Source organism: Variovorax endophyticus (genome assembly GCF_025376855.1).
Taxonomy (GTDB): domain Bacteria; phylum Pseudomonadota; class Gammaproteobacteria; order Burkholderiales; family Burkholderiaceae_C; genus Variovorax.
The window spans coordinates 234,478-292,148 of record NZ_JAHUTH010000007.1; the positions used below are offsets into that span (position 1 = coordinate 234,478).

Here is a 57,671-nt window from a genome sequence, read left to right on the forward strand (position 1 = left end):
CGAGGCTGCCCATGACGGCGAACACCGGCACGACCACGATCGCGCAGATCAGCCCCTCGATGAAGACGAACAGCGTGCCCAGCACGAACAGCGCGGTCGACAGCCAGGGCGCGACCAGGTAGTAGGTCCAGCTGCGGCGCTCGATGCGCTCGGCGACGTAGACCGTGACCGCGCCGCACAGCGCGGGTGCGAGGAAGATGAAGGTGCCCAGCATCGCCGAGTAGCCGTGGCCCGGCGCGCCGCTGAACGCGAGCCGCAGCACGAAGGCGATCGCCGCGCCGGCGAGCATCGGCCAGAACCAGCGAAAGGGCAGGCGGCGCTTCGGCGGATCTCCGGCGGGAGGTGCGGGGCCATCGATCGGAGCCAGTCCGGAGAACCGGGTGTCGTCGTCGGGTTCGTTGCGCATCGGGATCCTTCTCCTCTTCGGTGTGTGTGCGGGTGCGGGCTCAGTCGGCGCGCCGCGTGGCGCTGACCATGCAGTAGTCGAAGTTGCGCCAGAACATGCCCAGCGCGAGCGCGCAGTAGCTGGCCACGATGTGCTTGCGGCGCCAGGGGCTCAGGCGTCCGCGCGCCTTCCAGAGCTCGGCCAGCGTGAAGCGGGTGGCGAGCGCGGGGATGTGCAGCGCGCTCGGCGCGACGCGCCAGCGCAGCGAGCGCACGTCGATGTCCTCGAAGCCGTGTTCGCGCAGCGCGGCCACGAAGTCCGCGCGCACGGCCAGCGTCGGCACGGCCCAGCTGTCGGCCCACAGGCGGTGCAGCCAGCGCGCGAGGCGGCCGGGCTCGCGGCGCAGCAGGAAGCCGTCGACCACCACCAGCCGCGCGCCGGGCTTGAGCAGGCGCGCGGCCTCGCGCACGAAGTCGGCCTTGGCGGTGCCCTCGGCATAGCAGGCGCTCTCGAGCGCCCAGGCGCCGTCGGCCTGCGCGGCCGGCAGGCCGGTGCGCGTGTAGTCGGCCTCGAGGTGCGCCATGCGGTCGGCCACGCCGGCCTGGGCGTCGAGGCGCGCGGCGATGCGGTTCTGCACCGGCACGTTGGTGACGGTCACGGCATAGAGGCGGCGGTCGTCGCCGACCAGCGTGCGCGCGGTGGCGCCGGCGCCGCAGCCCAGGTCGAGCACGCAGTGGCGGCCGTCGGCCGTGGGGCGCTCGCCGAGCCGCAGCGCGCGGCCGACCTCGCGGTTCATCTCGACCAGCATGCCTTCGCGGCGCAGCGGATTCAGGCCCGCGCGCCAGTAGCCGAAGTGCATGTTGTAGCTGGGGCTCCAGGCGCCATAGTCGGTGGCGACCTCGGTGAAGTAGTCCTGCGTGTCGGCACGGCTGACCGGGGCCGAGGCATCGGCGGCGTGCGGCAGGCGGAAATCGGGCTGGAAGACGCTGGGCATGCGATGAACTCCTCGTGGGGAAGGCGGTGCGGGTGTCAGAGCCGGCACTGGCCGTCGGCGCAAGTGCGCGAGGCCTTCGCGGCCGGGCCGGCGAGCAGGGTCACGAACCAGCCGGGCAGGCGCTGGCGGTTGCGCGCCAGCGCGGCATAGGCGCGATCGGCCAGCGGCGCGACCAGCGGCAGGTCGAGCAGGGCGCCGCCGCTGGGCAGGCCGACCGCCTCGCGGCAGGCGCGGATCGCGTGCACGCCGACCTGCACGCGGCCGGCCGCATCGACCACGTGGATCGCGGTCATCAGGGCCTCGCGCGGCGCCGGGCCGGCCTCGAAATCCGGCGGAGAGCAGTCGACCAGAACGAGCCGCGCGACCGCGTCGCGCGCCTTCATCGCGCCCATTTCGGCGCTGCACAGGCGGCAGGTGGCGTCGTAGTAGACGGTCAGCGGGTAGGCGATGGCGGTGGAGCGGGACATGGTGTTCTTCGTTCTCGATATTTCTGTCAAAACAGAAATAAATGGGCAAAAAAAGAGCCGGCCTCAGATCATCGGCAGGCTCGCGTGGTGAGCGTCGGGATCGTCCTTGCCGGCGGCGGGCGCGTCGCCTCGGACGAACTTCTGCACGCTCGCGCCCAGCGTCAGCACCTTGTCGAGCGTGCCGGGCGACAGCCGCAGCATCTCGTCGGCCCAGGTGGCGAGCTTGGCCATCAGGTCCATGGTGGAGCGGATGCGGTCCTGCGCATCGGCCGATTCCTTCTGGAAGTCGGGGCTCGCGACGATCTCGCGCAGCATGCGGATGGTGGGGTCGAACTCGCGTTCCTTGCGCTCGCGCACCACGGTGCGGAACAGCTCCCAGACGTCGACGCTGGTCTCGAAGTAGTCGCGCCGGTCGCCCAGCATGTGGGTGACGCGCACCAGGTTCCAGGCCTGCAGTTCCTTCAGGCTGTTGCTCACGTTGGAGCGCGCCACGCCCAGGGTGTCGGACAGCTCCTCGGCATGGATCGGCTTGCCGTGCACGAACAGCAGCGCATGGATCTGCGAGACGGTGCGGTTGACGCCCCACATGGAGCCCATCTCGCCCCAGTGGAGGACGAACTTGCGTTGGATGTCGGTGAGTTCCATGCGCTGGAGTCTAGGACTTCCGAAATTTCTGTCAAGAAAGAAATTAAAAAATTGCCAAAGGCTGAGCGAATGGTGAAATACTGTATGTTTAAACAGTATCGAGATCGCGAAGGAGTCGCGCCATGCCACCCGCCGCCCACATCCCCATCCATGCCATCAAGGGCCGCGGCGCCGCCACGCGGCTCGCGCACCGCTTCTCGAAGGACGAGCGCGATGCCTTCGACGACGGCTGGGGCACGCTCGAGGAGAACGCCGCCGAGGCCGACGAGCTCGAGCCGCTGGCCACCGAGGTGCGCTTCGAGGACGTGAAGTCGGCCATGAACGAGAACGACTCGCCCGACATCTACTTCGACCGCTCGATCAACCCCTACCGCGGCTGCGAGCACGGCTGCATCTACTGTTTCGCGCGGCCCACGCACAGCTACCTCAACCTGTCGCCGGGGCTGGACTTCGAGACCAAGCTGATCGCCAAGCGCAACCTGGTCGAGGTGCTGCGCCGCGAGCTGGGCCGCAAGAGCTATCGGCCCAGCCACATCGCGATCGGCACGGCCACCGACTGCTACCAGCCGATCGAGCGCGAGCTGCGCATCACGCGCTCGCTGATCGAGCTGCTGTCGGAGGTCAACCACCCCTTCGGGCTGGTGACCAAGTCCAGCGCGATCGAACGCGACCTCGACCTGATCGCGCCGGCCGCCGCGCGCGGCCTGGCGGCGGTGTACGTGACCGTGACCACGCTCGACGGCGAACTCGCGCGCAAGCTCGAGCCGCGCGCCGCGGCGCCGCACCGGCGGCTGCGCACCATCCGCACGCTGGCCGAGGCCGGCGTGCCGGTGGGCGTGAGCGTGGCGCCGCAGATTCCGTTCGTGACCGAGGACATGGAGCAGGTGCTCGAGGCGGCCTGGGAGGCGGGCGCGCGCAGCGCGTTCTACACCATGATCCGGCTGCCCTGGGAGGTGGCGCCGCTGTTCAAGCAGTGGCTGGCGCTGCACTACCCGCAGCGCGCGGACCGCATCATGGCGCGCATCCACGACGTGCGCGGCGGCAAGGACTACGACGCCGACTTCGCCACGCGCATGAAGGGCACCGGCCTGTGGGCCGACCTGCTGCGCCAGCGCTTCGAGAAGGCGACCGCGCGCATCGGCTTCAACCGCGAGCGCATCGCGCTCGACCTCAGCGCTTTTCGGCCACCTGGCGCGCCGGGGCAGGGCAGCCTGTTCTAGCGGCGAGCGCGGCGTCCGCGCCGCTGTCTCCGCACCAGTCGCCGCCCAGCGCCTTCACGAGGAACACCGAGGTCAGCAGGCGCTGCCCCTGCAGCTGTGCGGCCTGGCGTTCCACCGTCAACAGCGACTGCTGCGCGGTGATCACGTCGAGGTAGGTCGAGGCACCGCCCTCGTAGCGGCTGTTGGCCATGTCGAGCACGCGCCGCGCGGCGGCCACGGCCGACTGCGCCTGGGCGGTCGCGCGCTCGAGCGCCGCGAGGCCGTCGATGCCGTCCTGCACCTCCTGCATCGCGGTCAGCACCACGCGGCGGTAGTTGCCGACGGTGGCGTCATAGCCGGCCTTCGCGAAGTCCACGCCCGCGCGCACGCGGCCGCCGTCGAACAGCACCTGCGTGGCCGACACGCCGACCGACCACAGAAGGCTGGGCGCATCGAACAGCGACTCGATCAACCGGCTGTCGACGCCGACCGTGGGCGCGATCAGGATGCTCGGATAGAAGGCCGCGGTCGCCACGCCGATCTGCGCATTGGCCGCGGCCATCGCGCGCTCGGCCGAGGCCACGTCGGGCCGGCGCTCGAGCACGTCGGAGGGCACGCCCAGCGGTACCGCGGGCGGGCGGATCTCGCGCAGGTCGGTCGCCAGCGCGAACGAGGGCGCGGGCGTGCCGGTCAGCGTGGCGAGCGCATGCTCGTACTGCGCGCGCTGCTTCTTGAGCACGTCGACCTGCGTCAGCGTGGTCTCGAGCAGCGCCTGCTGCTGCGCCACGTCGAGGCCCGAGACGGCGCCCAGGTCGTGGCGCGCCGTCACCAGCTCGAGCGCGCGCCGCTGCAGCGCGATCGAGCGCGTCAGCACGTCGAGTTCGATATCGGTCGAGCGCAGGTTGAAATAGCTGCTCGCCACGTCGGCCGACAGCAGCAGCCGCGTGTTGGCGAGGTCGGCCGCGGACTGCTCGGCCGAGGCGGTGGCGCCTTCCACGCTGCGCTGCACGCGGCCCGCGAGGTCGAGCTCGTAGCTGGCGTTGAGCGAGAGCGCGAAGTCGTTCTGCACCGTCGACGAATTGGCGGTGTTGTAGTTGGTCAGCGGCCGGTTGGCCGAGATCTTGAGCCGCGAAGCGCGCGTGCCCAGGCCGAGCTGCGGGTACTGCGCGGCCGAGCTCGAGGCCAGCGTGGCGCGCGCCTGCGCGAGCCGCGCGCCGGCAATGGCGAGCGTGGGGCTGCCGGCCACGGCCCGCTCCTGCAGCGCGTCGAGCTGCGCGTCGCCGTAGCGCTTCCACCACGGGCCCTTGTCGGCGATGTCGTTGGGCGTGCCTTCGCGCCACGGCGCCTCGAGCTTCCAGCTCACGGGCAGCGGGGTTTCGGGCGCCTTGTAGTCGGGGCCGACCGCACAGCCCGCGGCCAGCATCACGGCGGCGAGCGCGATTGCCGCGAGGGCGGGACGGCGCATGCTCACGCGGGTTCCTTCTTGGCCGCCGCCGGTGCTGCAGCCGGTGCCGCGCCGGGCTTGGCGCCATCGGCCGGCGCATCGGGCGCCACCGCGACCATGTCGCCATCGGCCAGCGAGTCGGAGGGATTGAGCACCATGCGGTCGGTGCCCGCGAGCCCGTCGACCACCTCGACGTTCTCGCCGTAGTTGCGGCCCAAGGTCACGGGGCGCAGGCCGACGCGGCCCTGCGCATCGACCACCGCCACGCGCGTGCCTTCGGCACGGAACAGCAGCGCATTGGCCGGCACCGTTAGCGTGCCGCTCGCGGCCAGCGGCAGCTCGACCTGCACGTAGGCGCCCGGCAGCAGCACGCCGTCGCGGTTGGGCAGCGAGACCTCGACCTGCATCATGCGCGTCGTGGTGTCGATGGCGCCCGCTGTGCGCGCGACCTGGCCGCTGAACTTCTGGCCGCGCAGCTCGGCCTGCGTCACCACCACCGGCTGGCCGGCCTTCACGAGCTGGGCATAGGCCTGCGGCACGTTGATGTACACGCGCAGCGGATCGGTCTGCGCCAGCACGAACAGCGCGCGGCCCGCGCCGCCGCCGGCACCGGCATCGATCAGGTCGCCGGTGTCGACGTTGCGCCGCGTGATCACGCCGGCAAACGGCGCGACCACGCGCTTGAAGCCCTCGGTCTGCTTCAGCCGCTGCACGTTGGCATCGGCGGCCGCCACGTTGGCGGTGGCCTGCGCGACGGCGCTGCGGCGCTCGTCGAGGTCCTGCTGCGAGACCACATCCTTCTTGCGCAGGTTCTCCCAGCGCGCCGCCGTGCTCTGCGCGAGCTCGAGGCCCGAGGCCGCCTGGTTGCGCGCGGCGATGGCCTGCGACAGCTGCTGGTCGATCTCGGGCGTCTCGATCTCGGCCAGCAGTTCGCCCTTCTCGACGCGGCTGCCGATGTCCTTGGTCCAGCGCTTGAGGTAGCCGCTGGCGCGCGCCGAGATCGGCGACTGCACGTAGCCCTGCAGCGTGCCCGGCAGCGCCAGCTTCTGGCCCGCCGTGGGCGTGCGCGGCAGCGCGGTCTGCACGTATTGTTTGGCATGCTCGACCGTGCTGGCCTGCAGCTCGCGTGCGTTGGCGATGCGTACGAACACCGTGCGTGCCGCGCCGAGCGCCAGCAGCACGAGCACGATCAGCACCAGCCAGCGGGTGCGCCGCACGATCTGGCGCCGCCGCAGCAGCTCGGGGCCGTCGCCGTCGTCGGCGGCGATGGGGTGGATGGCCAATGCCGAATGGCGTTGCTCTGTCATGCGCTGTACGGCGCGGGGCCGTTTCCGTGGCGGGCCGCGCGGCCGTGGGAGGGCTCGGCGCGCGGCAGGTACAACAAGTCGAACAGGGTGTCGAAAAGATCGGATGGCGCGGGCATCGCTCAGTGCTCCTGCGCGGTGGCGCCGGCCGGCGGATGGGCGCCGCCGCGCGCGGCGCGCCGGTGCGCGAGCCAGCTGTGCACGCCCGCGTAGACCGCGGGCACGAAGAACAGCGTCGACACCGTCGCGAACAGCAGGCCGCCGATCACGGCGCGGCCCAGCGGCGCGTTCTGCTCGGCGCCTTCGCCGAGGCCCAGCGCCATCGGGATCATGCCGATGATCATGGCCAGCGCCGTCATCAGCACCGGGCGGATGCGGGTGGCGCCGGCCTCGAGCGCGGCCGACAGCGGCGGGATGCCCGCGGCCAGCCGTTCGCGCGCGAAGGACACCATCAGGATCGAGTTGGCCGTGGCCACGCCCATGGTCATGATCGCGCCGGTGAGCGCCGGCACGCTCAGCGTGGTGCCGGTGATGAACAGCATCCAGGCGATGCCCGCCAGCGCGGCGGGCAGGGCGGTGATGATGATCGCGGCGTCGAGCCAGGACTGGAAGGTCACGACGATCAGCAGGTAGACCAGCACGATCGCCATCGCCAGGCCCACGCCCAGGCCGATGAACGAGGACTGCATGGTCTGCACCTGGCCGCGGATGTCGACGCGGCTGCCGCGCGAGAGCTTGGGTCGCATCTCGTCGACCAGCGCTTGCACCTTGCTCGCCACGCTCGCGAGGTCGGTGCCCTGCACGCTGACGTAGACGTCGATCACGGGCGCGATGTTGTAGCGCGACTGGATCGCCGGCTGGCGCGCCGCGCGCGCGTCGACCAGGTTGCCCAGCAGCTGCTGAGCGCCGCCGGGTGCCGCCGCCGCTCCGGCCGCGCCCACCGGGATGTTGAGCAGCGAATCGAGCGAGTCGACGTTGTACTGCGGCGTCTGCACCGCGATGCTGTAGACCACGCCGTTCTGCGGATTGAGCCAGTAGGCCGGCGCGGTCTGCGAGCTGCCCGACAGCGCGATCAGCACGTTCTGCCCCACGTTGGAGGCGGTCAGTCCGTACTGCTGCAGCCGCGAGCGGTCCATCGTCAGGTCCACCGAGGGTCCGTCGAGGCGCTGGTGCACGTGGGCGTCGACCGCGCCCGGGATCTGCCGGATCGCCTTGGTGAGCTCGGCCGCGCGCGCCGCGTTGCCCGCGATGTCGTTGCCGCTGAACTGCACGTCGATGGCCGCCGGCAGGCCGAAGTTGAGGATCTGCGTGACGATGTCGGCCGGCTGGAAGAAGAACTCGATGCCCGGGAAGCGCTTGGGCAGCTCGGCGCGCAGCGTGGTCACGAACTCCTCGGTCGGCCGGTGGCCGTCCTTCAGCGACATCAGGATCTCGGCGTCGAAGGTGCCGATGGTGCCGGCGTTGCTGTAGGAGAGGTTGATGCCGCTGTTGGGCACGCCGAGGTTGTCGAGGATGGTCTCGAGCTGGTCGGGCGGCACCAGCTCGCGGATCGCGGCCTCGACCTGGTCGGTGAGGCGCGCGGTCTCCTCGATGCGGGTGCCGGTGGGCGCGCGCATGTGCAGCCGGATCTGGCCGGCGTCCACGGTCGGGAAGAAGTCGCGGCCCAGCGCCGGATAGAGCAGGCAGGACAGCAGGCAGAAGCCGAGAAAGACCGCGATGAAACCGCCGCGGCGCGACAGCATGGCCGACAGCAGCAGCGTGTAGGCGCGGCGCACGCGCTCGAAGCGGCGGTCGAAGGCGCGGTACACGCGCTGCAGCGCGCTCGGCTTCGCGTTCTCGTCAGGCTGGCCGTGCACGCCGCCCATCAGCAGCATCACCAGCGTGGGCACCAGCGTGCGCGACAGCAGGTAGGAGGCCAGCATCGCGAACACCACGGCCTCGGCCAGCGGCACGAACAGGAAGCGTGCCACGCCCGAGAGGAAGAACATCGGCACGAACACGATGCAGATGCACAGCGTGGAGACGAAGGCCGCGTTGCCGATCTCGCCGGCGCCGACCTCGATCGCCTCCTTGAGCGGCGTGCCCATGTGCAGGTGGCGCTCGATGTTCTCGATGGTCACGATCGCCTGGTCGACCAATATGCCGACCGAGAGCGCGAGCCCGCCCAGGGTCATCAGGTTGAGCGTTTCGCCCAGGCCGTAGAGCACCAGGATCGAGGCCAGGATCGACAGCGGGATGGTCAGGCCGATGATCAGCGTGCTGCGCCAGTTGCCGAGGAACAGCAGCACCATCGCGGCGGTCAGCGCGGCGGCCAGGATGGCTTCGAACACCACGCCCTTGACGGCCGCCTTCACGAACACCGACTGGTCGAACAGCGGCGTGATCTTGATGTCCTGCGGCATGGTCTGCGCCGCCACCGGCAGCATCGCGCGCAGATTGGCCACGATGTCCAGCGTGGAGGCGCCGCCGTTCTTGAGCACCGACAGCAGCACGCCGCGCACGCCGTCCTGGCGCACCACGTTGGTCTGCGGCGAGAAGCCGTCGCGCACGTAGGCCACGTCGCGCACGTAGACGGTGGCGCCGTTCACGGTGCGGATCGGCAGGTCGTTGAGGCCCGCGATCGCATCGGGCGAGCCGTTCATGCGCACGCCGTACTCGGTGGCGCCGAACTTGGCGGTGCCCGAGGGCAGGATCAGGTTCTGCGTGTTGATCGCATTCACCACGTCCGACGGCGACAGGCCGCGCGCCTGCAGCGCCTGGGTGTCGAGGTCGACCGAGATCAGCCGGTTCTTGCCGCCGTAGGGAAAGGGGATCGCCGCGCCCGGCACCGTGATGAGCTGCGGGCGCAACTGGTTCACGGTGGCATCGAACAGCGAGTTCTCGGAGCGCGTCGGGCTCGACAGCGCGAGCTGGATCACGGGCACGCTCGAGGCCGAGTACTTGATCACCAGCGGCGGCGTGATGCCCGGCGGCAGCTGCCGCACCTGGGCCTGCATCGAGGCCACCACCTGCGAGATCGCCATCTCGATGTTGGCGGTGGGCTGGAAGAACACCTTGATGATCGACACGCCCGCCAGCGACTGCGATTCGATGTGCTCGATGTCGCTGACGGTGGTGGTCAGGCCGCGCTCCACCTGGCCCGAGATGCGCTGGCCCATCTCCTGGGCCGGCAGGCCGGTGTAGTTCCAGATGACGGACACCACCGGGATGTTGATCTCCGGAAAGATGTCCGTGGCCATCCGCAAGAGGACGAAGGGCGTGGCCAGCACGATCAGCATCGCCATGACGATGAAGGTGTACGGACGACGCAACGCGAGCTGAACCATGGACGGGTCTCTCTGCTTCCGGCGAAAAAAGGTTTCGCATCATAAGGAAGTAGTTTTAAGTTTGTTTAACTTGGTTACTGAATCCTTTCGATGCGCTTTTCGGGGCGCTTGGGGCGCTTCCGATGGGCAGGGAAGGGCGACGCATGGAGCGTGCCGGGCGGGCGGTCTTTGCATGCGTCGGCAGCGGGCGCGAGCTGCCGCTGAGGCTGCTCGGCCTGCCGGCGGGAGTCAGCCGGGCGGGTCGAGCGCGAGGCGCAGCCGGCTGACGTTCGGGTTGCCCGCATCGCGCTGCACCTTGAAGCCCAGCTTGCGCGCCAGCGCGATCATTGCGAGGTTGTCGTAGAGGGTGATGTCGGCCAGCTGCCGCACACCCGCATCGCGCGCCGCCGCGATCAGCGCGCGCATCAGTTTCTCCGCCAGTCCGTGGCGCTGCCAGGCATCGGCGATCACCACCGCGAACTCGGCAATGCCGGCCGTCTCCGGCGTGTCGCCGCGCACGTAGCGCACCACGCCCATCTGCTGCCGGGCGCCGTCGACCTCGGTGGTGGCGATCAGCGCGAGCTCGCGCGCGTAGTCGATGTGGGTCATGCGCCAGAGTTCGTCGGGCTGGGGCTTGCGCGGGGACAACAGCCGGTGGTAGCCGGTGCGGTCGGACAGGCCCGCGACGAAGGCGGAGTGCATCGCGAGGTCGTCGGCATGGATCGGGCGGATGCGCACCGCGCGGCCATCGCGAAGCCGCCAGTCTTCGACGAGGTGCGCCGGGTAGGCGACGGGTTCGGCGGGGGCTGCCATCGCGGGCTTTGTGCCACGGCGGGGGGCCGCGGGTCAATGCGGTCGATCCCGGTTGCCTCGGGACACACTTGGTCTCACAAAAAAGAGAGTGAATGCTCTCAAAAATCCACAAAGCACAAACTTGGTGCGTGAACAAGTTAATGCTTTTTGCGTGTTTCTTGTTGGATAAGCGACTCAATGGCCGATTTCATCAGCGAATTCGCGATGTGATGAAGAATAATTGTTCATTCTTTTTTTGGCGTGAAGAGATGTTGCGGCAACGTCTTGCGAGCGCCGGGTGGTTTTTCAATCTTGCGGAAGGCTGAGATCGTTCATGTCTATCAATGGTGCGTTTCGTTTGAATTCGTTTGTCGGGCCCCTGGCCCGGCTGACCGTGCGACTGAGCCTGGGGCTCGGCGTGGTCATGGCGCTGAGCGGGGGCGGCCTGGCCTCGGCGCAGGGCGTGCAGGCCGCGCCCGTGGTGGCGGGCGCGGCTCAGGACAAGGGCGTGGCCGTGGTGCTCAAGCAGTCCAAGGTGATCAAGGACCCGCAGGGCAAGGAGCAGTTGGTGGAGGCCGCCTCGGTCAAACCGGGCGACATCCTGGAATACACGGCGACCTACACCAATCACACGGGTCGCAGCGTCAGCGGCCTGGTGGCCAACCTCCCGATTCCCGAGGGGCTGGAGTACCTGCCCAAGACCGCGAAGCCCGGCGCGACGCTGGTCAAGGCGGCGACCAAGGAGGGCGTCTTCGCGGCCGAGCCGCTGACGCGCCAGGTGAATGGCAAGCCGGAACCGGTTCCCTATGCCGAGTACCGCGCGCTGCGCTGGGAGCTGGGCCAGTTGCCCGCCAAGGGCGTGACCGCGGTCACTGCGCGCGCCAAGGTCGAGGAGGTGGTGCCTCCCGCCGCGCCCGTTGCCTCCGCGGTGACGGCCGAGCCAGCCAAGGCCGCGCGCGCCGCACGCTGAGTCCGCGCCGCTGACGGCCCCCGGCCTCGCGTCGCGCCGAGGGCCAGTCCTCTTTCTTTCCCCGTCCGCTTTTTCTTGCCGGTTTCCTTTGCTGGAAATCGCCGGTCGGGGTGCGTTCGTCTTTTTTCAGACCCTTAACCACCGAGGAGAAACCCCGTGATTCCTACCTTGTCAGCCCGTCGCGCCGGCCATGTGCCGCGTGCGTTCTGGGCGGGCGCCGCAGCTCTGACCATGAGCTTCCTGTTCGGAAGCTCCGATGCGCTCGCCGCGGCACCGCCTGCCAACACCATCATCGGCAACCAGGCTTCGGCCACCTACCTCGACCCGAATGGCGCCAGCCAGCTCGCGACCTCGAACCTCGTGCAGACGACGGTGCAGCAGGTCGGCTCGTTCAACCTGGACGGCCGGACCACGGTCACCACGGACGTGATCAACAAGAAGATCGGCGCCGCGGGTGCGATCGTCTATGCGCCCCACGTGCTGACCAACACCGGCAACGGCGCCGACAAGTTCACCATCACGATCGACACGACCACGGCACCGCCGAACGGCTTCTCGAAGATCGAGGTGTTCGCCGATGCCAACGCCGACGGCGTGCCCGACAGCACCAATGCACTGTGCTCGGTCACGCCGGGCGCCGTCTGCACGGTGCCCGCGCAGACGGTCGCGGGCGGCAACGGCACCTTCCCGTTCGTCGTGGCGTACTCGATTCCGAGCACGGCGACGGCGGCCAACTTCACGTCGCCGCAGCCCGCGACCATCAACGCGGTGCCCGCCACGCTCGATCTCTACGAGCTGGCGAACCAGAAGGTGGCCGACGTCGACCACGTGGTGCTCACCACCGATGCGGCCTTCAACGCCTCCAAGAGCCTGAGCGTTCCCGCGGTCAGCTGGGTCGCCAACGGCGGTGTCTGGCCCGCGGCCAGGACCAGCGGTCCGCGTTCGACGGCCTCCTGCCCGGCAACGATCGCCGGCGCGACGTCGAACGATCCGAACTGCCTCTACACCACCTACACGCTGCGTTTCAACAACACGGGTGGCGCGGCCGGCAAGTTCTACATGGCCGATACCTTGCCGAGCGGCTTCACCTACGTGCCGGGTTCCGCGGTCTGGAGCAACGCGCCCGGTACCGCGCTGGGTGACGGCGCGGGCGGCGATCCGGTCGGCATCGACTTCCTGGCGGACGGCCAGCGGCTGAGCTTCCTGGTGGCCTCGCTGCCCCCGAACGTGACGCAGACCGTGAGCTTCGTGGTGTTGATCAACAGCACCGCCGAAGTCGGTGGAACGACCACGACCAACAAGGCCGAGTACGTTCCGACCAAGGTGCCGGACGGCACGACGACGACCAACCCGCCGACCGATCCGACCACGCCGACCAACCCCTCGCCCTTCGAGGTGTCGGGCAGCTACGGCATCGTGCTCGGCTCCACGCACGCCTCGGCGAGCCCGGTTGCGTCGAAGGACGCCACGGCGGGTACGCCGCTCACGACGGATGCCGACCAGACGACCCTGGCCTCCGGCGTCGCGGGCTCCACGGTGAAGTTCCCGCAGACGGTGTTCAACACCGGCAACGCGGACGACACGGTGAACCTCACGGCCGACGTCAGCAAGTTCCCCGCGGGTTCGACCTTCCGCTTCTTCGCCGACGGTGGTTCCGCGCCGCTGATCGACACCAACAACGACGGCATCGTCGACACCGGTCCGATCCGGCCCGGCCAGAGCGTCAGGATCGTGCTGGCGGTCACGCTGTCGGCGCCCACGCCGCTGCCGAACGGACCGTTCGAAGCCATCGTTCTCGGTACCTCGAGCAAGGACAGCACCAAGTTCGATGCCACGCGCGACATCCTGACGAGCCTGATCGGCGTGCTGGTCGACCTGACCAATACCCCGACCGGTAACGGCACCTCCGGCAACGCGGGCAACGGCGACGTGGGCACGGGCCCGAGCCCGACCCCGACGACCACGACGACGACACCGGCCGGTACCCCCGCCGTCTTCAACCTGTTCATCAGGAACAACGACACCAAGGACAACGCCTTCAGCCTCGCGGCGAGCCAGACCAACAACTTCCCGGGCAGCCTGCCCAGCGGTTGGACGGTGAAGTTCGTGGCCGGCGGTGCCGCCTGCTCGGCGAGCGGAATGACGACGGTGAACGTGGCTGCCGGTGCGCAAATGGCGGTCGATGCCTGCGTGACGCCGCCCGCGTCGCAGGCTGCGGTCGACGCTCAGCTGATCTACTTCCAGGTGAAGTCGACCGGCCCGACCTCCACCGGCGCCGTGGCGATCGACACCAAGCTCGACGCGGTGAAGGTGATCGCGGCCGATACCTACGGTGCCACGCTGACGCCGAACAACGAAGGCCAGGTCGCTCCCGGCGGCTCGGTGATCTACGCCCACACGCTGACCATCACCGGCGCGCAGAGCTGCGGCACGCAGTTCAACGTCAAGGCGGTCCTGCCGGCTGCGGACGTGACCGCGGGCTGGACCACCGCGCTGTACATCGACAACAACGGCGACGGCCAGATCGACACCGGCGACACGCTGGTGGGCGCGAACGGCCAGGTCGGCCCCACCGTGGACCTGAGCGGTGGCAAGGCGCACAAGCTGCTCGTCAAGGTGTTCGCACCGGGCGGCGCGACGGCCGGTGCCACCGACACGGCGACGGTCACCGTGACCTTCCCGGACCAAGCGAAGTGCGGTACGCCCTCGGCGACCGACATCAGCACCGTCATCTCGGGCCAGATGCGCCTGATCAAGCTCCAGGCCAAGGACGAGGAGTGCAAGGGCACCATCGTGCCGAGCTCGTCGGCGGCACTCACGGTGAAGCCGGGCCAGTGCATCGTCTATCGCATCGTCGCGACCAATGAAGGCGCCTCGCCGGTGACCAACATGTCGATCAACGACGCGGTGCCGGCCTATACGAGCCTGACGGCCGCACCGGACGGCGCGCAACCGTCGGACCAGTGCGCTTCCGCGGGCGTGACGCCGGCCTTCGCGCAGGCGAACTACGCCGCGACCCCGACGTCCGTGTCCTGCGGCAGCGCGACCAACACGGTCGCGCCCGGCGGCAAGGCCACGCTGACCTTCTCGGTGAAGGTCAACAAGTAAGCGTCGGCTGAACGATGGGATCGGCGGGCTTCGGCCTGCCGGTTCCTTCTTCCTTCCAAGGCCGTTCGCCTTTCCCTTGCGTCCTCGTGCGAAGGCGCAAGGGAAAGGGAGCCCCTGTTCGTCTCCCATTCTTTTTTCTTCCGGCCCGTTGCCGGGCTTTCCAAGAGTTCACCGCATGTCGTCGACTTCCAAGCTCAGAGGCTCCAGCCTGCGATCGTGGCGCGGATTCGCTGCCGCGCTCGCCGCAGGCGTGGTGTTTCTGCTCGGCGGCATGGCACAGGCGAATGCCGCGGCCGCGCCGGGCGGCACGGTCATCCGCAGCATCGCCACCGGCACCTACGTGCCGGGCGGCATGGCGCAGACCGAGACCATCTCCTCCAACGAGGTGATCGCGACCGTGCTGCCGGTCGAGGCGCTGCTGCTCACGCAGGACCAGACGCTCAGCCGCCCGCCGGGCAGCATCGTCACGCTGAACCACCTGCTGACCAACACGGGCAACGTCACCTCGAGCTACACGATCGCGCTGGCGAACAACGCGGCCGGCTGCGCCGCCGACACGCTCGACCTGTCGGCGCTGCGCGTGCTGCGCGATGCCAACAACAACGGCGTGTCCGATCCCGTCGACCCGGTGCTCGCGCTCGACAAGCCGGGCGCGCTGACGCTGAAGCCGGGCGAGGCGGCCGCGCTGCTGGTGCAGGGCACGATCCCGATGGTGGCGCGCGGTACGGCCTGCCTCGGGCTGACGGCCACCACCGCGCTGCAGCGCCTGCAGGCCAGCAACCGCGACACCGTCGTCGTGGGCGATGCGGCGGCGCTGAGCCTCGTCAAGTCGGCGAGCTACCCCGGCTTCGTCGTGCCGGGCCAGACGCGCATCGACTTCACGGTGTCGGGCACCAACATCGGCGCGCAGGATGCGAAGCCGAGCGGCATCGTGGCGCCGACCAACACGCCGCTGCTCGTGGACCGCGTGCCGATGGCGCTGGTGTTGATCCGCGACAAGGTGCCCGAAGGCACCCAGTACATCGTGGGCTCGCTGCAGACCGCGGCGGCCGGCGCGATCAAGCTCTATCGCTTGCCGGGCGACGCGGAGTTCAGCTACCGCAAGGAGCGGGCAGAAGACGCCTCGGTCATCGAGGTCGCGATCGGCATTCCCGCGCCGCTGGTGCGCAACGGATCGATCGCGATGCAGTTCGCCGTGAAGGTCGATGCCGCCCCTGGCGACGACATCCGCAACACGGCCCAGGGCCAGTACGACGATGGCACGGGCCCGACGACGGCGCCGTCGAACACGGTGGTGATCGCCACCAGCCAGGCGCGCATCGGCGCGGCGAAGGCCGCCTCGGCGCCGCGGCTCAACCAGGGCGCGGACGGCAAGCCCGACGGCACCGCCAATGTGCGCTTCCGCGTCAACCTGCGCAACTACGGCGCCTCGTGGCTCCACGACGCGCAGGCCACCGACCTCATGGAGGGACCGGGCGAGACCCAGTTCGGCAGCTACACGGCCGCGGCCGTGCCGGCCGCGAACCAGTACACCATCGTGCCGGGCTCGGTCGCGATCGTGCCGGCGCCCACCGGCAACGGCGGCGGCCTCGTGGCGGTGGCGAACCCCGCCTTCAAGGGCACGGCGAACGCGCAGAAGCTGCTGGCCGAAGGCGCCGTGCTGCCCGCGGGCGCGCAGGTCACGGTCGAGTTCGAGGCGCGCATCAACTTCACGGGCCGCAGCGGCACCCTGCTCAACAGCGTGAAGGCCTCGGGCGCGTTGTCGGCCGGCGGCGCGGCCGTCGCCTTCGACGATTCGATGAATGGCGACAACCCCGACCCCGACGGCGACGGCAATCCCAACAACAACAGCGTGCCCACGCCGGTGTCGACGCAGTTGCCGACGCTGCTGCTGAGCAAGCAGGCCTCGATGGCGCGGCGCGTGGCGCCGGGCGTCTTCGAGTTCGACTACGTGCTCAAGGTCAGCAACACGGGCGCGGCCGCCGCGCCGAACCTGCGGCTGATCGACAACCTCAACTGCAGCTTCGACATGGACAAGGCCGAGGGCCAGGTCGCGTCGTGGGAGCTGGTGGGCCGGCCGAAGGTGGCGGGCGGCCGCCTGGTGGCGGCGCCGGGCTTCACGGGCCGGGCCACCTGCAACCGCGCGCACCACGACAGCGCCGATCCGTTCCAGTTCCCCACCGAGGTCGCGCTGAGCCTCACGGACGGCAGCCGCGCGCTCGAGGCCGGCCAGAGCGAGCAGCTGAGCTTCACCGTGCGGGTCACCGAGAAGCCGGCCGCGATCGGCAGCCGGGTCGCGCTGAACAACAAGGCCTGGGCCGCGGCCTTCGAGCAGAACACGGTCAACGTCACGCCGCGCTCGGTGGTGGCCGCCGCCATGGCCACGGTCCGGTCGCTGCTCGTCGATCCGCAGGGCGTGGTCTACAACGCGCTCACGCGCCAGCCCGTGGCCGGCGCGGTGGCGACCTACGCGCGCCAGTCGTGCAGCAGCGGCGCGACCACGCCGATCACCGCGGCCGAACTCAACGGCGGCACGTCCGGCCTCTACACCTTCAACCCCGACGGCAGCGTCTCGATGAGCACCGGCGCCGACGGCGCCTACCAGTTCCACATGCAGCCGCCGCCGGCCGGCGCGATGTGCAGCTACGGCCTGAAGGTGGCGCCGCCCGCGGGCAGCGGCTACGTCGCGCCGTCGCAGCTCCTCCCCGCGACCGCCGGCAGCTTCGCCAGTTGCGGCGCCGTGGTGCCCAACCCCGCGGCGCCGCAGAACGGCGAGCCCACCACCCACTACCTCCAGCTGCGCACCGGCACCCACACCGACGGCTCGGCCTGCGAGGTCGCGAACAACCACATCCCGCTGGATCCCGGCAACATCCTGGGCCTGGTGCTGCGCAAGGACGGCAGCAAGCGGCAGGCCGAGTTCGGCGACTTCGTCGACTACGCGCTCACCGTCACCAACAAGACCGGCTTCCCCGTCACCGGCGTGACCTTGAGCGACACGCTGCCGCCGGGCTTCGCCTACGTGGCCAACAGCGCGCGGCTCAATGGCGCCATCGTGCCGAACCCCGCGGGCGGTGCCGGCCCGGGGCTGCGCTTCGACTATCCCGCGCTGGTCATCGCGCCCGACCAGTCGGCGATGGTGCGCTATCGCGTGCGCATCGGCGTCGGCGCGCCGACCGACGGCGACGCGATCAACCGCGCGCGCGCCAGCTCGGGCCCGATCCAGTCGAACCTCGCGAGCTGGACGCTGCGCGTCACCGGCGGCGTGTTTGCCGACGATGCCTTCGCCTTCGGCAAGGTCTACATGGACTGCAAGCGCGACGGCAGGCAGCAGGGCGCCGACGAGATCGGCGTGCCGGGCGTGCGGCTGTACCTGGAGGACGGCACGCATGTCGTGACCGACGTCGAGGGCAAGTGGAGCCTCTACGGCCTGAAGCCGGTGACGCACGTGCTGCGCGTGGACCAGCTCACCTTGCCCGCGGGCGCCCGCCTCGAGATCCTCGACAACCGCAACGCGGGCGCGCCCGAGAGCCGCTTCCTCGACCTCAAGAAGGGCGAGTTCCACAAGGCCAATTTCGTCATCGCCAACTGCGACGACAAGGCGGTGCTCGACGACGTGGCGGCACGGCGCGCCGCGATCGCGGCCAAGCCCGACACCGAGGCCGAAGCCCAGGTGCGGCTGCGCCTCGATCCCGAGGGCCGCGTGGTGCCGGCCGGCGATCTGCGCGGCCTGCCGGCCTCGGGCCAGGCGCTGGCCGGCGGCAGCACGGGCACGGTGCAGACCACCTCGGTACCGCTGATCGCGCTGCCTGCGCCGCCGGCCAACCCGAGCACCTTCGTCGGCGGCGCCGGCGGCTCCATGGGCGGCACGCTCGGCAACCAGCTCGGTGCCAATGCGCCGCTGGGTGGCACGCCGTCGACAAGTCCCGCCGGCAGCCTGTTCGCGCCGGTCGGCGGCACCCCGCCCGCGCGCCCGATCGGGCTGGGCGGCGCGATGCTCGAGCCGCGCAACCTGCCCTTGCTGGCGCCGGCCGCGCCGAGCCCGGTGGAGCTCGAAACCCTGCTGCCGCAGATCGAGAACAACGCGCTGGGCTTCCTCGACCTGAAGGACCGCGACACGGTGGCCGGCACCTCGATCAACGTGCGCGTCAAGGGCAGCGATGCGGCGGGCTTCCGCCTGAGCGTGAACGGTGCCGCGGTGGAGGATCGCCGCGTGGGCAAGAAGTCGCAGCTGCCCTCGAAGCAGCTCGCGGCCTGGGAGTACATCGGCGTGACGCTCAAGCCCGGCGCCAACACGCTGCGGCTCGAGGCCGTGGACGGCTTCGGCAACCTGCGCGGCGAAGCGCGGGAGATCACCGTCGTCGCGCCCGACAAGCTCTCGGCGATCGAGCTCGACCTGCCCGCGTCGGCCCAGGCCGACCTGCGCACGCCCGTCGTCGTCACCGTGCGGCTGGCGGACGCCGCCGGCGTGCCCGTCACCGCGCGCACCCAGCTCACGCTGGAGGCCGACCGCGGCCGCTGGCTGGCCGAGGACCTGAACCCCGAGGAACCCGGCACCCAGGTCTTCATGGAAGGCGGCCGCGCCGAGTTCCGGCTGCTGCCACCCGGCGAGCCCGGCGACGCGCGCATCCGCGTCACGGCCGCGAACCTAGTCAAGGAAGTGCGTCTCGCGCTGACGCCCGAACTGCGCCCGATGATCGGCGTGGGCATCGTCGAGGGCGTGCTCGACCTCACGAAGCGCGGCAAGTTGCCGCTGGGTGCGATGCCCGCCGGCGCGGCCTTCGAGTCGGAGCTCACGAGCCTCGGCAACGAGGGCGGAAGCAGCCGCGCGGGTGGACGCGCCGCCTTCTTCTTCAAGGGCGCGATCAAGGGCGAGTACCTGCTGACCGCGGCCTACGACTCCGACAAGCAGCGCAAGGGCCGCCTGTTCCGCGACATCCGGCCCGACGAGTTCTATCCGATCTACGGCGACTCCTCGGTCAAGGGCTTCGATGCGCAGAGCACGCAGAAGCTCTATGTGCGCATCGACAAGAACCGCTCCTACCTGCTGTACGGCGACTTCACCACCGCCAGCAGCACCGAGGTGCGCAACCTGAGCCAGAGCAACCGGTCGCTCACGGGCCTGAAGCACGTCTACGACGACGAGCGCGTGCGCGCCACCAGCTACGTCTCGCGCACCGCGCAGACGCAGCAGGTCGAGGAGTTCCGCGCGGTCGGCACCTCGGGGCCGTACTACCTGAGCGGCAGCAATGGCGAGTTCGTCGAGAACAGCGAGCAGGTCGAGATCGTGGTGCGCGACCGCAACCAGCCGAACATCGTGCTGCAGCGCACGGCGGTCACGCGCTTCGTCGACTACACGGTCGAGCCGCTGACGCGGCGCATCCTGTTCACGCGCGCGATTTCCTCGGTCGACCAGAACCTCAATCCGCAGTCGATCCGCGTCACCTACGAGGTCGACTCGGGCGGGCCGAAGTTCACCGTGGCGGGCGTCGACGTGCAGCTCAAGGTCGCCGAGACCGTGCAGGTCGGCGTGGTGGTCAGCACCGACCGCAACCCCGAGAACAGGCGCAAGCTGCAGGCGGTCACGGGCATTGCGCGCATCGGCGAGAACACCACCGTGGCGGGCGAAGTCGTCGAGACGCAGTCCGACGAGAAGGGCAGCGGCCATGGGGCGCGCATCGAGGCGCGCTACCAGGACGAGAAGCTCGCCGTGGTGGCGCTCGCGACCAGGACCAGCGAAGGCTTCGACAACCCCGGCGCGAGCTCCTCGGCGGGCCGCACCGAGGCTTCGGCGCGTGCCGAATACCGCATCGACCCCACGCTGGCCGTGCGCGCCGAGGCGCTCTACAGCAAGGACGCCGCGCAGACGGACGAGCGCAAGGGACTGACCCTGAGCGCGCAGAAGAAGCTCGGCGAGCAGACCGCGGTGGAAGTGGGGCTGCGCCATGGCCAGAGCAACGAGGCGATGGGCTCGAACTCGGGCTTCGACTACGGCCAGATCTCCACCTACAACGCGCAGACGAGCAGCAGCATCGGCGCCAACAGCGTGACCGTGCTGGGCGCGGCCGTGGCCGCCAACGGCGTCGACACGCAGACCCTGACCACCCTGCGCGCGCGGCTGTCGACGCAACTGCCGTGGGTGCCGAACGCACAGCTCTTCATCGAGGGCGAGCAGGACCTGAAGCACAGCGACAAGCGCGTGCTGGCCATCGGCGGCAACTACGCCGTGACCGACAAGACCCGCGTCTACGGGCGCTACGAACTGATCTCCTCGCTCTACGGCCCCTATGCGCTCGACAGCGCGCGCAACAACAACACCGGCATCGTCGGCATCGAGAGCAACTACATGGAGGGCGGTCGCGTGTACAACGAGTACCGCCTCGCCGACGGTGCCGACGGCCGCGGCGTGCAGGCCGCGATCGGCGTGCGCAACACCGTCAAGCTCACCGAGCGCATCAGCGTGACCGGCGGCATCGAGCACACGCGCAACCTGGGCGGCTACGCCAACAGCGGCAACAACGGCACCGGCTATGCCGGCGGGCTCGGGCAATCGACCGCCGTCACCAGCGGCATCGAGTACATGACCGACCGGCTCAAGACCAGCGGCGTGTTCGAAGTGCGCCGCGGCGACGACGCCAACACGCGGCTGTTGAGCGCGGGCTTCGCCTACAAGCTCGATCCTTCGTGGAGCCTGCTGGCGCGCAGCATCATGAGCAGCAGCCAAGGGCAGGGCACCAACGCCGGCAACGAGCGCCACCTGCAGCGCCACCAGATCGGCGTGGCTTATCGCCCAGTGGACGACGACAGCTGGAACGCCCTCGCGCGCTACGAGCGCCGCTCGCAGAACGTGGTGGGCGCGGGCAACGCAGCGGGTGCACTGCAGGGCAGCAGCGTGTTCGGTGCCGACAACGGCGCCAGCCTGCCGGGCAGGACCAGCGCCGACATCGTCTCGGCCCACCTCAACTACAACCCCGCGCCCGGGCGCGTCGTGATGGCGCGCTACGCGGGCAAGCTCAGCCGCATGAGCGACAGCCTGCTCGCGAGCACGTACTGGGCGCACCTGGTGCAGGCGCGCTACACGCAGGACATCAACCAGGACTGGGACTGGGGCGTGCAGGCCGGCCTGCTCTACGGCAAGGGCGGCGGACTGCAGAAGACCTTCGGCTTCGAGCTCGGCTATCAGGTCTACAAGAACCTGTGGCTGTCGGCGGGCTACAACTTCGTGGGCCTGAACGACCGCGACCTCACGGCCAACGAATACACGAGCAAGGGCGCCTACGTGCGGCTGCGCTTCAAGTTCGACGAGACCACGCTGGGCTTTCCGTCGACGAGCGGGGCCATGCCCGCAGCGGCCGCGAGCCGGGACACCGGGGCGACCAATGGGCAGCGGTGAGCCGATGGGCACGCCAGATCATCGAGGATTCATATGAAGGGATTGGTCGCATTCGGCATCAGGCCGGTATTGCCTTGGGTCAGAAAGGCTGCCGCAGCTTTGCTGGTACTGGCTTGTTTCCTGTTCGCCGCAGTGACGGCACGGGCGCACGAGCAGATCCTGCAAGTGGATGCGTCCGGGCTTCAGGGGATCATGCCGTCGGGTGTCACCGTGACGGCATCGATGTCCCGCCCAGACCTGTTGTACTTGCGACCAGGAGGTGGCAAGTTCAACGGCCTGCCGCCCTCGGCCTATTCGCCGAGCAGCATCAACCTGTCCAACGTATTGGGGGGGTTCTATGTATTCTCCTACCCACCTTCAGGCAGTGAACAGAACCGACATTCGCCGGACCCGAATGCCAGTTTTCCATTGGGAACGTTGACGATCACTTTCAGCCGTCCTGTGACCAATCCCAGAGTTCACCTTTCCTACATGGGCACATGGATCAAGTATGGCCCCTATACGGGCGATCAGACTTACTACCAGTACGCCTCGCTGATGCTCGAATTGATGAACGGAGCCACGGGCGGCAGCGGCGATATGACGCTGGTGTCCAACTACCTGAAGATCGAGGACCAGAATGGCCCGGCCCCGCAAGGATTGCGCATCAGCCCGGCGATCGCCCGGACCAGCGAGGGCTGCAATCCCGACGCATCGGTGAGTGCCGGTTGCGGTACCGTCATTTTCAACGGCACCTACACGCAGCTCACATTCAAGACCACCTTGAACCGGACGGCCTGCGATCTTGGTTGCACCTTTCTCGTGGACGACACCCCGGGGAAAGGTCCCGCGATCTTCGACGAGTTCAAGTTCACCGTCAGCCTGGACGAGGACCTCGGCGACGCACCGGCCAGCTATGGAGGCGCCGGCCATGCCATCGGCTCCGGGCTCGTGCTGGGGCGGAACGTGACGATCGATGCGACCGACGCGGTCTTTCCCGATCTCGCCGCCGCCACGCCCCTGGCAAGCCCGGCGGCGGATCGCGATGCGGATGACGCCTTGTCCGGGCCCCTTTCCGATGTCATGGGCGAGGCCGTCCACGAGATCAGGAACATTCCCGTCAGCGGCAACACGGCCGCCGCCAACCTGTGCGGCTGGATCGACTTCAACCGCGACGGCGTTTTCAACGACGCGACCGAGCGCGCCTGTACCGTGGTGCCCGCGGGCGCCGCGAGCGGCAATCTCCGCTTCGACGTGCCTCCCGGCGCGGGCTATGTCGCGGGCAAGTCCTATGTGCGGCTGCGGCTGAGCTATTCCCCCCTGCCCAGCGCGAGGGGCGGCGCCGACAGCGGCGAGGTCGAGGACTACCGCATCACGCTGCTGCCGCGCGTGCGGCTGGCCAAGAGCCTGGCGCCGGACTCGGATGCCGGCAGGTTCGATCTCGCCATCGACCCCACGATCCGGCCCGATGGCACGACCGGCACGGCGACCCTGGCCGGTGCCGGCCATGGCGGCGCCGTGCCCAGTGCCACCGGCTTCGCGACCGTCGGCCTCGGCGCCCAGATCACCGTCAGCGAAACGGAGGCCGCCGGTACGACGGGGCGCTATCAGTCGTCGCTGCGTTGCGTCAACCGCGCCGACAGGGAGGTCCTGAACCTGCCGGACGCCATGAGCGGCAAGTTCACCGCCATGGTCAGCGCGAGCATCGGTGGCAACGACACGCCCGCGACGCAAGGCAACATCGACGACACCGACATCGTCTGCACCTTTTCCAACACCCGCGTGGCGACTGTCAGCTTCGGAAAGTCCATCGGCAGCGCGTCTGAATCGACCTCCCCCAGCTTTGGCTTCTCCTTCTCGGGGGTGAGTGGGGCCGTTGATGAAACGATCACGGTTCCTGTAGAGCCGGGCCTCTACGGTGATGGAAGCAAGAACTGGACGCAAGGGACTCTGCCAATCATCCCCGGGGTCGATCTGGTGGTCACGGAAAAAACCGTTCACCCGGGCTGGCCGCTCTATCCATCCACGAACCCGGTGGACGGTGGGTGCAAAGACGAGAACGCGGGTGTCGACGGCAACACCAATCCGGTCGATATCTCCATCTTGTGGAGGATTGAAGGAAACAAATTCATACTGGACAAGAAGTACATTTTTCCGAACTCGATATTCGGCTGCTACATCGACAACTATCGGCCGTCATTCGGATTGATCAATCGCATCGTCGGTGCGCCGTTCGACGCAGGAAAATTTGACCTGAGCTTTTCGGGCGTCAATCTTCAGACTTTCAGCGAGACGGGGACTCCCTCCGTGAAGGACGTCGGTGACAGAGGGCGGACGGGCCGGTTGGGCATCGATGTCAGCACGACGATGACTTTCAAGGCGGCGGCAGGGACAGGAACCGCCTTGAGCAACTACACCCAGACTTTTTCGTGCGAGGGCTACGAGAAGCTTTCGACGAGCAACCTGGCCAATCCTTCGACTGGCGTCTACACCATGACGTCGCCGGCGAACACCGTCACGGACATCGATACCCGCGAGAAGATGTGCACGGTGACCCACACCGTCAGGCCGCGCGTGCGCATCGTCAAGAACTCGTTGGGCGGCACCGGCACCTATGACTTCCAGCTCACGGGCACGGTGGTCGCGAACGCCACCGACAGCGTGACCACGAGCGAGTCGAACGTGCCCATGCCGTCGAAGACCGCGCACCACCTCGGCACGCCGGGCACGGCCATCCGCATCACCGAAACCGCGGTGCCCGATGTCACGACGCAGTCGGTCTGCGTGAACGGCGAGGGCCGCACCGTGGCCGGTACCGGCACGGTGGCGCTTTCCGCCGCGGACATGTCGGCCGGCGCGCTCTGGACCTGCACCTTCACCAACACCCATGCCCGCGTCAGCACCATCGTGAGCGGCCGCGTGTTCCTCGACAACGGCACGGGCGGCGGCACGGCCAACGACGGCGTGGCCAACGGCGGCGAAGTTCCGCAGCGCGGCGTGAGCGTGCGCCTGACCGACTGCGCCGCCGCCGTGCATGCGAGCGCGGTCACCGACGCGGCGGGCAACTACACCCTGCCCGTGCCCGGCGGCATGGCGAAGGGCGCGGCGATGTGCGTGGAGCAATTCAACAACCCCGCCGCGCGCGTGTCGACGGGCGCCTCGGTGGGCGGCGTGGCCCTGCCATCGGGGGCCGCGGTGGCCGCCGGCACGGACACCTACACCTATACGCGCACCGGCACGCCCGACCGCATCGCGTTCGCGTGGAACGGCGTCGGCCATGCCGAGCTGAACTTCGGCGACGTCGACAACGGCAGCTTCGCCGCCGACGGGGCCAAGACCGGCATGCCCGGCAACAGCGTGACCTATGGCCACGGCTTTGCCGCGGGCACGGCCGGGAAGGTGCGCTTCGGCATCGCGAGCGAGACCGCCACCCCCGATGTCGGCGGCTGGAGCGTGCAGGTCTTCGCCGACGCGGGCTGCACCGGCAGCCTGCAGCCCGGGGCGGCGCAGCTCTATCCGCCGGCGGGCGCGGGCCAGGCGGTGGCCTTCGAGGGCCGGGTGTGCGTGATCGTGAAGCAGTTCATTCCCGCGACCGCGCCGCTGGGTGCCCGCAACAAGGTCGTGGTGCAGGCCGAGTTCGACTACGCCAACGCCTCCCCGGCGCTCAGCGGCCGCTACACCCTGCAGGACATCACGACCGTGTCCGATGTCGCGCTGGAACTGCGCAAGGAGGTGCGCAACGTGACCCAAGGGGTCCTGACCTTCGGCCTGAACAACCGGGCCAAGCCGGGCGAAACGCTGGAGTACCGGATCACCTACACCAACAACGGCGACGCACCGATCCGCAACCTCGCGGTGAACGACACCACGCCGGCCTACACCAGCTTCGTCGGCGCGACCGCGGGGGAGACGCCCGCGACGCTGACGGGATGCATGAAGAACACGCCGGCCAATGCCGCGCCGGCGCCGGCCGTGGCTTGCACCGAGGCACAGCCCGCCGGCAAGGCCGGGCCGGTCGACTGGCGCTTCAACGGCTTCGTGGCGCCGGGCGGATCCGGATCGGTGCTGTTCCAGATCAAGGTGGATTGAGGCGGGCGCCGGCGGTCCGGCGCTCGCAAAGGGCGGCCCTCAGCCGATGACTTCCGGCCACTCCGTGTGGAAGAACTGCCCCTCGGGCTTGTCCACGCGCTCGTAGGTGTGGGCGCCGAAGAAGTCGCGCTGCGCCTGCAGCAGGTTGGCGCTGAGGCGCTCGGTGCGGTAGCTGTCGTAGTAGGCCAGCGAGGCGCTGAAGGCCGGCACCGGGATGCCGTTGCTCACGGCCAGCGCCACCACCTCGCGCCAGTTCTGCTGGGTGCGGTTCAGCAGGTCCTTGAAGAAGGGATCGAGCATCAGGTTGGCCAGCGCCGGATCGGTGCGGAAGGCGTCGGTGATGCGATTGAGGAAGCGTGCGCGGATGATGCAGCCGCCGCGCCAGATCGCCGCGATGCGGCCGAGGTCGAGGCCCCAGCCCTTCTTGTCGCCCATGGTCTTGATGAGGTCGAAGCCCTGGGTGTAGCTGATGACCTTGGAGGCATAGAGCGCGTCGTGCACCTTGGCCACCAGCGCCTTCTTCTCGAGCGAGAGCTCGACCTTCGGGCCCTGCAGCAGCTTGCTCGCGCCCACGCGCGCCTTCTTCTGCGACGACAGCACGCGCGCCTCGACGGCGGCGTTGATGGTGCTGATGACCACCGCGTTCTCGGCCGCGTTGATCAGCGTCCACTGGCCCGTGCCTTTCTGGCCGGCCTTGTCGAGGATCACGTCGACGATGGGCTTGCCCGTTTCCGGGTCCTTCTGTTCGAGCGCCTTGGCGGTGATCTGGATCAGGTAGCTCTGCAGCTCGCCGTCGTTCCACTCGTTGAAGATCGCGGCCATCTCGTCGGTCGTGAAGCCGGCGGCCTTGAACAGGCTGTAGGCCTCGCAGATCAGCTGCATGTCGCCGTACTCGATGCCGTTGTGCACCATCTTCACGTAGTGGCCGGCGCCGCCCGGGCCGATGTGGATCACGCAGGGCTCGCCATCGACCTTGGCCGCGATGCTCTCGAAGATCGGCTTCATCACCTCCCAGGTCGAGGCCGGGCCGCCCGGCATGATCGACGGGCCCTTGCGCGCGCCTTCCTCGCCGCCCGAGACGCCCGCGCCGATGAAGCGCAGGCCCTTGCTCGAGAGGTAGGCGTCGCGGCGCTCGGTGTCGGTGTAGAGGCTGTTGCCGCCGTCGATGACGATGTCGTCCTTGTCGAGCAGCGGGATGAGCTGCTCGATCACCTGGTCGACCGGCGCGCCGGCCTTGACCATGATCTGGATCTTGCGCGGCTTGGCGAGGCTCTGCACGAATTCCTCGAGCGTCTTCGCGCCCACCAGCTTCTTGCCGGGGTTGGCGGCGATGAAGGCCTCGGTGGTGGCTTCGGTGCGGTTGTAGACGCTGACCTGGAAGCCGCGGCTTTCCACGTTCAGCACGAGGTTCTGGCCCATCACGGCCAGCCCGATCAGTCCGAAGTCGCTTTGTTTGGTGGTGGTCATGGCCTGGGTGTTTCCTTCCGGGTGCGCACGCCGGCGGCGGCCGGTGCGCGGGGTTGATGCAGCAGGCCATTGTGCCGACCGCCCGCCGGCCGCGCCGTCAGCCGCCGCCTATAACCGGACCGCCTTCCCGGGCGAGCCCGCTTGGCAAGCCTGGCCGGCTTCGGTATGTTGCAGCCGACCCATCCACGGGGAGACCCCTCCATGCCCATCCAGCCCCACGCCGAAGCCCATCGTCCGCCGGCCGCGATCGAGCGCTGGTCCACCGACGCGGTGCCGCCCGCGCAGCGCCTGGACTACTGGGTCGGCGCGGTCTGCGAGGGCTTCCTCGAGATGGAGGTGACCAGCCCGCAGGCGCGGCATTTCGACGCCACGCTCGAATCGGCCCCGCTGGGCACGCCGGAGCTCGGCATCGGCGTCAACCGCGTGCGCGGCAGCGCGCAGGACGTCTACCGCACGCGCCGTGCCATCGAGCGCAGCCGCAGCAACTTCTACTACCTGCTGTGCAAGACCGACACCGCCTGGAGCGTCGAGCAGGAAGGGCGCAGCGCGCGCATGCTGCCGGGCGACGCGGTGCTGGTCGATTCGCGGCGCAGCTATGCCTTCCATTTCGTGCAGTCGGCCGACACCATCTCGCTCGAGCTGCCCACGGCCTGGGTCGAGTCCTGGCTGCCCGACGCGCCGGGCCAGCTCGCCTGCCGCATCGACGGCAGCGCGGGCTGGGGCAGCGTGCTGAGCCGCTTCGTGCAGCAGCTCACGCCCGAGGCCGCGAGCGCGCCGCCGCTGCCGCCGCGCCTCTTGGCCGACCAGCTCGGCGGGCTGCTCGCGCTGGCCACCGGGCCGGGCGTGGCCGCGGCGGTGGAACCGGGCGCGCGCGCCGCGCTGCGCCGGCGCGTGCTCGAGGCCACGCGCGAGCGCCATGCCGAGCCCGGCCTCACGGCCGAGGCGGTGGCGCGCGAGCTCGGCATCTCGCAGCGCAGCCTGCACCGCTGCCTGGCCGACGGTGGCGCTACCTTCGCCGCCACGCTGCTCGACTGCCGCATGCAGGCCGCGCGGCGCATGCTCGGCGACGCGCGCTTCGACCGTCTTGCGGTGGCCGAGATCGGCTTTCGCTGCGGCCTGGCCGATGCCTCGCACTTCGTGCGCCTGTGCCGCCAGCAGCTGGGCGCCACCCCGGGTGCCCTGCGGCTGGCGCGAATCGGCCATCGTGCTGGCGGCTAGCGGCCATCGGCGCGGCGCCGGGCTTCCTACAGTCGCTGCGTTCACCGCACGCAACCCCGCACCCATCGAGGAGACCCCCATGTCCGACACCTATGTCCTGATCCACGGCGCCTGGCACACCGGTGCCGAAATGGAGGCCGTCGCGAACGGCCTGCGCGAGGCCGGCCACACCGTGCACTGCCCCACGCTCGCGGGCAACCGGCCCGGCGACGACCGCGCGAAGATCGGCCTGGCCGACGCGATCGATTCGGCGCTGCAGTACATCGAGGAGAAGAATCTCTCGCAGCTGCGGCTCGTGGGCCACAGCTATGGCGGCATGGTGATCACGGGCGTGGCCGACCGCCTCGCGCAGCAGCCCGGCAGGATCGCGCGGCTGGTCTACGTGAACGCCTTCGTGCCGCAGCCCGGCGAGTCGCTCAACGACATGGTGCCGCCGCATTACGTGGCGCTGTTCGACGCGGTGGCGGCCGCAAACAATCAGGCCGTGACCTTGCCGTTCGAGATCTGGCGCGATGCCTTCATCAACGACGCCGACATGGCGCTCGCGCGCTCGGCCTACGAGCAGCTCAACCCGCACCCGTACCGCACCTTCACCGACAAGATCGTGCTGAGCCAGCCGATGGCCGCGCTGCAGGTGGGCAAGTCCTACGTCAACTGCCAGCAGGACATCGCGCTGCCGCACAGCCTGCCGTGGCATCCGCGGCTGTCGGAGCGGCTGGGCCTCTTCAGGCTGGTCGAATGCCCGGGCAGCCACGAGATGTTCTTCTCGAATCCCAAGCGGCTCGCGCAGGCGATCCTCGAGGCGGGGCGCGACTGATCAGTCGCGCGGCAGCAGCGCGTCGAACACGCGGATCGACGCATAGGCATCGTTGGCCGCATAGCGCAGCTGCGCCTCGCTGAGCCGGTGGCTGGCCCAGTTCGAGGTCGTGGCCTTGCGCGACTTCGTGAAGCGCTGGCCGAACACCAGCGCCACGGCGGTCTTCACGCCGACCGAGCGGCGGTAGCCGCGGCGGCGGAACTCGTCGTCGATGTCGTAGACCGCGCGCGGCTCCACCTTGAGCTTCTGGCGGATCAGCGAGAGATCGCTCGAGAGGCCGAAGCCCACCTTGCGCAGCGCCTCGGAACCGATCAGCGCGCCCAGCACCTCGTTGCAGTCGCTGCGATGCAGCTGGAACAGCCACGCGGTCTCGCGCGTGGCGAACTGCACCAGGTGCGGGCCGGTCGAGACCTCGTTCTTGGCGAAGGTGGGCTTGGACTCGGTGTCGAAGCCGACCACGCCCGCGGCCAGCAGCGCGGCGGCCGCGCGCTCGGCATCGTCGCGCGTGGCGACCAGCACGATGTCGTTCAGGCCCAGGCCCTCGAAGGGTTCGAGCAGCGCGATCTCCTCGCGTTCGGGCAGCGGGGGCAGGGGTGTGCGGGTGGTGTTCAACGGGGCGCCGCCTTCCGGGCCGTCTTTGCCGGGACGGTCTTCTTCGCGGCGGCTTTCTTCGCCGCCACCTTCCTGGCGGGCGCCTTCTTCGCCGCCGCCTTCTTCGCGGCGGCCGCCTTGCGCGCCGCCTTCGGCACCGTGCCCGAGCGCAGCGCGGCCTCGTAGGCGCGCCGGCCCCACAGGGCGGCTTCCTCGCGGTCCTCGAACAGCTCGGGCGGCGCCTCGCGGTAGGACATCGGCATCTGCTGGCCCTGTCGTTCGTAGGTGAAGGGGGCGAGGTTCAGGCGGTCGAAATGCGCGGCGCTCTCGGCGTCGGATTTCAGGTAGAGCGTGTCGCGTATCACCAGCGCGAACATGCGGTCCTCGTGGTAGATGCCGAAGCCGCTGAACATGCGGCGGATGTCGATGCGGCCGAAGCGCTCGAAGGTCTCGTGCAGGCTGTCGGCGAAGGCGTTCTTCATGGTGTTCAGGCCGTGATCTCGATGCGGTTGCCGTCGGGGTCGAGCACCACGCTCTCGTAGTAGCCGTCGCCGGTGCGGCGCGGGCCGTCGAGCAGCGGGTAGCCGTCGGCCTGCAGCCGGCGGCTCAGCGCGTCGACCGCTTCCTCGGAGCCCACGCTGATCGCGAGATGGGTCCAGCCCATGCGCTGGGCGCCGGGCTCGGCCGTCACCGGAGAGAGCGTGCTGGTGGTCATGGCCTCGATGCGGGCGCCGTCGCCCAGGCTCAGGAAGCAGGAGGCGAAACCCTTCGCGGGATTGACGTAGCCCTCGCCCGCGGCGGCGCCGAAATAGTCGACGTAGAAGCGCTTGCAGCGTTCGAGGTCGGTGGTCCAGAGGGCGATGTGGTCGATGCGCATGGTGGGGGAGATGGCAGGTGGTTTCAGGCCTTGCGCCAGGGCGCGCGCGCCGGGTACCAGTGGTAGCTGATGCGTTCGCGCCCGCTGGTCGGATGGCGGTCGACCGTGCCGCGCGCGAGGCCGTAGCGTTCGTAGAAGCGCTGGGCCGCGGTGTTGGTGAGCGCCACGTGCAGCCGCCAGCCGGTGGGCATGCGCACGCAGGCCTCGTCGAGCAGCGCCTGGCCCAGGCCCTGGTTGCGCAGGTGCGGATCGACGAACAGCTGCGCCACGTACTCGCGCCGGTCGTGCAGCACCATGAAGGCCAGTGCCTGCGCGTCGCGCTCGGCGATCACCACCTCGGCCGGCGCCACGAACTCGGTGCGCACGCGCTGCAGCCAGTGGGCGATCGGTTCGATCACGGGCGTGCCCGGATGCGAGGCCGCCCAGGCCCGGCGCCAGATGCCGGCGAGCACCATGTTCTCCTCCGCCGCGCCATCGCGCAGCCGCAGGTGGAAGGCGGGCGTCTGGGCGTCGGACATGGCCGTTCGTTCAGCCCCGCAGCACCTGCGCGTGGTGCGCCAGGTGGTCGGCCATGAAGCTCTGGATGAAGTAGTAGCCGTGGTCGTAGCCCGCGTGGCGCCGCAGCGTGAGCGGCTGGCCGGCGGCGAAGCAGGCGGCCTCGAAGGCCTCGGGATGCAGCTGCTCGGCGAGGAATTTGTCGGCCAGGCCCTGGTCGACCAGGATGCCGTGCGGATAGGGCGCCGCGACCTGCGACTGCATCAGCGCGCTGGCATCGTGCGCGAGCCAGGCCGCGCGGTCGTCGCCGGGTTCGCCGAGGTAGCCGCGCAGCGCCTTGTCGCCCCAGGGGCACTGGGTGGGCGCGCAGATCGGCGCGAAGGCCGACAGCGAGAGGAAGCGCCCCGGATGGCGCAGCGCCAGCGTGAGCGCGCCGTGGCCGCCCATCGAGTGGCCGAAGATGCCCAGGCGCGCGGTGTCGATCGCGAACTGGCGGCCCACCAGCGGCAGCAGCTCCTGCACGATCCAGCTCTCCATGCGCCAGTGGGCGGCCCAGGGCGCCTCGGTGGCATCGAGGTAGAAGCCGGCGCCGATGCCGAAGTCCCAGCTCGCGCTGGCGCCCGGCAGCGCTTCCACGGCCGCGCCGCGCGGGCTGGTGTCGGGTGCGATCAGCGCGAGGCCGAGGCTGGCGGCCATGCGCTGCGCGCCGGCCTTGATCGCGAAGGTCTCCTCGTTGCAGGTCAGGCCCGCGAGGTACAGCAGCGCCGGCACGCGCTCGTTCGCGGCCTGCGGCGGCAGGTAGACCGAGAAGCGCATCGGCAGGCCGATCTCGTGCGAGGCCTGTTCGTAGAAGCCCTGCACGCCGCCGAAGCAGTGGTGCTCGGACAGGGTCTTGAGCAGATCGGTCATGCGGCGCCCCGCACCAGTTCGAGCACCGCGTTGGCGAAGGCGCGCGGCGCCTCCTGCGGCAGGTTGTGGCCCGCGCCCGGCACCAGCCGGTGCGAGCGCGGTCCGCTGAAGCGCGGCGCATGCGCCGATGCGTCGGCCGGCGGTCGCACGCCGTCGTCGATGCCGTCGAAGGTGATCGCGGGCACGCGGATGACCGGCTGCGCGGCCAGCTGGCGATCGATGTCGGCATAGGCCGGATCGCCCGCCACCAGGCCGAAGCGGTGGCGGTACGAATGGATCACCACCTCCACGAAGTCGGGATGGTCGAAGGCCGCGGCGCTGCGCTCGAAGGTGGCGTCGTCGAAGCGCCAGGTCGGCGACCACAGCTTCCACAGCAGCCTGGCGATGGCCTTTCGGTCCTTCCGCAGGCCGGCGCGGCCGCGTTCGCTGTGGAAGTAGTACTGGTACCAGAGGCTGTGCTCGTTCTCGGGCGTGTCGGGCTCCATCGCGCGGGCGATGTTCTGGATGTTGTAGCTGTTGAGCGATACCAGCCCCGCGCAGCGCTCGGGCCAGAGCGCCGCCACCACGCAGGCGGCGCGGCCGCCCCAGTCGTAGCCGGCGAGCACGGCGCGCTCGATCTCGAGCGCATCGAGCAGCGCCAGCAGGTCGGCGCCGAAGGCCGCCTGTTCGCCCGAGCGCGGCGTGTCCTTGCTCAGGAAGCGCGTGCCGCCGTAGCCGCGCATGTACGGCACGATGGTGCGACAGCCCTGCGCGGCCAGGATCGGCGCGACTTCGGCGTAGGTGTGGATGTCGTAGGGGAAGCCGTGCATCAGCAGCACGGGCGGTCCGTCGGCCGGGCCGCTCTCGTGGTAGGCGACCTCGAGCACGCCGGCTTCGATGCGGCGCAGGGGCTCCATGCGTTCCATGGTCGGCACCCGCGGCGTCAGTAGAGCACCACGCCGCGGATCGACTCGCCGCGCTTCATGAGGTCGAAGCCGTCGTTGATCTTCTCGAGCGGCATGGTGTGCGTGATCAGGTCGTCGATGTTGATCTTGCCTTCCATGTACCAGTCGACGATCTTCGGCACGTCGGTGCGGCCGCGCGCGCCGCCGAAGGCCGAGCCTTCCCACTTGCGGCCGGTGACCAGCTGGAACGGGCGGGTGCTGATCTCGGCGCCGGCCTCGGCCACGCCGATGATGATGCTGCGGCCCCAGCCCTTGTGCGTGCACTCGAGCGCCTGGCGCATCACCTTGGTGTTGCCGATGCACTCGAAGCTGTAGTCGGCGCCGCCGTCGGTCAGCTGCACGATGGCGTCGACCACGTTCTCGGTGTCCTTCGGGTTGATGAAGTGCGTCATGCCGAACTTGCGCGCCATGGCTTCGCGCTCGGGGTTCAGGTCGACGCCGATGATCTTGTCGGCGCCCACCATCTTCGCGCCCTGGATCACGTTCAGGCCGATGCCGCCGAGGCCGAACACCACCACGTTGGCGCCGGCTTCCACCTTGGCCGTGAAGATCACCGCGCCGATGCCGGTGGTGACGCCGCAGCCGATGTAGCAGACCTTGTCGAAGGGCGCGTCCTCGCGGATCTTGGCCAGCGAGATCTCGGGCGCGACCGTGTAGTTGCTGAAGGTGGAGGTGCCCATGTAGTGGGCGATGGGCTTGCCGTCGAGGCTGAAGCGGCTGGTGCCGTCGGGCATCAGGCCCTTGCCCTGGGTGCCGCGGATCAGCTGGCACAGGTTGGTCTTGCGCGACAGGCAGAACTTGCACTGGCGGCATTCGGGCGTGTAGAGCGGAATGACGTGGTCGCCCTTCTTGAGCGTGGTGACGCCGGGGCCGACGTCGACCACGATGCCGGCGCCTTCATGGCCGAGGATGGCGGGGAAGATGCCTTCGGGGTCGGCGCCCGAGAGCGTGTAGTAGTCGGTGTGGCAGATGCCGGTGGCCTTGATCTCGACGAGCACTTCGCCGAACCGGGGGCCGTCGAGGTCCACGGTTTCGATGGTCAGGGGGGCTCCGGATTTCCAGGCGACGGCGGCTTTGGTTTTCATGGCGTGTTCGGGGGAAAGGGGGGAGGAGGGAAGGAATGGGGGCCGGCAGGCGGCGCGAAGCCCCAAGGATACTCAGGCGGGGCCAGCGGGGAAGATACCCGACATGCCGATGAACCCGGGCAGGTGTCGGAAATCCCAGACCCAGTGCCGCAGGGCGGGAAATTCGTCGAGCGAAATGCCGCCTTCGCCGGCCAGCGCCACGTAGGGGAAGCAGGCCAGGTCGGCGATCGTCGGCTCGGCCGCCGCGGCCAGCCAGCGCAGGCCGGCGCTCGCCTGCTCGGCCAGGTGGTCGTCGAGCACGCGGAACACGGCGCGCGCACCGGCGCGGCAGGCCTCGATGTCGAGGTGGCGGTAGCCCAGCGCGTCGTGCAGCCGCGCGGCCGAGGCGGTGCGCGTGATCTCGTCGGCCGTGGCGAGCCACATCGCGACCTGGCCGCGCAGCTTGGCATCGTCGGGGTACCAGCGCCGCTGCGTGTCGTGGCGGCTCGCGAGGTAGACCAGGATGGCCTGCGCATCGCGCAGCACGAAGCCCTCGTCCTCGATCACCGGGATCTGGCCGAGCGGGTTGAGCTGCGCGAGGAACGCGGCCGACTTGTGCGCGCGCCCCGGGTAGAAGTCGACCGGCACGGCCTCGTAGGGAACGGCCAGCCAGGCCAGCAGCTGCCGCACCTTGAAGCAGTTGCCCGAGAGCGTATAGTCGTGGAGCCTGAGCAGCGTCGTCATGTGGCGGCCCTCGTGCCGAAGCGCATGCCGCGTTCGCGCAGCCAGCGGCGGTAGGTGACGGAGGTGGTGTCGCCGCGCGTCGGCGTCTCGGCGCGGCCTTCGAGCGGCATGCGCTTGAAGGCGTGGTTCTCGAGGATCGGCTTGTCCTGGCCGAAGATCGTGTGCTGGAACGCGATGAGCTCGGCGTCGCTCGACACGTCGTCGAAGTAGGCGAGCACCGTGTGGGCGATCACGTGCTCGTCGTCGAGCGGCTGCAGGAACAGGCCGATCGCGTCCTGCGCCTCGGGCCGCAGGCTCGACTTGTAGAGCATGGCCGAGAAGGGCTGCATCACGCGGTAGGTGTAGCGCACGTCGGCGCCGCTGTCGTGCGCGGCCGAGGCGCGCGGCTGCCAGAAGCGGCAGTCGGTGGCCCAGATCTCGCCGGTGGCGGGCTCGATCGCCACCTCGTACCGGGCGACCTCGGTGTGCGGCACCTTGCCGAGGTAGTCGGCATGCACGAAGGGAAAGTGCGCCATGTCGAGGAAGTTCTCGATCACGCGCAGCCCCGACACCGCGACGCCGATGCCGCCGCAGTCGACGAGGCGGCGCCCGGGCTCGGTGTACTCCGGAAACTCGAACAGCGGGCGCGCGGGCCGGCCGCTGGGGCAGACCCAGAGGTAGCCGTGGCGCGATTGCACGGAAAGCGGCTGCGTGCCGAGCCGGCATTGCGGCGTGCCATCGGCCTCGGCCCACAGCGAGAGCGTGGCGCCGAGCAGGCAGGTGCCGTAGGGCTGCCGCTGCGAGCGGCCGGCGAGCGCGCTCGCGGGGCCGACGACCAGCCAGTCGTCGAGCATGTTGGGGTCGTCGGTGACGAAGGGCATCGTGCTTCCTTCAGGTCTCGGGTTGTTCGATGTCGCCGCGCAGGGTTCGCGCGGCCGCGTGCAGGGTCCTCATGGCCTCGGAGCCCGGGGCGGCCCCGGTCCACAGGTGGATGAAGGCCAGTTGCGGTTGCGCGTCGAGCAGCAGCGCGACGGTCGGCGTGCCGCCGAGCGTGCCGCGCCAGGCGCCCGGGGCGGCGCCGGCCGCGAAGCCCAGCCGTGGGAGTGCCTCGCGCACCTGTTGCGCGCCGGCGCGCAAGGTCAGCGTGCGGCAGAAGTGCCAGCCGGCCGGCACGGCATCGGCCAGTGCCTGCGGCGCGGGCGGCGCCGCGTCGCCCTCGTGCGCCAGGTTCACCCACAGCATGCCCGCCGCGTCGACCGCGCCGAACACCCTGGCGCAGACGTTGCGCGGCGCGGGCATCGCCGGATGGGCGGGAATGCCGACGCACTGCCCGTTGCCCGCGGCGTACTGCCAGCCGTGGTAGGCGCAGGAGAGGCGGTTCTCGACCACCTGGCCGAGCGTGAAGCGCACGTTGCGGTGCGGACAGCGGTTCTCCCAGGCCTGGGCCGCGCCGTCGGCCGAGCGCCAGAGCGCGAGCTCCTGGCCCTGGGCGAAGCCGGCGACGATATTGGCGCCGGGGCGCAGCCCGGCCGAAGGGGCAACAGGGTGCCATGGGTGGGAGGGGGCAGCGGTGGAATTCGTCATCGGGTTCTCCGTGGGGCAGGGCAGGTGCCAGACCATAATGGCGGCCCGTCCGACGCGTGCTGCCAGCCCGATCCATCATGAAGAAAATCCTCGTCCTCAACGGCCCCAACCTCAACCTCCTGGGCACGCGCGAGCCCGAACAGTACGGCCGCGACACGCTGGCCGACGTGGAGCGCCTGTGCCATGAAACGGGCGCGAAGCTCGGCGTGGCGATCGAGTGCCGCCAGACCAACCACGAAGGCGTGCTGGTCGACTGGATCCAGGAGGCGGGCCGCGAGGTGGCGGCCGGCACCATGCTCGGCGTGGTGATGAACCCGGGGGCCTACACCCACACCTCGATCGCGCTGCACGACGCCATCAAGGGCGCGAGCGTGCCGCTGATCGAGCTGCACATCTCGAACGTGCATGCGCGCGAGGAGTTCCGCCACCGCTCGTACATCTCGCCGGCGGCGCGCGGGATCATCGTGGGGCTGGGCGTGAAGGGCTACACGCTGGCGATCGCCGCGCTCGTGCCCTGAGCCCCGGCTAGTACAGCGCCCGCGGCGCCGAGGCCTTCCAGCTGCGGCTGATGCGGCCCTGCGCATCGACGCTCTCGAGGTGCACGTCGAAGCCCCACAGCCGCGCCACGTGCTTGAGCACCTCCTCGGCATCGTCGTGCAGCGGCAGGCTGTTGCGCTGGGTGTGGCGCAGCGTCAGCGAGCGGTCGCCGCGCATGTTGACGTTCCAGACCTGGATGTCGGGCTCGCGGCTGCCGAGGTCGTACTGGCGCGACAGCGATTCGCGCAGCGCCTGGTAGCCGCTGTCGTCGTGGATCGCCGAGACCTCGAGCTCCGACTCGCTCTGGTGGTCGCGGATCGCGAACAGGCGGAAGTCGCGCATGGTCTTCGGGCTCAGGAACTGGCCCACGAAGCTCTCGTCCTTGAAGTTGCGCATCGCGTAGTCGAGCGTGGCCACCCAGTCGCTGCCCGCGAAGTCGGGGAACCAGCGCCGGTCCTCGTCGGTGGGCTTCTCGCAGATGCGGCGCAGCTCGGTGTACATCGCGAAGCCGAGCGCGTAGGGGTTGATGCCGCTGTAGGCGCGGTGGCCCACCGGCGGCTGGAAGATCACGCCGGTGTGCGAGCTCAGCCACTCCATCATGAAGCCGTCGTCGAGCTGGCCGCGGTCGTACATGGTGTTGAGCAGCGTGTAGTGCCAGAAGGTGGCCCAGCCCTCGTTCATGACCTGGGTCTGGCGCTGCGGATAGAAGTACTGCGCGATCTTGCGCACGATGCGCACCACCTCGCGCTGCCAGGGCTCGAGCAGCGCGGCGTTCTTCTCGATGAAATAGAGCAGGTTCTCCTGCGGCTCGAGCGGAAAGCGCGGCGCCGATTCCGAGCCGGCGTTCTGCTCGCTGCGCCGCGGCAGCGTGCGCCAGAGGTCGTTGACCTGCTGCTGCATGTGGCGCTCGCGCTCGGCGCGCTGGGCGCTTTCCTGCGCCAGCGAGCGCTTCTGCGGCCGGCGGTAGCGGTCCACGCCGTAGTTCATCAGCGCGTGGCAGGAGTCGAGCAGCTTCTCGACCTCGTCCACGCCATGGCGCTCCTCGCATTCGGCGATGTAGTGCCGCGCGTAGACCAGGTAGTCGATGATCGAGGACGCATCGGTCCACATGCGGAACAGGTAGTTGCCCTTGAAGAAGCTGTTGTGGCCATAGGCCGCGTGCGCGATCACCAGGGCCTGCATGGCCATGGTGTTCTCCTCCATCAGGTAGGCGATGCAGGGATCGGAGTTGATCACGATCTCGTAGGCCAGCCCCATGTGGCCGCGGCGGTAGTTCTTCTCGGTGGCGATGAACTGCTTGCCGTACGACCAGTGCCTGTAGATCATCGGCATGCCCACGCTGGCGTAGGCATCCATCATCTGCTCGGCCGTGATGATCTCGAGCTGGTTCGGGTAGACGTCGAGGCCGTAGCCGCGCGCGGTGCGCGCGATCTCGGTGTGGTAGCGCTCGATCAGGTCGAAGGTCCAGTCAGAGGGACTGGGCAGCCGCTCGAGCTTGCCTTGCGGGATGGTGGCGGCGGTCGGCAGCGGCGGTGCCGAAGGAGGGCGGTCGGCGGGGGTCATGCGCTGGCTCCTTCCTTCTTGAAGAGGTCGCGGAACACGGGGTAGATGTCGCTCGCCTCGGACACCTTGCGCATCGCGAAGTTGGGCTCGATGCCCTCGAGCTGCGCGTACTCCTGCCACAGGTTCTGCTCGGTCTCGGCCACCTGCACGTAGGCGTAGTAGCGCACCTTCGGCAGGATGTTCTCCTCGAGCAATTGGCGGCAGCGCCCGCTGTCCTGGTGCCAGTTGTCGCCGTCGCTGGCCTGCGCGCCGTAGATGTTCCATTCGCCGCTGGGGTAGCGCGCGCGCACGATCTCGTCCATCAGCACCAGCGCGCTCGACACCACGGTGCCGCCGGTCTCGGTGGCGTGAAAGAACTCGTCCTCGCTGACCTCCTGCGCCTGCGTGTGATGGCGCAGGAACACCAGGTCGATGGTCTCGTAGTGCCGCGTGAGGAACATGTACAGCAGCATGAAGAAGCGCTTGGCCATGTCCTTGCGCGCCTCGTCCATCGAGCCCGAGACGTCCATGAGGCAGAACATCACGGCCTTGGCGCTGGGCACCGGCGTCTTCACGCGGTTGCGGTAGCGCAGGTCGATCGGATCGATGTAGGGCACGTGGCGCGCGGTGCGGCGCAACTCCTCGATGCGTGCCTCGGTCTCGGCGATCTCGTTCTGGATGAAGGGCTGCGTGGCCTGCGGATGCGCCCTCAGGTGCAGCAGGTGCGCCTCGAGCCGGCGCAGCTCCTTGCGCGGTTCGCCGCCGAGCGCGATGCGCCGGGCCAGCGCGCCGCGCATCGAGCGCACCACGTGCAGGTTGTTGGGCGTGCCGTCGCTGGTGAAGCCGGCGCGGTGGCTCTTCCATTCGGGCACGTCGGCGATCTGCGTGCGGATCAGGTGCGGCAGCGCGAGGTCGTCGAAGAACACGCGCATGAACTCCTCGCGCGTGAGGTGGAACACGAAGTCGTCGTTGCCCTCGCCGCTGTCGCTGGCCTCGCCGCTGCCCGAGCCGCCGCCCTGGCCGCCCTCGGGGCGCTTGATGCGGTCGCCGCGCACGTACTCCTGGTTGCCCGGGTGCACGTACTCGCGGTCGCCGCCGCGCGCATGGCCGAACACCGGCTCCGACACATCGTGGCGCGGCAGCGTCACATCCTCGCCCTGTTCCAGTTCGCGGATGTTGCGGCCGCTCACGGCTCGCCGTACCGCCTCCTGGATCTGGCCGCGGTAGCGCCGGAGAAAGCGCTCGCGGTTGCCGATGGACTTGTTCTTGCCCGAGAGCCGGCGGTCGATGATCTGCTGCAGGATGGCCACGATGGTTTCAAAGCTCCTTGCAAAACGATGGGCGTTGGCGTGCTCCGTTGGCGGTGCGCGCTACGAGCTCTTGCGCACGCGCAGGTACCACTCGCACAGCAGGCGCACCTGCTTGGCGGTGTAGCCCTTTTCGACCATGCGCGTGACGAAGTCCTCGTGCTTCTTCTGCTCGTCGGCGCTGCTCTTGGTGTTGAAGCTGATCACCGGCAGCAGCTCCTCGGTGTTGGAGAACATCTTCTTCTCGATCACCGCGCGCAGCTTCTCGTAGCTGGTCCAGGCGGGGTTGCGGCCGTTGTTGCCGGCCCGCGCGCGCAGCACGAAGTTGACGATCTCGTTGCGGAAGTCCTTCGGGTTGCCGATGCCGGCGGGCCGCTCGATCTTCTCGAGCTCGGCGTTGAGCGAGGCGCGGTCGAAGACCTCGCCGGTGTCCACGTCTCGGAACTCCTGGTCCTGGATCCAGTAGTCGGCATAGGTCACGTAGCGGTCGAAGATGTTCTGGCCGTACTCGCTGTAGCTCTCGAGGTAGGCGGTCTGGATCTCCTTGCCGATGAACTCGGCATAGCGCGGCGCCAGCAGCTCCTTGATGTAGCTGATGTACTTCTGCTCGACCTCCTGCGGGAACTGCTCGCGCTCGATCTGCTGCTCGAGCACGTACATCAGGTGCACCGGGTTGGCGGCCACCTCGGAGCTGTCGAAGTTGAAGACCTTGGAGATGATCTTGAAGGCGAAGCGCGTGGAGACGCCGCTCATGCCCTCGTCGACGCCCGCGTAGTCGCGGTACTCCTGGATCGACTTGGCCTTGGGGTCGGTGTCCTTGAGGTTGTCGCCGTCGTAGACCTGCGACTTGCTGAAGATGCTCGAGTTTTCGGGTTCCTTGAGCCGCGTGAGCACCGACAGCTGCGCCATCATGCGCAGGGTTCCGGGTGCGCAGGGCGCCTGGGCCAGCGAGGAGTTGCGCACCAGCTTCTCGTAGATCTTGATCTCCTCGGACACGCGCAGGCAGTAGGGCACCTTGACGATGTAGATCCGGTCGAGGAAAGCCTCGTTGTTCTTGTTGTTGCGGAAAGCCTTCCACTCGCTCTCGTTGCTGTGGGCCAGCACGATGCCGTCGAACGGGATCGCGCCGAAACCCTCGGTGCCCTTGAAGTTGCTTTCCTGCGTGGCGGTCAGAAGCGGGTGCAGCACCTTGATCGGCGCCTTGAACATCTCAACGAACTCCAGGAGGCCCTGGTTCGCGAGGCACAGGCCGCCCGAATAGGCGTAGGCGTCCGGGTCGTCCTGGGCATAGGTCTCGAGCTTGCGGATGTCGACCTTGCCGACCAGCGAGGAGATGTCCTGGTTGTTCTCGTCGCCGGGCTCGGTCTTGGCCACCGCGATCTGGCGCAGCACCGAGGGGTAGCGCTTCACCACCTTGAACTGGCGGATGTCGCCGCCGTACTCCTCGAGCCGCTTGACGGCCCAGGGCGACAGGATGCGCTGCAGGTAGCGGCGCGGGATGTTGTATTCCTTCTCGAGGATCTCGCCGTCCTCGGCCGCGTCGAACAGGCCGAGCGGCGATTCGTTCACCGGCGAACCCTGGATCGCGTAGAAGGGCACGTGCTCCATGAGCTGCTTGAGGCGCTCGGCGATCGAGCTCTTGCCGCCGCCGACCGGGCCCAGCAGGTAGAGGATCTGCTTCTTTTCCTCCAGCCCCTGCGCGGCGTGGCGGAAATAGGACACCACCTGCTCGATGGCCTCCTCCATGCCGTAGAACTCCTTGAACGCCGGGTAGATCTTGATGACCTTGTTGGCGAAGATGCGCGAAAGGCGGGAGTCGTTGCGGGTGTCGACCAGTTCGGGGTCGCCGATGGCCTTGAGCATGCGCTCGGAAGCCGTGGCGTAGGCCATCGGATCCCGTTTGCAGAGTTCCAGGTAGTCCTGCAGTGAAAGGACCTCTTCGCGAGTGCGCTCGTAACGCGCTGCAAAGTTGCTGATCACATCCATGGTCACGCCTCCGTCAAGTCAGCGGGCCTTTAAAGCCCGAAATCCTGCAGTCCGAAAGCGTCGCATCTTTTGAAAAAGGTGTGGCCGCCCAGGGCTGCATGCCTTGGAAAACTCCCTTAAACACAATCTGCACAATCAGCATAAAGCAAAGAGTGCACCCGGGAAATAGTTGTTAATTCAGAACCACAGTCACGAGTAAAGTTCAACAAAAAAATCGTGCACGAGTTTGCGAATTCCAGCTAAATTCCCAGGTTCCGCAAACCGGTTCGGGTAAACCAGTCTGCCAGTGAAAATACCTATGGCAATCGACATATGCGTCCTTTGCGTGTTTTAACGGCAAGCACCTCCTATTGAGCCCGTTGACTCAAAAAAACAACGCTGTCCTTCAATAACGCGGCAGCTTCGGTTTGGGTTTATTGCTCATTCAAAAAAAATCTAAAAGCAATCTGCGCGCCATCTTTTGATGAGCGCGGCGCGCGCCGCGGCGTGGGAAAGCGCGCCAGTTGCGAGTCGGAGGGAAGCGGAAGAAGGCGCCGTTGTGGTGCGTGGCACCGAAGGCGTTCGAGGGGCACCGTTCGCGTGCGTGGCCGCAAACAAAAGGCCGCAGGGGGCCTCGAGGCCGTGGCGCACCCCTCGTGCGCCACGGTTCAGCACGGCAGGGCCGTGCGTTTCGTCCTCAGCTGAAGAATTCCTTGGCCTTGTCGAACCAGCCCTTGTCGGTGGGGCTGTGCTTCTCGCCGCCCTTCTTGAGCGACTCGTCGAGTTCCTTCAGCAGCTTGCGCTGGTGCTCGGTGAGCTTGACCGGGGTCTCGACGCGCACGTGGCAGTAGAGGTCGCCCGGGTAGCTCGAGCGCACGCCCTTGATGCCCTTGCCGCGCAGGCGGAACTGCTTGCCGCTCTGCGTGCCGTCGGGAATGTCGATGGCCGCGTTGCCCTTGAGCGTGGGCACGTTGATCTCGCCGCCGAGCGCCGCGGTGGTGACGCTGACCGGCACCACGCAGTGCAGGTCGTCGCCGTCGCGCTCGAACAGCTCGTGCTTCTTGAGCCGGATCTCGATGTAGAGGTCGCCGGGCGGCCCGCCGTTGGTGCCGGGTTCGCCGTTGCCGGTGCTGCGGATGCGCATGCCGTCGTCGATGCCGGCCGGGATCTTCACTTCCAGCGTCTTGTTGTTCTTGATCTTGCCCTGGCCATGGCAGGTCGCGCAGGGCTCGGGAATGATCTTGCCGCTGCCGTGGCAGGTCGGGCAGGTCTGCTGCACGCTGAAGAAGCCCTGGCGCATCTGCACCGCGCCCGCGCCGTGGCAGGTGGTGCAGGTGATCGGCTTGGTGCCCGGCTTCGCGCCGGTGCCCTTGCAGGTGCCGCAGTCGTCCCAGCTCGGGATGCGGATCTGGGCTTCCTTGCCCTCGGCCGCTTCCTCGAGCGTGATCTCCATCGCGTAGCTCAGGTCGCTGCCGCGGAACACCTGGCGGCCGCCGCCGGCGCGGCCGCGGCCACCGCCGCCGAACACGTCGCCGAAGATGTCGCCGAAGGCTTCCGCGAAGCCGCCGAAGCCTTCCGCGCCCGGGCCGCCGCGCATGTTGGGATCGACGCCGGCGTGGCCGTACTGGTCGTAGGCCGCGCGCTTCTGGCCGTCCGACAGCATTTCATAGGCTTCCTTCACCTCCTTGAACTTGGCCTCGGCGTCCTTGCTGGTGTCGCCGTGGTTGCGGTCCGGGTGGTGCTTCATCGCGAGCTTGCGATAAGCCTTCTTGATTTCGTCGTCGCTCGCGTTCTTGGGAACGCCGAGGGTTTCGTAGTAGTCGCGTTTGGTGGCCATGGCAGGTTCGGTCGGGCGGCGGGGCGGTCTTCGGGTCTTCTTCTGGAAACGGGTATCGATCGAAGCGAGAAAGGCTGGAGCACCCTTTCAGGTGTTCCAGCCCCGTTCGACCGAGCGGACGCTCAGTCCTTCTTCTTGACTTCCTTGACCTCGGCGTCGACCACGTTGTCGTCGGCCGGGGCGCTGCTCGCAGCTTCCGCGCCAGCCGAGGCACCCGGGCCGCCGGCGGCACCGGCCGCGGCCTGCGCGTCGGCGTACATCTTCTCGCCGAGCTTCTGGCTCGCGGTCATCAGCGTGTTGGTCTTCTCTTCGATCGCGGCCTTGTCCTCGCCCTTGACCACGTCCTCGAGTTCCTTGATCGCGGTCTCGATCTTTTCCTTCTCGCCGGCGTCCAGGCTGTCGCCGTGCTCGCCCAGCGACTTGCGCACGCTGTGGACCATGGCTTCGCCCTGGTTGCGGGCCTGCACCAGCTCGACCTTCTTCTTGTCCTCGGCCGCGTTGAGCTCGGCGTCCTTCACCATGTTCTGGATCTCGTCCTCCGACAGGCCCGAGTTCGCCTTGATGGTGATCTTGTTTTCCTTGCCGGTGCCCTTGTCCTTGGCGCCGACGTGCAGGATGCCGTTGGCGTCGATGTCGAAGCTCACCTCGATCTGCGGCGTGCCGCGCGATGCCGGCGGGATGCCCTCGAGGTTGAACTCGCCGAGCAGCTTGTTGCCCGCGGCCACTTCGCGTTCGCCCTGGAACACCTTGATCGTCACGGCCGGCTGGTTGTCTTCCGCGGTCGAGAAGGTCTGCGCGAACTTGGTCGGGATCGTGGTGTTCTTCGTGATCATCTTGGTCATCACGCCACCCATGGTCTCGATGCCCAGCGACAGCGGGGTCACGTCGAGCAGCAGCACGTCCTTGCGGTCGCCCGAGAGCACCTGGCCCTGGATGGCGGCGCCGACGGCCACGGCCTCGTCGGGGTTCACGTCCTTGCGCGGGTCCTTGCCGAAGAAGGCCTTGACCTTGTCCTGCACCTTGGGCATGCGGGTCATGCCGCCGACCAGGATCACGTCGTTGATGTCGCTCACGCTGATGCCGGCATCCTTGATGGCCAGGCGGCAGGGCGCGATGGTGCGCTCGATCAGCTCGTCGACCAGGCTCTCGAGCTTGGCGCGCGTGAGCTTGATGTTCAGGTGCTTCGGACCGGTGGCATCGGCCGTGATGTAGGGCAGGTTGACGTCGGTCTGGGCGCTGTTCGACAGCTCGATCTTGGCCTTCTCTGCGGCTTCCTTCAGGCGCTGCAGCGCGAGCACGTCCTTGCTGAGGTCGACGCCCTGTTCCTTTTTGAACTCGCCGATGATGTAGTCGATGATGCGCTGGTCGAAGTCCTCGCCGCCGAGGAAGGTGTCGCCGTTGGTCGACAGCACTTCGAACTGCTTCTCGCCGTCCACGTCGGCGATCTCGATGATCGAGACGTCGAAGGTGCCGCCGCCGAGGTCGTATACGGCGATCTTGCGGTCGCCCTTGTCCTGCTTGTCGAGGCCGAAGGCCAGCGCCGCGGCGGTGGGTTCGTTGATGATGCGCTTGACGTCGAGGCCCGCGATGCGGCCGGCGTCCTTGGTGGCCTGGCGCTGGGCGTCGTTGAAGTAGGCCGGCACCGTGATCACGGCTTCGGTCACGGCTTCGCCGAGGTAGTCTTCGGCGGTCTTCTTCATCTTGCGCAGGATGTCGGCGCTGACCTGCTGCGGGGCCATCTTCTTGCCGCGCACTTCCACCCATGCGTCGCCGTTGTCGGCCTTGGCGATGGTGTAGGGCATCAGGTCGATGTCCTTCTGCACTTCCTTTTCCTCGAACTTGCGGCCGATCAGGCGCTTGATCGCGTACAGCGTGTTCTTGGGGTTGGTGACGGCCTGGCGCTTGGCCGAGGCACCGACCAGCACTTCACCGTCTTCCTGGTACGCGACGATCGAAGGCGTGGTGCGCGCGCCTTCCGAGTTCTCGATCACGCGCGTGGTGTTGCCTTCCATGATCGACACGCACGAGTTGGTGGTGCCGAGGTCGATGCCGATGATCTTTGCCATGTTCTGTACTCCTGAAACCTGAAAAATATGTTGTTATGAACTTGTGGATAACCCGGGTCTATTCAAGGGAAGAAACGGGGTTTTCCTGTGGAATTCGTGTGGATGGGGAAGGGGGCGAGGCGGCTTACTTCGGAGCGCTGACGGTGACCAGCGCGGGGCGCAGCACGCGCTCGGCGATGGTGTAGCCCTTCTGCAGCACGCCCACCACGGTGTTCGGTTCCTGGTCGGCGGGCACCACCGAGATCGCCTGATGCTGGTGCGGATCGAACTTGCTGCCGGGGGCCGGCGCGATCTCGATCACCTTGTTGCGCTCGAGCGCGCTCTTGAGCTGGCGCAGCGTGGCTTCGGCGCCTTCGCGGATCTGCTCGGGGGTGGCGTCCTTGACGGCGAGACCGGCCTCGAGGCTGTCGGTCACCGGCAGCAGGCTCTCGGCGAAGGCTTCGACCGCGAACTTGCGGGCCTTGGAAATCTCGTCGTCGGCGCGGCGACGGGCGTTCTGCACGTCGGCCTGCGCGCGCAGGTACTGGTCGGCCAGTTCGGCGTTCTTGGCCTGCAGCGCGGCGAGCTCGCCCTGGGCCGCGGCCAGCGCGTCTGCCTCGTTGGCGGCTTGCGCGGCCTCCAGCTCTTCAGGGCTGGGTTCGCCGTGCAGGGTTTGCGAATTCGGGGCGGATTGTTGCGGATCGGACATCTTTGGAAGCGGATTGATCGATGGGCTGGAAACAAACGATTGCGGGCCAGTTGGGGCCCTCCGGAGGCTTTTCAAGCGAAAAAATGCGGCCGAAAAGGCCGCATGGGCATGAAAGATGGCCCCCGAGCTCCCTCACTTCGTGAGGTCGCTGCCCCCGAGGGGGCGTTTTCCATCTTGGGGCGGCCCGGCGATGAAAAAGGCCCTTCGCAGGGCCTTCGAGCCGAGGGCCCGCCGCTCGATCAGTGGGTGTCGAGCAGCTCGACGTCGAACTTCAGGGTGGCGTTCGGCGGGATCACGCCGCCGGCGCCGCGGGCACCGTAGCCCAGCGATGCCGGGATGATCAGCGTGCGCTGGCCGCCGATCTTCATGCCGGCCACGCCTTCGTCCCAGCCCTTGATGACCTGGCCGGCGCCGAGCGAGAACGCGAACGGGTCGTTGCGGTCGCGGCTCGAGTCGAACTTGGCGCCCTGCACGCCGTCGTTGTAGAGCCAGCCGGTGTAGTGCACGTGCACGTGGTGGCCGGGCTTGGCTTCCGCGCCGTCGCCGACGACGGTGTCTTCGTATTGCAGGCCGGAGGGAGTGGTGGGCATGGTGAACGCTCCTTGCGTCGGTATGTGTTCGCGAGATGAAAGAAAAGGCATCGATCCGGGGATCGAAGGCGCGGAGTTTACCGAGGCCGGAGGACGGCGCTTGCCGGACGGGGCGCCGCCGGGTTCAGTCCGAGATCGGCGGCGGGATCGGCGAGGAGGGCGGGGAGGGCGGTGGTGAGGCGGGCGCGGGCAGCGGCGGCGTGGGCGGTTGTGGACCGGGCGCGGCCGTCGGCGTCGCGGCCGCGGGCACCGCGGCGGCCGGTTGCGCCGCCGCCTTCTTGGCCTGGCCGAGCTGCCACTTGCTTGCGAAGGCCTGCAGGTCGGACAGCCGCTTGAGCAGGTCCTGGCCGCTGAGCGTGAGGCTGTAGCCGTCGCCGCCGTGGCTCACCACGCCGGCTTCGCGCAGTTCCTTGATCCGGGTGTTGAGGGTGTTGGGAGTGATGCCGCCGACGCTGTCCTGCAGCAGCCGGAAGGTCTGGGCATGGCCGTCGCGCAGGGCCCAGAGCACACGCAGCGCATAGCGGGCCTCGAGCAGCGCGAGCAACTGGCTGATGGCTGCGTTTTCCTTGGAACTCATCGTCATCATCTCCTCTGCGATCTGTGCTGCGCGGGAGGCCAGCTGGTGGGCAGTGCCTCGGCCTCGCTCTTTTTTGATGGTTGGCGGACCGCTCTCCGGCCTTCGCTCCGGCCGGGGACTATAGCTCAAATGATTGCGATGCTACTAGTTTTATAGCTATGGGCGTACGCTGCATGCGGCTCCAGAGACAAAGCGTCACATCTTCGAAAAATTCGCCATGGCTTCGCCCAGCCGGATGGGGCGCGTGGGCGCCCATTCGGAATTGAAGGCCACCGCGGGCGCGGGGAACAGCATGACGACGGTCGAGCCGAGCAAGAAACGGCCCATCTCCTCGCCCTTGCGCAGTTCGATCCGACGGTCGTCGTAGCGCCATTCGCGCAGCTCGCCCCCGCGCGGCGGGTTGACCACGCCGTGCCACACGGTCGCCATGCTGCCGACGATGGTGGCGCCGACCAGCACCAGCACGAAGGGGCCATGGGCCGATTCGAAGACGCAGACCACGCGCTCGTTGCGCGCGAACAGGCCCGGCACGCCGCGCGCGGTGGTCGGGTTGACCGAGAACAGCTCGCCCGGCACGTGGATCATGCGCAGCAGCCGCCCGTCGCAGGGCATGTGGATGCGGTGGTAGTCGCGCGGGCTCAGGTACAGCGTGGCGAAGCTGCCGTGCGCGAACTGTGCCGCGAGCGCCGCGTCGCCGCCCACCAGGGCCGTGGTGCTGTAGTTGTGGCCCTTGGCCTGGAAGATCTGGTCGCCCTCGATCGCACCGAACTGGCTGATCGCACCATCGACGGGACAGATCAGGTCGGCGTCGGCGAGCGGGCGCACGCCGGGCTTGAGCTCGCGCGTGAAGAACTGGTTGAAGCTCTTGTAGTGCGCGATATCGGGCTCGAGCGCCTCGTTCATGTCGACGCCGTATTTGTCGACGAAGCGCCGGATGATCCAGGTGGTGACCGCTCCCCGCTCCTTGCCCGCGACCCAGCCGGCGAAATTGGTCAGTGCCTGCTTGGGGAACAGGTATTGGGGCAGGACAGCGGAGCGATCAGACACGTGCGGAGCTTCTGGTTCTTGGATGGGAGGGGCATTCTATAAAGCGGGCCCGGCCCGGGGCGTAGGAAACTTCCCTCGGGATTTCGCGGGGGCGAATTGCGCGGAATTTCCCGGCCGCGGCCGCCGGGCGCTTTTCCGCTACTCGGCCTTGATCCCCGCCGCCTTGATCACCTGCGCCCATTTCTCGACCTCGGCCTTCTGGAAGGCCGCGATCTGCGCCGTGCCCAGGTCCGCGGGCTCCATGCCGAAGCCCTTGAGCTTGTCCTGCATCTCCGGGGTCGCGAGGATGGTGCGGATCTCCGTGTGCAGCCGCTGCACCACCGGCGCGGGCGTGCCCGCGGGCACGAAGATCGCCTGCCACGACACCACCTCGAAGTCCTGCAGCCCCGCGATGCCCGACTCGGCCACCGTCGGCACCTCGGGCATCGAGGCCAGCCGCTTCGCCGAGGTGACGGCGATCGCGCGCAGCTTGCCGCTCTGGATGTGCGGGCCGGCCACCACCGTGGTGTCGAACATCATGTCGACCTGGCCGCCGATCACGTCCTGGATCGCCGGGCCGCTGCCCTTGTAGGGGATGTGCGTGAACTTCACGCCCGACTTGTAGGCCAGCAGTTCCAGCGCCAGGTGCTGCGAAGTGCCGGTGCCGGCCGAGGCCGACGAGAGCCCGCCGGCCTTGGCCTTGCTGGCCTCGAGCACGTCCTTGAGCGTCTTGTGCGGGCTCGCCTGGTTCACCACCAGCACCACCGGGTTGGTGCCGATCAGCGTGACCGGCGCGAAGGATTTCTGCGGGTCGTAGCCGATCTTTGGGTAAAGGCTCACGTTGATCGCGTGCGAGCTGATGGTGCCGCCCACCAGCGTGTAGCCGTCGGGCGCGGCGCGCGCGCCGATCTCCGAGCCGACGCTGCCGCCGGCCCCGCCCTTGTTGTCGATGATGACGCTGGTGTGGAGCACCGGCCCGAGCTTCTGGCCGATCAACCGGCCCAGCACGTCGGTGGTGCCGCCGGCCGGGAAGGGCACGAGGTAGGTGATGGCCTTGCCCGTCGGCCAGTTGCCCTGGGCGAAGGCATGGGGCAGGGCGGCGAGCAGCGGCGTGGCGAGGGCGCTGCGGATCAGGGTGCGGCGTTGCATGGCGGTGCTCACGGCTTGATGTTGAGCTTGGTGATCAGCGCCTTGAAGTAGGCGTTGTCCTTGGCCAGCGTCTCCTTGAAGGCCGCGCCGTCGGTGTAGACGTAGCCCAGGTTCTGCTTGTCCATCACCTCGTGCATCAGCGGCTCGGCCGCGGTCTTGGCCGTGATCTCGCGCAGCCGCGCCATCACCTCGGGCGGCGTGTTCTTCGGCGCGCCCAGACCGCGCCAGGTGCCGATCGTGAGGTCGATGCCGCGCTCCTTCGCGGTCGGCACCTTCTCGAAGCCCTTCACGCGCTGGTCGGCCATCACCATCAGCACCTTGAGCTTGCCGCCCTGCACGTGGGTCGTCACCTCGGCCGGGCTCACGGCCACGGCGTCGATGTGGCCGCCGAGCAGCGCGAGCACCGCGGGCGCCGCGCCCTGGAACGGGATGTGGCCGAACTTGGTGCCGGTCTTGTCCTCGAGCGCGGCCGCGGCCAGGTGCCAGATCGAGCCGTTGCCCGAATTGCCGACGTTCACCTTGCCCGGGTCCTTCTTCGCGGCGGCGAGGAAGTCCTCGATCGTGTTCCAGGGCGAGTCGGCCTTCACCGTGATCGCGGCCGGGTCGGCATTGAGCTGCGCGATCGGCTGGAAGTCGTCGTAGTTGAACTTCGCCAGGCCCAGGTGCGGCAGCGTGAGCAGCTCGACCGTGAGCACCGCGAGCTTGTAGCCGTCGGGCTTGGAATTGATCACCTCGGTCCAGCCGATGGCGCCGCCCGCGCCGGGGCGGTTGACGATCACGATGGGTTGCGAGATGTACTTGCGGCTCGCATCCGAGAAGGCGCGCGCCAGGCCGTCGGTGCCGCCGCCGGGCTGGTAGGGCACCAGCAGCTCGATGGTGCGGTTCGGATAGTCGCTGGCCTGCGCCGAGGCCGTGGCGGCCAGGCCCAGCGAGAGCGCGGCCGTCGCCGAGAAGGCGGCGAGGCCGCGGAGGAAGTCGTTTCTGTTCATGTTGTCTCCAGTGGTTGTTGCTTCGAAAACTCAGGGCATGTACTGCCCGCCGTTCACCTCGATGACCTGCCCCGTGACATAGCCCGAGAGCTGTTCCGAAGCGAGGAAGAGAAAGGCGCCCACGCACTCCTCGGGCTCGCCGAGGCGTCCCATCGGGATGCCGGCCCTGAAGTTCTCGAGCATCGCGGGCGTGGAGAAGCGGTCCTGGAACGGCGTCTGGATCACGCCCGGCGCCACCGCGTTGACGCGGATGCTGTCGCCCACCAGTTCCTTGGCCAGCCCGTGGGTGGCCGTGCTCACGAAGCCCTTGGCGCCCGCGTAGAGGTAGGCGGCGGGGCCGCCGCCGGTGCGTGCCGCGACCGAGGTCACGTTGATGATGTTGCCGCCGCCCTGCCGGCGCATCAGCGGCACCGTCTCGCGGCAGAAGGCGAGCACCGAGCGCGCGTTGACATGCAGCACCTCGTCGAACAACGCATCGTCGAACTCGGCGATCGGCACCCGCTTGACCAGGCTGCCGGCGTTGTTCACGAGCACGTCGATGCGGCCGAACTCGGTGACGGTGCGCTGCACGCAGTCGCGGATCGCGGCCGTGTCGCGCACGTCGGCCTTGACCGCGAAGGCGCTGCCGCCGGCGGCGCGGATGGTCTCGACCACCTGGTTCGCGGCATCGGCCGAGCTGTTGTAGTGCACCGCCACGCGCATGCCGCGCGCGGCGAAGGCGATGGCCACCGCGGCACCGATGCCGGTGCTGGCGCCGGTCACGAGGGCGGTCTTGTTCCTGAGGTCTTCCATGGGGCTTGTCGTGGTTGGAGAAAAAAAGCCCGGCCGTCTCGCGGCGGCCGGGCGGTGGGTCACTTCGGCGCGATGCCCGCCACGCTCGGCGAGCGGTACTCGAGCACCCACTTGATCGTGAGCGGCGCCGCCAGGCTGAAGGCCGGCGTGCTGCAGCGGATGCTGGTCTTCAGCGCGCCGGTCGGCGTGTTGTAGTCGAGGTTCTCGCGCACGTCGACCGCCGCGCAGTCCTGCAGGCCCTCGACCGCGAAGCCCTGCACGTCGCCGTTCGCGAAGGCGAAGCGGTTGCCGCCGAGCGCGCGGGCACCGTCGGAGTAGCTGCCGAACTCGAGCTCGAGCTTCGCGATGTCGAGCGCGGCCGCGGGCGTGTAGGTGTCGACGCGCGTGATCCGGCCGGGTTCGAAGGTGTAGCGCGTGCTCGAGGTGATGCGCGGGTCCTTGATCGGGTCGTTGCCCGAGGTGGCGCGGTCCATCGCGTCCTGGTCGTAGCTCACGGTGAGCACCTGGCCGGCCTCGGCGATCTTCAGGTTCTTCTGGTAGGCCGCGGGGATCAGCGGCTGCGAACCGGTCGCCACGGTGAAGCGCGGCTGCAGCTGCGGCCACTGGGTGTCGGCCACGCCCGAGAGCATGTTGTAGGAGTGGGGGATCGCGAAGTAGGGGTTGGTGTGGTGATAGGTCTTCGCACCGTTGACCACCGGCAGGCTGATCACGCGCAGGCCGTCGCGGTAGGTCACCAGGCCGCGGTCGTAGGTCGAGGCTGCGCCGTCGAAGCCCGCGAACTTCGTGAGCGTGGCGCGCGGCTGCCTGTCGAGGTAGGCCAGGAAGGTCTGCGTCGACACCGGCGCCTTCTGCGCGTAGCCGGCCGACTTCCAGAGGTTGTTGGTGTAGATCAGCTGGTGCGACAGGCTCAGGTTCTCGCCGAGCACGCGGTCGATGCCGCGGTAGCTGTCGACGCGCCGGCCCTTCTGCCACATGTTGAGCGAACCGAGCTCGGCGTCGTACCAGAACTCCACGTACTTGGCCGTGACGCGCGTGGCAAAGGCATAGGCGATCTGCTTCTCCTCCTCGTTCAGCACGTTCATGTGCTCGGCCGCCGACAGGACCTCGGCGAAGGCCGTGTCGGCATAGCCCGCGAGGCTGCGGCCGTAGTCCACGCCGTTGCCGGCCGGGTTCAGCCGCACCTTGATCACGTCCACCGACTGGCGCAGCCAGCCCTTGAGCGAGGCCTCGTCCTCGGCCGACACCGTCATGCCGGTCTCGATCAGCCGCTGCATGATCTCGCCGATCAGCAGCACGCTGTAGCGGTCGAAGCGGCCGCTGCCGTCGGTCTCGTCGGAGAAGCCGAAGGCCGAGAAGGTCTTGTAGTGGTTGATCATCTTCTGCAGCAGCGCCTCGCTGGCCTCGGGGCCTTCCCAGCCCATGAGGTGGCGCAGGCGCGCGATGCTGAAAGCCACGCCGTAGTAGTTGGTCGGCAACCCGATCAGCGAATAGTCGGCAGGGTCGACGAAGGCAGTCCAGTTGAGTTTGGTCTTGAGCTTGTCGAGCGTGGCCGGCGAGATCGCGGCGCCGCTGCCCTCGAGCAGGCCGGCCTTCTTGAGCTTCCACAGCGCCGACATGTAGTAGTAGATGCCCCAGCTGTCGTTGGTCACGTCGATGGTCGCGTCGGCGATCTCGCGGTAGCCGTCGATGTACTCGCGGTACTTGGGGTCGGAGCTGGGCGTGTTCAGCAGGATGTACGAAAAACCGATCGCCACCTTGCCGGGCAGGAACTTGTCCTTGCTGCCGGGCGCGAACACCTTCTGCCCCAGCAGCACGGTGTCGAGCTTCTGCGCGCGCACCTGCGCGAACAGGCGCTCGATGGTGGGCAGCAGGTGGCTGCTCACGATCTCGTCCATCGGCGTGTTCGACAGCTTCGGCTGGGCTGCCTGCACCTCGGGCGGCACGGGTGTCTCGGGCGGCGGGTTGTTCGCCGCGGGTGGCAGCGGCACGAAGCTCGCTCCGCCACCACCGCCGCCGCCGCCACACGCGGCCAGCAGGGCAGCGCCGGCGATCATGCTCGCCACCAAACGGGTTCTTTGCATCCTCGGTCTCCTCTCTCGGTTGAAAGAAGGACGCCCGGCCCCCTTTGCCGGGTCGTCCGGAATACCCGCGCCTGCCTCTTTTTTCTCAGGTCACGGGAGCCGGGTTGAAGAGCACCAGCGCGTTGTGCAACTGCCAGTGCTCGGCCCAGGTTTTCTTCCGGCCGCTGGCGACGTCGAGCATCAGGCGGAACAGCTCCCAGCCCACCTCCTCGATCGTGGCGTCGCCATCGGCGATGCGGCCCGCGTTCACGTCCATCAGGTCGTGCCAGCGGCGCGCGAGGTCGCTGCGCGTGGCGACCTTGATGACCGGTACCTCGGCCAGCCCGTAGGGCGTGCCGCGGCCCGTGGTGAACACGTGCAGGTTGATGCCGGCCGCGAGCTGCAGCGTGCCGCAGATGAAGTCGCTGGCCGGCGTGGCGGTGTAGATCAGGCCCTTGTGCGTGGCCTTCTCGCCGGGCGCGAGCACGCCCGAGATCGGCGCCGAGCCCGACTTCACGATCGAGCCCATCGCCTTCTCGACGATGTTCGACAGGCCGCCCTTCTTGTTGCCGGGCGTGGTGTTGGCGCTGCGGTCGACGCGGCCCTTGCGCAGGTAGTCGTCGTACCAGGCCATCTCGCGGACCATGGCCTCGGCCACCGCGGGCGTGCTGGCGCGCGCGGTGAGCTGGTCGATGCCGTCGCGCACCTCGGTGGTCTCCGAGAACATCACGGTGGCGCCCGCGCGCACCAGCAGGTCGGTGCAGAAGCCCACGGCCGGGTTGGCGGTGACGCCCGAGAAGGCGTCGCTGCCGCCGCACTGCACGCCCACCACGAGCTCGCTCGCGGGCACGGTCTCGCGCCGGCGCGCGTTCAGCCGCGCGAGGTGCTGCTCGGCCTGCCGCATGACCGAATCGATCATCGACATGAAGCCCACGTGTTCGTCGTCCTGCAGGCAGACCACGTCGAGGTCGGCATCGCGGCCATCGGCGATCGGGATGCTGCCGGGCGGCAGCAGGCGCTCGGGCTGCAGCTTCTCGCAGCCCAGGCTCACCACCATCACCTCGCCGCCGAAGTTCGGATTGAGGCTGATGTTGCGCAGGGTGCGGATCGGCACGATCGCGTCGGGCGCGTCGATCGCCACGCCGCAGCCATAGCCGTGCTCGAGCGCGACCACGTCGTCGACGTTCGGGTACTTGGGCAGCAGCTCGCGCTTGATGCGCTGCAGCGCGAACTCGGTGACGCCGGCCACGCACTGCACCGTCTGCGTGATCGCGAGGATGTTGCGCGTGCCCACCGAACCGTCGGCATTGCGGTAGCCCTCGAAGCTGAAGCCCTCGAGCGGCGCCATCGGCGGCGGCTTGACGGTGGCGATCGGCAGGCCGTCGAGCTCGGGCGCGGTCGGCATGCGCATCACGCGCTCGTGCACCCAGCTGCCGCGCGGCAGCGCCTTCTGCGCATAGCCGATCACCACGTCGTAGCGCCGGATCGCCTCGCCCTCGGCGAGATCGGCCAGCGCCACCTTGTGGCCCTGCGGCACGTTGTCCACCAGCGCGAGGCCGTCGGCGAACACCGCGCCGGCCTTCAGGCCGCCGTCGTTGGCGACGATGGCGACGTTGTCCGCCGGATGGATGCGGATGTACAGCGGCGGGCGCACGGGCTCGGTCATCAGCGCACGACCATGAACATGCTCGGCAGCCAGGTCGAGAAGGCCGGCACGAAGGTCACGACGCCGAGCGCGAAGATCAGCGCGCCGTAGAACGGCCAGATGGTGCGCATCACCTGGCCCACCGACACGCCCCCGATCGCGCAGCCCACGAACTGGGTGGTGCCCACGGGCGGGGTGTTGAGGCCGAGCGCGCAGTTGATCAGCATCACCACGCCGAACTGCACCGAGCTCATGCCGTAGTGCTGCGCGATCGGCAGGAAGATCGGCGTGCACAGCAGGATGGTGGCCGCCATGTCGAGGAAGGTGCCGAGCACGAACAGGATGATGTTGATCAGCAGGAAGATCATCCACGGCGTGGTCGTGACCTGCGACAGCATCTGGCCCGTGAGCTCGGCCACGCCGTAGAGGCTGATCAGGTAGCCGAAGGTGCTCGAGATGCCGATCAGCAGCAGGATCACGCCGGTGGTGCGCACCGCCTTCGAGGCCGCCTTGATGAAGTGCTCCCACTTCAGCGTGCGGTAGAGGAAGATGGTGAGCAGCAGCGCGTAGATCACCGCGACCGCGGCCGACTCGGTGGCCGTGAAGATGCCCGACAGGATGCCGCCGAGGATCAGCACCACCACGAACAGGCCGGGCAGCGCGGCGGCGAAGGAGCGCCACACGATGTCCCAGCCCGGGAAGGTGCCCGCGGGATAGCCGCGCTTCACCGCCACCAGGTAGGCGGCCGCGAGGTTGCTGAGCGTGAGCACCGCCGCCGGCAGCAGCGCCGCGAGGATCAGCGCCGCGATCGACACCTTGCCGCCCGCTGCCAGCGAATAGATGATCAGGTTGTGGCTGGTGGGCATGAGCGCGCCGACCAGGGCCGCGTGGGTCGTCACGTTGACCGCGTAGTCGGCGTGGTAGCCCTCCTTCTTCATCATCGGGATCATCACGGCGCCCATGGCCGAGACGTCGGCCACGGGCGAGCCCGAGACGCCGCCGAACAGCGTGCAGGCCACCACGTTCGACATGCCGAGGCCGCCGCGCACGTGGCCCACCAGCGCGCGCGCGAAGTTGACGATGCGGTCGGCGATGCCGCCGTACAGCATGAGCTCGCCCGCGAAGATGAAGAAGGGGATCGCGAGGAACGAGAAGATGCCCATGCCCGAGGTCATCTGCTGGAAGCCGACCGCCAGCGGCAGGCCTTCGTAGAGCAGGGTGGCGAGCGCGGACAGGCCGATGGAGAAGGCCACCGGCACGCCGAGCAGCAGGAACAGCGTGAACGAGAGGCAGAGGATGAGGAGCGGGATCGTCATGATGGCGGCTTATCCCCAGGCGGGTTCGACTTCGCGGCCCTTGGCGAGCGCGATGATGTGTTCGATGGAAAACAGGACGATCAGCACGCCCGAGACGGCGGCGGGGATGTACTTCCAGCCTTCGGAGATCCACAGCGTGGGCAGCCGGTATTCCCAGACCGAATCGGCCAGCTCGGCGCAGTTCCAGGCCATGGCGGCGCCGAAGACCAGGATCAGCGCGTGGATCAGGTATTCCATCTTCAGCCGCAGCCAGTCGGGCGCGAGCACGAGGAAGGATTCGAGGCCGATGTGGCCGGCGTCGCGCACGCCCACGGCCACGCCGAGCATGGTGACGTAGAGCACCAGCAGCAGCGCGAGGCTCTCGGCCCAGGTCGGGGTGTTGTTGAGCACGTAGCGGCCGAACACCTGCCAGCTCACCGCGCAGATCACCGCGACGAGTCCGAGGATGCCCAGCCACATGCAGGCACGCGCGAGCGTGCGGCAGAGTTTGGTGTACATGAGGTCTTCCTTCTTTCTTCCTCCCCCTCTGGGGGAGGGCAGGGGAGGGGCAGGCGGCGCCTCCGTCGGGCGCCGCGGTGCCCCCATCCCGGCCTTCCCCCAGTGGGGGAAGGAGCCGATCAACAGGCCGATGCCGCGAGGCGGGTTACTTCGTGTCCTGCACCCGCTTCACCAGGTCCTTGAGCTTCGCGTCGGTGATGAACTTGTCGTACACCGGCTTCATCGCGGCCTGGAAGGCGGCCTTGTCGATGTCGATGATCTCGGCGCCGCCGGCCTTCACGGTGGCCAGCGACTTCACTTCGCGCTCCTCCCACTGCTTGCGCA

Annotated in this window: 43 protein-coding genes and 1 pseudogene (2 of these 44 only partly in view); 8 read left to right on the forward strand and 36 right to left on the reverse strand. The window is 68.6% G+C overall.

Annotated features, from left to right (window positions below; all coding sequences use genetic code 11):
- The 4 genes from KV106_RS11785 to KV106_RS11800 form a co-directional block, all read right to left on the reverse strand.
- Positions 1-406 carry the 5' end (the start) of an SRPBCC family protein gene (locus tag KV106_RS11785; protein WP_261210473.1) on the reverse strand. Its footprint begins 671 nt before the window's first position, so 406 of the gene's 1,077 nt are visible here — the first part of the coding sequence; it begins with the start codon at positions 404-406; its stop codon lies beyond the left edge, outside the window.
- A 40-nt stretch (positions 407-446) separates the two neighbouring features.
- Positions 447-1,379 carry an SAM-dependent methyltransferase gene (locus KV106_RS11790; protein WP_261210474.1) on the reverse strand — a complete coding sequence of 311 codons (933 nt, stop codon included), beginning with the start codon at positions 1,377-1,379 and terminating at the stop codon, positions 447-449.
- A 35-nt stretch (positions 1,380-1,414) separates the two neighbouring features.
- A complete protein-coding gene (locus KV106_RS11795; RefSeq protein WP_261210475.1) occupies positions 1,415-1,846 on the reverse strand; it encodes a thiol-disulfide oxidoreductase DCC family protein in 432 nt (143 codons plus the stop codon).
- Between the two features lie 63 nt (positions 1,847-1,909).
- Positions 1,910-2,491, reverse strand: coding sequence for a GbsR/MarR family transcriptional regulator (locus KV106_RS11800; protein WP_261210476.1), 582 nt, complete (start codon positions 2,489-2,491; stop codon positions 1,910-1,912).
- A gap of 122 nt (positions 2,492-2,613) precedes the next feature.
- Between KV106_RS11800 and KV106_RS11805 the strand changes: the two genes are divergently transcribed.
- Positions 2,614-3,711 carry a PA0069 family radical SAM protein gene (locus KV106_RS11805; protein WP_261210477.1) on the forward strand — a complete coding sequence of 366 codons (1,098 nt, stop codon included), beginning with the start codon at positions 2,614-2,616 and terminating at the stop codon, positions 3,709-3,711.
- On the opposite strand, the gene KV106_RS11810 is transcribed toward KV106_RS11805, so the two are convergent.
- From KV106_RS11810 to KV106_RS11825, 4 genes are all read right to left on the reverse strand, one after another.
- On the reverse strand, positions 3,662-5,155 hold the full coding sequence (locus KV106_RS11810; protein WP_261210478.1) for an efflux transporter outer membrane subunit: 1,494 nt from the start codon (positions 5,153-5,155) through the stop codon (positions 3,662-3,664). The two genes, KV106_RS11805 and KV106_RS11810, sit on opposite strands and share 50 nt — an antisense overlap.
- A gap of 2 nt (positions 5,156-5,157) precedes the next feature.
- Positions 5,158-6,441, reverse strand: a complete 1,284-nt coding sequence (locus tag KV106_RS11815) for an efflux RND transporter periplasmic adaptor subunit (protein WP_261210479.1) — start codon at positions 6,439-6,441, stop codon at positions 5,158-5,160.
- Positions 6,442-6,560: 119 nt separating this feature from the next.
- Positions 6,561-9,764: an efflux RND transporter permease subunit gene (locus KV106_RS11820; protein ID WP_261210480.1), complete on the reverse strand. Its 3,204-nt coding sequence runs from the start codon at positions 9,762-9,764 to the stop codon at positions 6,561-6,563.
- Between the two features lie 228 nt (positions 9,765-9,992).
- Positions 9,993-10,556: a GNAT family N-acetyltransferase gene (locus tag KV106_RS11825; RefSeq protein ID WP_261210481.1), complete on the reverse strand. Its 564-nt coding sequence runs from the start codon at positions 10,554-10,556 to the stop codon at positions 9,993-9,995.
- A gap of 373 nt (positions 10,557-10,929) precedes the next feature.
- Between KV106_RS11825 and KV106_RS11830 the strand changes: the two genes are divergently transcribed.
- The 4 genes from KV106_RS11830 to KV106_RS11845 all read left to right on the forward strand — a co-directional run bounded on the left by KV106_RS11830 (position 10,930) and on the right by KV106_RS11845 (position 26,074).
- Complete coding sequence (locus KV106_RS11830; protein ID WP_261210482.1) at positions 10,930-11,505, forward strand: hypothetical protein; 576 nt, start codon at positions 10,930-10,932, stop codon at positions 11,503-11,505.
- A 231-nt stretch (positions 11,506-11,736) separates the two neighbouring features.
- Positions 11,737-14,613 carry a hypothetical protein gene (locus KV106_RS11835; protein ID WP_261210483.1) on the forward strand — a complete coding sequence of 959 codons (2,877 nt, stop codon included), beginning with the start codon at positions 11,737-11,739 and terminating at the stop codon, positions 14,611-14,613.
- A 175-nt stretch (positions 14,614-14,788) separates the two neighbouring features.
- Entirely contained in the window at positions 14,789-22,006 is a 7,218-nt protein-coding gene (locus KV106_RS11840) for a DUF11 domain-containing protein (protein ID WP_261210484.1), read from the forward strand.
- 33 nt (positions 22,007-22,039) lie between these two features.
- A complete protein-coding gene (locus tag KV106_RS11845; RefSeq protein ID WP_261210485.1) occupies positions 22,040-26,074 on the forward strand; it encodes a DUF11 domain-containing protein in 4,035 nt (1,344 codons plus the stop codon).
- 39 nt (positions 26,075-26,113) lie between these two features.
- Here the strand turns inward: KV106_RS11845 and gnd are convergent, their stop codons facing one another.
- Positions 26,114-27,541, reverse strand: coding sequence for a decarboxylating NADP(+)-dependent phosphogluconate dehydrogenase (gene gnd, locus KV106_RS11850; RefSeq protein ID WP_057592460.1), 1,428 nt, complete (start codon positions 27,539-27,541; stop codon positions 26,114-26,116).
- Positions 27,542-27,742: 201 nt separating this feature from the next.
- On the opposite strand from gnd, the gene KV106_RS11855 reads away from it, so the two are divergent.
- Together KV106_RS11855 and KV106_RS11860 are read left to right on the forward strand one after the other, a co-directional pair.
- A complete protein-coding gene (locus KV106_RS11855; protein ID WP_057598129.1) occupies positions 27,743-28,759 on the forward strand; it encodes an AraC-like ligand-binding domain-containing protein in 1,017 nt (338 codons plus the stop codon).
- Positions 28,760-28,838: 79 nt separating this feature from the next.
- Positions 28,839-29,576, forward strand: coding sequence for an alpha/beta fold hydrolase (locus tag KV106_RS11860; RefSeq protein ID WP_261210486.1), 738 nt, complete (start codon positions 28,839-28,841; stop codon positions 29,574-29,576).
- Here the strand turns inward: KV106_RS11860 and KV106_RS11865 are convergent, their stop codons facing one another.
- The 10 genes from KV106_RS11865 to KV106_RS11910 form a co-directional block, all read right to left on the reverse strand.
- Positions 29,577-30,188 (reverse strand): 3'-5' exonuclease, encoded by a 612-nt coding sequence (locus KV106_RS11865; RefSeq protein ID WP_057594529.1) that lies wholly within the window; start codon positions 30,186-30,188, stop codon positions 29,577-29,579. It abuts the gene before it with no gap.
- The gene (locus KV106_RS11870) at positions 30,185-30,649 is read right to left on the reverse strand and encodes a TfoX/Sxy family protein (RefSeq protein WP_261210487.1); all 465 of its coding nucleotides are present in this window, start codon (positions 30,647-30,649) and stop codon (positions 30,185-30,187) included. Before KV106_RS11870 ends, KV106_RS11865 begins: the two co-directional genes overlap by 4 nt.
- Positions 30,650-30,654: 5 nt before the next feature.
- Positions 30,655-31,044, reverse strand: a complete 390-nt coding sequence (locus tag KV106_RS11875; protein WP_261210488.1) for a VOC family protein — start codon at positions 31,042-31,044, stop codon at positions 30,655-30,657.
- Positions 31,045-31,067: 23 nt separating this feature from the next.
- On the reverse strand, positions 31,068-31,562 hold the full coding sequence (locus tag KV106_RS11880) for a GNAT family N-acetyltransferase (RefSeq protein ID WP_093343159.1): 495 nt from the start codon (positions 31,560-31,562) through the stop codon (positions 31,068-31,070).
- Positions 31,563-31,572: 10 nt separating this feature from the next.
- Positions 31,573-32,448: an S-formylglutathione hydrolase gene (gene fghA / locus KV106_RS11885; RefSeq protein WP_057594525.1), complete on the reverse strand. Its 876-nt coding sequence runs from the start codon at positions 32,446-32,448 to the stop codon at positions 31,573-31,575.
- Entirely contained in the window at positions 32,445-33,353 is a 909-nt protein-coding gene (locus tag KV106_RS11890) for an alpha/beta fold hydrolase (protein WP_261210489.1), read from the reverse strand. Before KV106_RS11890 ends, fghA begins: the two co-directional genes overlap by 4 nt.
- Before the next feature lie 17 nt (positions 33,354-33,370).
- Complete coding sequence (locus KV106_RS11895) at positions 33,371-34,477, reverse strand: S-(hydroxymethyl)glutathione dehydrogenase/class III alcohol dehydrogenase (RefSeq protein WP_057594524.1); 1,107 nt, start codon at positions 34,475-34,477, stop codon at positions 33,371-33,373.
- A 72-nt stretch (positions 34,478-34,549) separates the two neighbouring features.
- Positions 34,550-35,200, reverse strand: coding sequence for a glutathione S-transferase family protein (locus KV106_RS11900; protein WP_261210490.1), 651 nt, complete (start codon positions 35,198-35,200; stop codon positions 34,550-34,552).
- The gene (locus KV106_RS11905) at positions 35,197-36,060 is read right to left on the reverse strand and encodes an aromatic ring-hydroxylating oxygenase subunit alpha (protein WP_261210491.1); all 864 of its coding nucleotides are present in this window, start codon (positions 36,058-36,060) and stop codon (positions 35,197-35,199) included. The genes KV106_RS11900 and KV106_RS11905 overlap by 4 nt, the downstream gene beginning before the upstream one ends.
- 10 nt (positions 36,061-36,070) lie before the next feature.
- Positions 36,071-36,763 carry a Rieske 2Fe-2S domain-containing protein gene (locus KV106_RS11910; protein ID WP_261210492.1) on the reverse strand — a complete coding sequence of 231 codons (693 nt, stop codon included), beginning with the start codon at positions 36,761-36,763 and terminating at the stop codon, positions 36,071-36,073.
- Between the two features lie 77 nt (positions 36,764-36,840).
- Here KV106_RS11910 and aroQ point away from each other — a divergent pair, with 77 nt between their 5' ends.
- Positions 36,841-37,281 carry a type II 3-dehydroquinate dehydratase gene (gene aroQ, locus KV106_RS11915; RefSeq protein WP_057594519.1) on the forward strand — a complete coding sequence of 147 codons (441 nt, stop codon included), beginning with the start codon at positions 36,841-36,843 and terminating at the stop codon, positions 37,279-37,281.
- Positions 37,282-37,288: 7 nt separating this feature from the next.
- Here the strand turns inward: aroQ and KV106_RS11920 are convergent, their stop codons facing one another.
- The 17 genes and pseudogenes from KV106_RS11920 to KV106_RS12000 form a co-directional block, all read right to left on the reverse strand.
- Positions 37,289-38,863: a SpoVR family protein gene (locus KV106_RS11920; RefSeq protein ID WP_057594518.1), complete on the reverse strand. Its 1,575-nt coding sequence runs from the start codon at positions 38,861-38,863 to the stop codon at positions 37,289-37,291.
- The gene (locus KV106_RS11925; RefSeq protein ID WP_093343149.1) at positions 38,860-40,152 is read right to left on the reverse strand and encodes a YeaH/YhbH family protein; all 1,293 of its coding nucleotides are present in this window, start codon (positions 40,150-40,152) and stop codon (positions 38,860-38,862) included. Before KV106_RS11925 ends, KV106_RS11920 begins: the two co-directional genes overlap by 4 nt.
- Positions 40,153-40,212: 60 nt before the next feature.
- A complete protein-coding gene (locus KV106_RS11930; protein WP_057594516.1) occupies positions 40,213-42,135 on the reverse strand; it encodes a PrkA family serine protein kinase in 1,923 nt (640 codons plus the stop codon).
- A gap of 676 nt (positions 42,136-42,811) precedes the next feature.
- Positions 42,812-43,951, reverse strand: a complete 1,140-nt coding sequence (dnaJ, locus tag KV106_RS11935) for a molecular chaperone DnaJ (protein WP_057594515.1) — start codon at positions 43,949-43,951, stop codon at positions 42,812-42,814.
- Positions 43,952-44,073: 122 nt separating this feature from the next.
- Positions 44,074-46,017, reverse strand: coding sequence for a molecular chaperone DnaK (gene dnaK / locus KV106_RS11940; protein WP_057594514.1), 1,944 nt, complete (start codon positions 46,015-46,017; stop codon positions 44,074-44,076).
- 124 nt (positions 46,018-46,141) lie between these two features.
- The gene (gene grpE, locus KV106_RS11945) at positions 46,142-46,705 is read right to left on the reverse strand and encodes a nucleotide exchange factor GrpE (RefSeq protein ID WP_057594513.1); all 564 of its coding nucleotides are present in this window, start codon (positions 46,703-46,705) and stop codon (positions 46,142-46,144) included.
- 239 nt (positions 46,706-46,944) lie between these two features.
- Positions 46,945-47,295, reverse strand: coding sequence for an FKBP-type peptidyl-prolyl cis-trans isomerase (locus KV106_RS11950; RefSeq protein WP_057594512.1), 351 nt, complete (start codon positions 47,293-47,295; stop codon positions 46,945-46,947).
- A 274-nt stretch (positions 47,296-47,569) separates the two neighbouring features.
- Positions 47,570-47,872, reverse strand: a pseudogene (locus KV106_RS11955) (winged helix-turn-helix transcriptional regulator); the annotation flags it as partial.
- A 195-nt stretch (positions 47,873-48,067) separates the two neighbouring features.
- Positions 48,068-48,919, reverse strand: coding sequence for an archaetidylserine decarboxylase (gene asd, locus KV106_RS11960; protein WP_261210494.1), 852 nt, complete (start codon positions 48,917-48,919; stop codon positions 48,068-48,070).
- Between the two features lie 138 nt (positions 48,920-49,057).
- Entirely contained in the window at positions 49,058-50,047 is a 990-nt protein-coding gene (locus tag KV106_RS11965; protein WP_057594533.1) for a Bug family tripartite tricarboxylate transporter substrate binding protein, read from the reverse strand.
- A gap of 8 nt (positions 50,048-50,055) precedes the next feature.
- Positions 50,056-51,036: a Bug family tripartite tricarboxylate transporter substrate binding protein gene (locus tag KV106_RS11970; protein WP_057594510.1), complete on the reverse strand. Its 981-nt coding sequence runs from the start codon at positions 51,034-51,036 to the stop codon at positions 50,056-50,058.
- Positions 51,037-51,066: 30 nt separating this feature from the next.
- Positions 51,067-51,828: an SDR family NAD(P)-dependent oxidoreductase gene (locus tag KV106_RS11975; protein ID WP_261210495.1), complete on the reverse strand. Its 762-nt coding sequence runs from the start codon at positions 51,826-51,828 to the stop codon at positions 51,067-51,069.
- 59 nt (positions 51,829-51,887) lie between these two features.
- The gene (locus KV106_RS11980) at positions 51,888-53,909 is read right to left on the reverse strand and encodes a lipocalin family protein (protein ID WP_261210496.1); all 2,022 of its coding nucleotides are present in this window, start codon (positions 53,907-53,909) and stop codon (positions 51,888-51,890) included.
- A gap of 85 nt (positions 53,910-53,994) precedes the next feature.
- On the reverse strand, positions 53,995-55,554 hold the full coding sequence (gene garD, locus KV106_RS11985; RefSeq protein WP_261210497.1) for a galactarate dehydratase: 1,560 nt from the start codon (positions 55,552-55,554) through the stop codon (positions 53,995-53,997).
- Complete coding sequence (locus KV106_RS11990) at positions 55,554-56,849, reverse strand: TRAP transporter large permease (RefSeq protein WP_057594506.1); 1,296 nt, start codon at positions 56,847-56,849, stop codon at positions 55,554-55,556. The genes garD and KV106_RS11990 overlap by 1 nt, the downstream gene beginning before the upstream one ends.
- A 9-nt stretch (positions 56,850-56,858) precedes the next feature.
- Entirely contained in the window at positions 56,859-57,347 is a 489-nt protein-coding gene (locus KV106_RS11995) for a TRAP transporter small permease (protein WP_057594505.1), read from the reverse strand.
- A gap of 145 nt (positions 57,348-57,492) precedes the next feature.
- Positions 57,493-57,671: the end of a TRAP transporter substrate-binding protein gene (locus tag KV106_RS12000; protein ID WP_261210498.1), read on the reverse strand. Its footprint extends 799 nt past the window's final position; 179 of the gene's 978 nt are visible here — the last part of the coding sequence; the start codon falls outside the window, past its right edge; the stop codon is at positions 57,493-57,495.

Coding starts and splice junctions, on each gene's coding strand:
- KV106_RS11920 (WP_057594518.1), bottom strand. CDS start 38,863: ATGACCCCCGCCGACCGCCCTCCTTCGGCACCGCCGCTGCCGACCGCC.
- fghA (WP_057594525.1), bottom strand. CDS start 32,448: ATGACCGATCTGCTCAAGACCCTGTCCGAGCACCACTGCTTCGGCGGC.
- KV106_RS11980 (WP_261210496.1), bottom strand. CDS start 53,909: ATGCAAAGAACCCGTTTGGTGGCGAGCATGATCGCCGGCGCTGCCCTG.
- KV106_RS11795 (WP_261210475.1), bottom strand. CDS start 1,846: ATGTCCCGCTCCACCGCCATCGCCTACCCGCTGACCGTCTACTACGAC.
- KV106_RS11840 (WP_261210484.1), top strand. CDS start 14,789: ATGTCGTCGACTTCCAAGCTCAGAGGCTCCAGCCTGCGATCGTGGCGC.
- gnd (WP_057592460.1), bottom strand. CDS start 27,541: ATGACCACCACCAAACAAAGCGACTTCGGACTGATCGGGCTGGCCGTG.
- KV106_RS11950 (WP_057594512.1), bottom strand. CDS start 47,295: ATGCCCACCACTCCCTCCGGCCTGCAATACGAAGACACCGTCGTCGGC.
- KV106_RS11965 (WP_057594533.1), bottom strand. CDS start 50,047: ATGCAACGCCGCACCCTGATCCGCAGCGCCCTCGCCACGCCGCTGCTC.
- KV106_RS11815 (WP_261210479.1), bottom strand. CDS start 6,441: ATGACAGAGCAACGCCATTCGGCATTGGCCATCCACCCCATCGCCGCC.
- garD (WP_261210497.1), bottom strand. CDS start 55,554: ATGACCGAGCCCGTGCGCCCGCCGCTGTACATCCGCATCCATCCGGCG.
- KV106_RS11880 (WP_093343159.1), bottom strand. CDS start 31,562: ATGTCCGACGCCCAGACGCCCGCCTTCCACCTGCGGCTGCGCGATGGC.
- KV106_RS11930 (WP_057594516.1), bottom strand. CDS start 42,135: ATGGATGTGATCAGCAACTTTGCAGCGCGTTACGAGCGCACTCGCGAA.
- KV106_RS11820 (WP_261210480.1), bottom strand. CDS start 9,764: ATGGTTCAGCTCGCGTTGCGTCGTCCGTACACCTTCATCGTCATGGCG.
- KV106_RS11835 (WP_261210483.1), top strand. CDS start 11,737: ATGAGCTTCCTGTTCGGAAGCTCCGATGCGCTCGCCGCGGCACCGCCT.
- KV106_RS11860 (WP_261210486.1), top strand. CDS start 28,839: ATGTCCGACACCTATGTCCTGATCCACGGCGCCTGGCACACCGGTGCC.
- grpE (WP_057594513.1), bottom strand. CDS start 46,705: ATGTCCGATCCGCAACAATCCGCCCCGAATTCGCAAACCCTGCACGGC.
- KV106_RS11800 (WP_261210476.1), bottom strand. CDS start 2,491: ATGGAACTCACCGACATCCAACGCAAGTTCGTCCTCCACTGGGGCGAG.
- dnaK (WP_057594514.1), bottom strand. CDS start 46,017: ATGGCAAAGATCATCGGCATCGACCTCGGCACCACCAACTCGTGCGTG.
- KV106_RS11805 (WP_261210477.1), top strand. CDS start 2,614: ATGCCACCCGCCGCCCACATCCCCATCCATGCCATCAAGGGCCGCGGC.
- KV106_RS11890 (WP_261210489.1), bottom strand. CDS start 33,353: ATGGAACGCATGGAGCCCCTGCGCCGCATCGAAGCCGGCGTGCTCGAG.
- KV106_RS11975 (WP_261210495.1), bottom strand. CDS start 51,828: ATGGAAGACCTCAGGAACAAGACCGCCCTCGTGACCGGCGCCAGCACC.
- KV106_RS11790 (WP_261210474.1), bottom strand. CDS start 1,379: ATGCCCAGCGTCTTCCAGCCCGATTTCCGCCTGCCGCACGCCGCCGAT.
- KV106_RS11810 (WP_261210478.1), bottom strand. CDS start 5,155: ATGCGCCGTCCCGCCCTCGCGGCAATCGCGCTCGCCGCCGTGATGCTG.
- aroQ (WP_057594519.1), top strand. CDS start 36,841: ATGAAGAAAATCCTCGTCCTCAACGGCCCCAACCTCAACCTCCTGGGC.
- KV106_RS11970 (WP_057594510.1), bottom strand. CDS start 51,036: ATGAACAGAAACGACTTCCTCCGCGGCCTCGCCGCCTTCTCGGCGACG.
- KV106_RS11900 (WP_261210490.1), bottom strand. CDS start 35,200: ATGACGACGCTGCTCAGGCTCCACGACTATACGCTCTCGGGCAACTGC.
- KV106_RS11870 (WP_261210487.1), bottom strand. CDS start 30,649: ATGAAGAACGCCTTCGCCGACAGCCTGCACGAGACCTTCGAGCGCTTC.
- KV106_RS11905 (WP_261210491.1), bottom strand. CDS start 36,060: ATGCCCTTCGTCACCGACGACCCCAACATGCTCGACGACTGGCTGGTC.
- KV106_RS11855 (WP_057598129.1), top strand. CDS start 27,743: ATGCCCATCCAGCCCCACGCCGAAGCCCATCGTCCGCCGGCCGCGATC.
- KV106_RS11910 (WP_261210492.1), bottom strand. CDS start 36,763: ATGACGAATTCCACCGCTGCCCCCTCCCACCCATGGCACCCTGTTGCC.
- KV106_RS11845 (WP_261210485.1), top strand. CDS start 22,040: ATGAAGGGATTGGTCGCATTCGGCATCAGGCCGGTATTGCCTTGGGTC.
- dnaJ (WP_057594515.1), bottom strand. CDS start 43,951: ATGGCCACCAAACGCGACTACTACGAAACCCTCGGCGTTCCCAAGAAC.
- KV106_RS11825 (WP_261210481.1), bottom strand. CDS start 10,556: ATGGCAGCCCCCGCCGAACCCGTCGCCTACCCGGCGCACCTCGTCGAA.
- KV106_RS11990 (WP_057594506.1), bottom strand. CDS start 56,849: ATGACGATCCCGCTCCTCATCCTCTGCCTCTCGTTCACGCTGTTCCTG.
- KV106_RS11875 (WP_261210488.1), bottom strand. CDS start 31,044: ATGCGCATCGACCACATCGCCCTCTGGACCACCGACCTCGAACGCTGC.
- KV106_RS11995 (WP_057594505.1), bottom strand. CDS start 57,347: ATGTACACCAAACTCTGCCGCACGCTCGCGCGTGCCTGCATGTGGCTG.
- KV106_RS11895 (WP_057594524.1), bottom strand. CDS start 34,477: ATGAAAACCAAAGCCGCCGTCGCCTGGAAATCCGGAGCCCCCCTGACC.